49 protein-coding genes, 1 tRNA gene and 1 other RNA gene (2 of these 51 running past the window's edge) are annotated in these 56,637 nt (G+C 67.5%); 23 read left to right on the forward strand and 28 right to left on the reverse strand.

The window, feature by feature from the left end:
• Nucleotides 1-498, reverse strand: partial view of a DNA polymerase III subunit gamma and tau gene (locus AC1DDH_RS16985; RefSeq protein WP_476955900.1) — the beginning only. The gene continues 2,535 nt to the left of window position 1, outside the view; 498 of the gene's 3,033 nt are visible here — the first part of the coding sequence; its start codon is at nt 496-498; the stop codon falls past the left edge of the window.
• Nucleotides 499-525: 27 nt separating this feature from the next.
• Nucleotides 526-622: signal recognition particle sRNA small type (gene ffs, locus AC1DDH_RS16990), an RNA gene on the reverse strand.
• 453 nt (nt 623-1,075) lie between these two features.
• On the opposite strand from ffs, the gene AC1DDH_RS16995 reads away from it, so the two are divergent.
• Nucleotides 1,076-1,160: transfer RNA gene (locus AC1DDH_RS16995), tRNA-Ser, on the forward strand.
• Between the two features lie 295 nt (nt 1,161-1,455).
• Here the strand turns inward: AC1DDH_RS16995 and AC1DDH_RS17000 are convergent.
• Nucleotides 1,456-2,367 carry an oxygenase MpaB family protein gene (locus AC1DDH_RS17000; RefSeq protein ID WP_476850517.1) on the reverse strand — a complete coding sequence of 304 codons (912 nt, stop codon included), beginning with the start codon at nt 2,365-2,367 and terminating at the stop codon, nt 1,456-1,458.
• Between the two features lie 285 nt (nt 2,368-2,652).
• On the opposite strand from AC1DDH_RS17000, the gene AC1DDH_RS17005 reads away from it, so the two are divergent.
• From AC1DDH_RS17005 to AC1DDH_RS17020, 4 genes are all read left to right on the forward strand, one after another.
• On the forward strand, nt 2,653-4,110 hold the full coding sequence (locus tag AC1DDH_RS17005) for a M23 family metallopeptidase (RefSeq protein WP_476955901.1): 1,458 nt from the start codon (nt 2,653-2,655) through the stop codon (nt 4,108-4,110).
• Between the two features lie 138 nt (nt 4,111-4,248).
• A complete protein-coding gene (locus tag AC1DDH_RS17010; protein WP_476931420.1) occupies nt 4,249-4,734 on the forward strand; it encodes a glutathione peroxidase in 486 nt (161 codons plus the stop codon).
• 220 nt (nt 4,735-4,954) lie between these two features.
• Entirely contained in the window at nt 4,955-6,166 is a 1,212-nt protein-coding gene (gene fdhA / locus AC1DDH_RS17015) for a formaldehyde dehydrogenase, glutathione-independent (RefSeq protein WP_028278013.1), read from the forward strand.
• Nucleotides 6,167-6,411: 245 nt separating this feature from the next.
• Complete coding sequence (locus tag AC1DDH_RS17020) at nt 6,412-7,353, forward strand: phosphodiesterase (protein ID WP_230007874.1); 942 nt, start codon at nt 6,412-6,414, stop codon at nt 7,351-7,353.
• A 43-nt stretch (nt 7,354-7,396) separates the two neighbouring features.
• On the opposite strand, the gene AC1DDH_RS17025 is transcribed toward AC1DDH_RS17020, so the two are convergent.
• Nucleotides 7,397-8,935: a stealth family protein gene (locus tag AC1DDH_RS17025; RefSeq protein WP_230007875.1), complete on the reverse strand. Its 1,539-nt coding sequence runs from the start codon at nt 8,933-8,935 to the stop codon at nt 7,397-7,399.
• 202 nt (nt 8,936-9,137) lie between these two features.
• On the reverse strand, nt 9,138-10,052 hold the full coding sequence (locus AC1DDH_RS17030; protein WP_476850520.1) for a Cof-type HAD-IIB family hydrolase: 915 nt from the start codon (nt 10,050-10,052) through the stop codon (nt 9,138-9,140).
• A gap of 195 nt (nt 10,053-10,247) precedes the next feature.
• Here AC1DDH_RS17030 and AC1DDH_RS17035 point away from each other — a divergent pair, with 195 nt between their 5' ends.
• Nucleotides 10,248-10,547, forward strand: a complete 300-nt coding sequence (locus AC1DDH_RS17035) for a type II toxin-antitoxin system VapB family antitoxin (protein ID WP_026266597.1) — start codon at nt 10,248-10,250, stop codon at nt 10,545-10,547.
• Nucleotides 10,540-11,217: a LytR C-terminal domain-containing protein gene (locus tag AC1DDH_RS17040; protein ID WP_476955902.1), complete on the forward strand. Its 678-nt coding sequence runs from the start codon at nt 10,540-10,542 to the stop codon at nt 11,215-11,217. The genes AC1DDH_RS17035 and AC1DDH_RS17040 overlap by 8 nt, the downstream gene beginning before the upstream one ends.
• Nucleotides 11,218-11,258: 41 nt before the next feature.
• Here the strand turns inward: AC1DDH_RS17040 and AC1DDH_RS17045 are convergent, their stop codons facing one another.
• Complete coding sequence (locus AC1DDH_RS17045; RefSeq protein WP_476860048.1) at nt 11,259-11,897, reverse strand: TetR/AcrR family transcriptional regulator; 639 nt, start codon at nt 11,895-11,897, stop codon at nt 11,259-11,261.
• Nucleotides 11,898-12,067: 170 nt separating this feature from the next.
• On the opposite strand from AC1DDH_RS17045, the gene AC1DDH_RS17050 reads away from it, so the two are divergent.
• From AC1DDH_RS17050 to AC1DDH_RS17060, 3 genes are all read left to right on the forward strand, one after another.
• The gene (locus tag AC1DDH_RS17050; protein ID WP_476857672.1) at nt 12,068-13,036 is read left to right on the forward strand and encodes a helix-turn-helix transcriptional regulator; all 969 of its coding nucleotides are present in this window, start codon (nt 12,068-12,070) and stop codon (nt 13,034-13,036) included.
• A complete protein-coding gene (locus AC1DDH_RS17055; protein ID WP_476871031.1) occupies nt 13,029-13,892 on the forward strand; it encodes an SDR family oxidoreductase in 864 nt (287 codons plus the stop codon). The genes AC1DDH_RS17050 and AC1DDH_RS17055 overlap by 8 nt, the downstream gene beginning before the upstream one ends.
• 188 nt (nt 13,893-14,080) lie before the next feature.
• Entirely contained in the window at nt 14,081-15,061 is a 981-nt protein-coding gene (locus tag AC1DDH_RS17060; RefSeq protein ID WP_476955903.1) for an aldo/keto reductase, read from the forward strand.
• Nucleotides 15,062-15,119: 58 nt separating this feature from the next.
• Here the strand turns inward: AC1DDH_RS17060 and AC1DDH_RS17065 are convergent, their stop codons facing one another.
• Nucleotides 15,120-16,370, reverse strand: a complete 1,251-nt coding sequence (locus AC1DDH_RS17065; RefSeq protein WP_476931416.1) for an MFS transporter — start codon at nt 16,368-16,370, stop codon at nt 15,120-15,122.
• A 74-nt stretch (nt 16,371-16,444) separates the two neighbouring features.
• Here AC1DDH_RS17065 and AC1DDH_RS17070 point away from each other — a divergent pair, with 74 nt between their 5' ends.
• On the forward strand, nt 16,445-16,987 hold the full coding sequence (locus tag AC1DDH_RS17070; RefSeq protein ID WP_476860052.1) for an ArsR/SmtB family transcription factor: 543 nt from the start codon (nt 16,445-16,447) through the stop codon (nt 16,985-16,987).
• A 51-nt stretch (nt 16,988-17,038) separates the two neighbouring features.
• Here the strand turns inward: AC1DDH_RS17070 and AC1DDH_RS17075 are convergent, their stop codons facing one another.
• The 8 genes from AC1DDH_RS17075 to AC1DDH_RS17110 all read right to left on the reverse strand — a co-directional run bounded on the left by AC1DDH_RS17075 (nt 17,039) and on the right by AC1DDH_RS17110 (nt 25,438).
• Nucleotides 17,039-18,361 (reverse strand): nicotinate phosphoribosyltransferase, encoded by a 1,323-nt coding sequence (locus AC1DDH_RS17075; RefSeq protein WP_476955904.1) that lies wholly within the window; start codon nt 18,359-18,361, stop codon nt 17,039-17,041.
• A gap of 130 nt (nt 18,362-18,491) precedes the next feature.
• On the reverse strand, nt 18,492-19,226 hold the full coding sequence (locus AC1DDH_RS17080; protein ID WP_476850528.1) for a DsbA family oxidoreductase: 735 nt from the start codon (nt 19,224-19,226) through the stop codon (nt 18,492-18,494).
• Nucleotides 19,227-19,337: 111 nt separating this feature from the next.
• Complete coding sequence (locus tag AC1DDH_RS17085) at nt 19,338-19,874, reverse strand: N-acetyltransferase family protein (protein ID WP_476850529.1); 537 nt, start codon at nt 19,872-19,874, stop codon at nt 19,338-19,340.
• A gap of 66 nt (nt 19,875-19,940) precedes the next feature.
• The gene (locus tag AC1DDH_RS17090) at nt 19,941-21,044 is read right to left on the reverse strand and encodes a baeRF11 domain-containing protein (RefSeq protein ID WP_230007784.1); all 1,104 of its coding nucleotides are present in this window, start codon (nt 21,042-21,044) and stop codon (nt 19,941-19,943) included.
• 470 nt (nt 21,045-21,514) lie between these two features.
• Nucleotides 21,515-22,510: a sugar phosphate isomerase/epimerase family protein gene (locus AC1DDH_RS17095; protein WP_476955905.1), complete on the reverse strand. Its 996-nt coding sequence runs from the start codon at nt 22,508-22,510 to the stop codon at nt 21,515-21,517.
• Nucleotide 22,511: 1 nt separating this feature from the next.
• Nucleotides 22,512-23,534 (reverse strand): Gfo/Idh/MocA family protein, encoded by a 1,023-nt coding sequence (locus AC1DDH_RS17100; protein ID WP_476955906.1) that lies wholly within the window; start codon nt 23,532-23,534, stop codon nt 22,512-22,514.
• Between the two features lie 9 nt (nt 23,535-23,543).
• Entirely contained in the window at nt 23,544-24,686 is a 1,143-nt protein-coding gene (locus AC1DDH_RS17105; RefSeq protein WP_476955907.1) for a Gfo/Idh/MocA family protein, read from the reverse strand.
• Entirely contained in the window at nt 24,683-25,438 is a 756-nt protein-coding gene (locus AC1DDH_RS17110; protein WP_476955908.1) for a sugar phosphate isomerase/epimerase family protein, read from the reverse strand. The genes AC1DDH_RS17105 and AC1DDH_RS17110 overlap by 4 nt, the downstream gene beginning before the upstream one ends.
• Nucleotides 25,439-25,693: 255 nt before the next feature.
• Between AC1DDH_RS17110 and AC1DDH_RS17115 the strand changes: the two genes are divergently transcribed.
• Complete coding sequence (locus AC1DDH_RS17115) at nt 25,694-26,905, forward strand: ROK family transcriptional regulator (protein WP_476955909.1); 1,212 nt, start codon at nt 25,694-25,696, stop codon at nt 26,903-26,905.
• A 137-nt stretch (nt 26,906-27,042) separates the two neighbouring features.
• Nucleotides 27,043-28,227, forward strand: coding sequence for an MFS transporter (locus tag AC1DDH_RS17120; RefSeq protein WP_476857830.1), 1,185 nt, complete (start codon nt 27,043-27,045; stop codon nt 28,225-28,227).
• 219 nt (nt 28,228-28,446) lie between these two features.
• Here the strand turns inward: AC1DDH_RS17120 and aceB are convergent, their stop codons facing one another.
• Both aceB and aceA read right to left on the reverse strand, forming a co-directional pair.
• Nucleotides 28,447-30,111, reverse strand: coding sequence for a malate synthase A (aceB, locus tag AC1DDH_RS17125; RefSeq protein WP_476860060.1), 1,665 nt, complete (start codon nt 30,109-30,111; stop codon nt 28,447-28,449).
• A gap of 200 nt (nt 30,112-30,311) precedes the next feature.
• A complete protein-coding gene (gene aceA / locus AC1DDH_RS17130) occupies nt 30,312-31,643 on the reverse strand; it encodes an isocitrate lyase (protein ID WP_476955910.1) in 1,332 nt (443 codons plus the stop codon).
• A gap of 141 nt (nt 31,644-31,784) precedes the next feature.
• On the opposite strand from aceA, the gene AC1DDH_RS17135 reads away from it, so the two are divergent.
• The 3 genes from AC1DDH_RS17135 (at nt 31,785) to AC1DDH_RS17145 (ending at nt 36,661) form a co-directional block, all read left to right on the forward strand.
• Nucleotides 31,785-33,296, forward strand: coding sequence for a helix-turn-helix transcriptional regulator (locus tag AC1DDH_RS17135; RefSeq protein ID WP_028278044.1), 1,512 nt, complete (start codon nt 31,785-31,787; stop codon nt 33,294-33,296).
• Nucleotides 33,297-33,533: 237 nt separating this feature from the next.
• Nucleotides 33,534-35,282 carry a pyruvate dehydrogenase gene (locus tag AC1DDH_RS17140; protein ID WP_223914492.1) on the forward strand — a complete coding sequence of 583 codons (1,749 nt, stop codon included), beginning with the start codon at nt 33,534-33,536 and terminating at the stop codon, nt 35,280-35,282.
• Nucleotides 35,283-35,389: 107 nt separating this feature from the next.
• Nucleotides 35,390-36,661: a serpin family protein gene (locus AC1DDH_RS17145; RefSeq protein ID WP_476955911.1), complete on the forward strand. Its 1,272-nt coding sequence runs from the start codon at nt 35,390-35,392 to the stop codon at nt 36,659-36,661.
• 91 nt (nt 36,662-36,752) lie between these two features.
• On the opposite strand, the gene AC1DDH_RS17150 is transcribed toward AC1DDH_RS17145, so the two are convergent.
• Both AC1DDH_RS17150 and AC1DDH_RS17155 read right to left on the reverse strand, forming a co-directional pair.
• Complete coding sequence (locus AC1DDH_RS17150) at nt 36,753-37,115, reverse strand: iron chaperone (protein WP_476955912.1); 363 nt, start codon at nt 37,113-37,115, stop codon at nt 36,753-36,755.
• Between the two features lie 31 nt (nt 37,116-37,146).
• Nucleotides 37,147-38,043, reverse strand: a complete 897-nt coding sequence (locus AC1DDH_RS17155; protein ID WP_476857835.1) for a hydroxymethylpyrimidine/phosphomethylpyrimidine kinase — start codon at nt 38,041-38,043, stop codon at nt 37,147-37,149.
• A gap of 157 nt (nt 38,044-38,200) precedes the next feature.
• Between AC1DDH_RS17155 and AC1DDH_RS17160 the strand changes: the two genes are divergently transcribed.
• Entirely contained in the window at nt 38,201-39,667 is a 1,467-nt protein-coding gene (locus AC1DDH_RS17160) for an MFS transporter (RefSeq protein ID WP_476955913.1), read from the forward strand.
• 138 nt (nt 39,668-39,805) lie between these two features.
• Here the strand turns inward: AC1DDH_RS17160 and AC1DDH_RS17165 are convergent, their stop codons facing one another.
• Both AC1DDH_RS17165 and AC1DDH_RS17170 read right to left on the reverse strand, forming a co-directional pair.
• Nucleotides 39,806-40,588 (reverse strand): ABC transporter permease, encoded by a 783-nt coding sequence (locus AC1DDH_RS17165; RefSeq protein ID WP_476955922.1) that lies wholly within the window; start codon nt 40,586-40,588, stop codon nt 39,806-39,808.
• On the reverse strand, nt 40,588-41,412 hold the full coding sequence (locus AC1DDH_RS17170; RefSeq protein ID WP_476955914.1) for an ABC transporter ATP-binding protein: 825 nt from the start codon (nt 41,410-41,412) through the stop codon (nt 40,588-40,590). Before AC1DDH_RS17170 ends, AC1DDH_RS17165 begins: the two co-directional genes overlap by 1 nt.
• 215 nt (nt 41,413-41,627) lie before the next feature.
• Here AC1DDH_RS17170 and AC1DDH_RS17175 point away from each other — a divergent pair, with 215 nt between their 5' ends.
• Nucleotides 41,628-42,323 (forward strand): queuosine precursor transporter, encoded by a 696-nt coding sequence (locus AC1DDH_RS17175; protein WP_476860065.1) that lies wholly within the window; start codon nt 41,628-41,630, stop codon nt 42,321-42,323.
• Between the two features lie 171 nt (nt 42,324-42,494).
• Here AC1DDH_RS17175 and AC1DDH_RS17180 read toward each other — a convergent pair whose 3' ends face one another.
• Together AC1DDH_RS17180 and AC1DDH_RS17185 are read right to left on the reverse strand one after the other, a co-directional pair.
• Nucleotides 42,495-43,436, reverse strand: coding sequence for a type IV toxin-antitoxin system AbiEi family antitoxin domain-containing protein (locus AC1DDH_RS17180; RefSeq protein ID WP_476955915.1), 942 nt, complete (start codon nt 43,434-43,436; stop codon nt 42,495-42,497).
• 189 nt (nt 43,437-43,625) lie between these two features.
• Nucleotides 43,626-44,639 (reverse strand): LacI family DNA-binding transcriptional regulator, encoded by a 1,014-nt coding sequence (locus AC1DDH_RS17185; RefSeq protein ID WP_476887686.1) that lies wholly within the window; start codon nt 44,637-44,639, stop codon nt 43,626-43,628.
• A gap of 153 nt (nt 44,640-44,792) precedes the next feature.
• On the opposite strand from AC1DDH_RS17185, the gene AC1DDH_RS17190 reads away from it, so the two are divergent.
• A complete protein-coding gene (locus AC1DDH_RS17190) occupies nt 44,793-45,971 on the forward strand; it encodes a Gfo/Idh/MocA family protein (RefSeq protein WP_476955916.1) in 1,179 nt (392 codons plus the stop codon).
• Nucleotides 45,968-46,987, forward strand: a complete 1,020-nt coding sequence (locus AC1DDH_RS17195; protein WP_476955917.1) for a sugar phosphate isomerase/epimerase family protein — start codon at nt 45,968-45,970, stop codon at nt 46,985-46,987. The genes AC1DDH_RS17190 and AC1DDH_RS17195 overlap by 4 nt, the downstream gene beginning before the upstream one ends.
• Nucleotides 46,988-47,151: 164 nt before the next feature.
• Here the strand turns inward: AC1DDH_RS17195 and tgt are convergent, their stop codons facing one another.
• The 5 genes from tgt to AC1DDH_RS17220 all read right to left on the reverse strand — a co-directional run bounded on the left by tgt (nt 47,152) and on the right by AC1DDH_RS17220 (nt 52,247).
• The gene (tgt, locus tag AC1DDH_RS17200) at nt 47,152-48,450 is read right to left on the reverse strand and encodes a tRNA guanosine(34) transglycosylase Tgt (RefSeq protein ID WP_476871017.1); all 1,299 of its coding nucleotides are present in this window, start codon (nt 48,448-48,450) and stop codon (nt 47,152-47,154) included.
• A 33-nt stretch (nt 48,451-48,483) separates the two neighbouring features.
• Nucleotides 48,484-49,209 (reverse strand): SRPBCC family protein, encoded by a 726-nt coding sequence (locus AC1DDH_RS17205; protein ID WP_476857844.1) that lies wholly within the window; start codon nt 49,207-49,209, stop codon nt 48,484-48,486.
• 52 nt (nt 49,210-49,261) lie between these two features.
• On the reverse strand, nt 49,262-50,359 hold the full coding sequence (locus AC1DDH_RS17210) for a DUF6707 family protein (protein ID WP_476955918.1): 1,098 nt from the start codon (nt 50,357-50,359) through the stop codon (nt 49,262-49,264).
• Nucleotides 50,360-50,478: 119 nt separating this feature from the next.
• The gene (locus AC1DDH_RS17215; protein ID WP_079551800.1) at nt 50,479-51,018 is read right to left on the reverse strand and encodes an NUDIX hydrolase family protein; all 540 of its coding nucleotides are present in this window, start codon (nt 51,016-51,018) and stop codon (nt 50,479-50,481) included.
• 35 nt (nt 51,019-51,053) lie between these two features.
• Nucleotides 51,054-52,247 (reverse strand): PucR family transcriptional regulator, encoded by a 1,194-nt coding sequence (locus AC1DDH_RS17220; protein ID WP_476955919.1) that lies wholly within the window; start codon nt 52,245-52,247, stop codon nt 51,054-51,056.
• A 153-nt stretch (nt 52,248-52,400) separates the two neighbouring features.
• Between AC1DDH_RS17220 and AC1DDH_RS17225 the strand changes: the two genes are divergently transcribed.
• The 3 genes in view from AC1DDH_RS17225 to AC1DDH_RS17235 are tightly spaced (at most 12 nt apart) and all read left to right on the forward strand, a layout consistent with a single transcriptional unit that may run on beyond the window.
• On the forward strand, nt 52,401-53,738 hold the full coding sequence (locus AC1DDH_RS17225; RefSeq protein WP_476857846.1) for an MFS transporter: 1,338 nt from the start codon (nt 52,401-52,403) through the stop codon (nt 53,736-53,738).
• On the forward strand, nt 53,735-55,390 hold the full coding sequence (locus tag AC1DDH_RS17230; protein WP_476955920.1) for a thiamine pyrophosphate-dependent enzyme: 1,656 nt from the start codon (nt 53,735-53,737) through the stop codon (nt 55,388-55,390). Before AC1DDH_RS17225 ends, AC1DDH_RS17230 begins: the two co-directional genes overlap by 4 nt.
• Before the next feature lie 12 nt (nt 55,391-55,402).
• Nucleotides 55,403-56,637, forward strand: the 5' portion of a protein-coding gene (locus AC1DDH_RS17235; protein ID WP_230008821.1) for a gamma-aminobutyraldehyde dehydrogenase. The gene runs 193 nt beyond the window's last position; the window shows 1,235 of its 1,428 coding nt (coding positions 1-1,235); the start codon lies at nt 55,403-55,405; its stop codon lies beyond the right edge, outside the window.

A 56,637-nucleotide genomic window follows, 5' to 3' on the forward strand; every position in this document is an offset into this window, starting at 1 on the left:
GATGACCTTGTCCGGCTCCGTGGTGGCGAAGATGAACTTGATGTGTTCCGGCGGTTCTTCGACGATCTTGAGCAGGGCGTTGAACCCGGCCGACGTGACCATGTGGGCTTCGTCGATGATGAAGATCTTGTAGCGGTCCCGGACGGGGGCGTAGGTGGCCCGTTCCCGGAGGTCGCGGGCGTCGTCCACACCGCCGTGGCTGGCGGCGTCGATCTCGATGACGTCCAGGGAGCCGGAGCCGCCGCGGGCGAGTTCCACGCAGCTGGGGCACTTGCCGCAGGGAGTGTCCGTGGGGCCCTCGGCGCAGTTCAGGCAGCGGGCCAGGATGCGGGCGGAGGTGGTTTTGCCACAGCCGCGGGGGCCCGAAAAGAGATAGGCGTGGTTGACGCGGTTCTTGCGCAGGGCCGTCATGAGAGGCTCGGTGACGTGCTCCTGCCCGATAACGTCCGCGAACGAATCGGGGCGGTATCGACGGTAGAGGGCGGTAGTAACAGTCACAGATAAACCCTACCAATCGGCACAGACATAAAAGACCCCTCATGCACCCGCCAGAGCCCGTTTACCCTTGCTACCTTCCGGTCCTGGGGGAGTTCAACAGGATGACGCCACATGAGGGGCCGTCAGCAAGTTTACCTGACGATTGGGTGTGCCCCGAATTGGCCCGGTTTGGCCCTTGATCCTCGATGGGGCATGCCCATTTTTCGCGGCAGGGGCGGGCTGCAGGAGCGGGGGCGGTGGGACTGTGTCCAGCGGTCGGGCGGGCGCAGTGGGCATGTCCAAGTGGCGGGAGTGGGCAGCGTGGGGCATGCCCATTCTTGGCGGGAAGGAGGGGGCTATTTGGGGCTATGTCCAGCCCTCGGGCGGGCTGTGGGGCATGTCCAGTCGCGGGAGTGGGCAGTGTGGGGCATGCCCATTCTTGGCGGGAAGGAGTGGGCTATTTGGGGCTATGTCCAGCCCTCGGGCGGGCCTTGGGGCATGTCCCGCGGAGGAGCCGCAGGCCGGGGCGGGGAGGCTCAATTGGGCGAAGCCGGAAAGTTCAGGTATTCTAGTATCTGCTTTTGATTCAGAAGCAACTGGAGAATTCGCCTAGCGGCCTATGGCGCACGCCTGGAACGCGTGTTGGGTTAACGCCCTCGGGGGTTCAAATCCCCCATTCTCCGCGGTTGGCCCCGGTCCTCGGACCGGGGCCTTTTTGCGTCTACGGGCCTTTCGCGTCTCGGGCATTTCTATCCTCGTGAGCTTCTCGTGAGCTTCTCGTGAGGTTCTGGCCAAGGCTGCGTCCTCCGGCAGTACCGCCACCGATTCATCCGCCAAGTCGGCTCGGAGGCCCAGCCGCCCCGTGCCCAGCCCCCTGTGCCCCAGCCCCCCGTGCCCCAGCCGCCCGTGCCCCAGCCGCACTGCGCCCCCGGCCCGCCCCGAACCAGCAAGCCGCCGGCGCCGCCCGCCGGCCCAGACTCAGGCCCGGTATCCCAGCCGGCGCAGCCGGGCCCGGGCAGCTTGCTCGCTCGGGCCCATCCGGCCGAGAGCCACATGCACCACGCCGAGCGTGACCCGGGTGGCCAGGGTTACCGGCAGCGGTATCGGGCCCAGCCGCGCGGTCCGCAGGCCCAGGAGCTCGCGGTACTTAGGTTCAAGACTGACGACTGCGGCCGCGAACAGCACCCGGTAGCCAGGCCTGAGCGCGGGGTGCAGGGGCGGGTCGCGAATGAACGCCACCGTTTCGGTGACCCGTTCGTCACAGCGGAGCTCGCCGGCGTCGTACCAGCGGTCCAGCTGCTGCCGCATTTCCGCTTCGCTCAGCGGCGGTGCCTCGACGCCCATCAGCCGGCCGGCCTGGGCCCACTCACGGACGTAGGCATCAGGTCCGCCAGGAATTGGCCGCCCCCACAGCTTGTGGGCAGAGAGGAAAGCGTCTGTAAAGGCAATGTGAACCCACCGGAGCAGCTCGGGATCGTTGGCCGCGTAACTGCGCCTGATGCCGTGGCCATCCACAAATTCTCCCCGCACCGTCCGGTGCAGCCGAAGAACCCAGTCCGACGCCGCCTTCGCCGTATCCGTGGAGCCATACGTCACGGTGAAGATCCAGCGGATCGTGCCAGCCAGCCGGCCCAGCGGGTCTTCGCGGAAACGGGAGTGATCGTGGACTCCGGCCAACGCGCCGGGATGGAGCGCCTGCATCAGCAGTGCCCGGATGCCCGCCACGATGGTTGGCATGTCCCCGTGCACGGCCCAGACGGCCGAGCCGGGCAAGTGGTAACCGGCGTCGTCCCCCTCGGCCAGGCCCGGCACCCACTCGGGCACCGAATCGCGCGTCCCCGTGAACGTCTGTTTGAGTTCCGCCTGCCATTCCCTGAGGACATTTCGCATCCTTCATTCTTACCCGTCCCGGCGGCGTGCGGCACCTGCAATTGTGCGGAGAACTACTGGGGCGCCGCTGGCAAGCTACTGGGGACATCCGCGGATCTCCGATTGGTCCCGCAAAAGGAACACGCTGACGGTTCACAGACCCGGCCGTCTGTGGTCACATAGGGAGGTAAGTCCGTGAAGATTGGGGTCTGGCGGACATATTGCGGGAGTCATTTCGTGGGAAAACACTGGGGAAACTCATCGAGTGAGCAGTCAGCGAGGGCACGGACCATTGCCGTGCGCTGCGTGTCCGGAGGCCTGTGCCTGTCCCTGGCCGTGCTGGCATTCGGCGGCTTTCAGGGACTGAGCGCCTTTGCGACCTACGGCGCGCCCACCGCCGTCCCGACGGCGGCCATGCCTGCCTCCGGCGACGTGGGACCGGAGGCCCTGGACCCGCTGGCCCACTCCGCCGCGACCGCGCCAGCAGGGACTCCCGGCGCCGGCGCTGTCACCGCCGATGCCCAGGCGCTCGTGGCCTTTAGCCGGAGCACGGTGGACACGGCCACCCGGGCAGGGGTGCGGGGCGAGCTCAATGTGGCCTCGGCGTCGCTGCACCGGCCCGCGGTGGGTTTCCTCATGGCCCCCCTTGAATCACTGGTGCCTTCGTCCCCGTTCGGGCTGCGCACCAGCCCCCTGACGGGATTCGCGGGCGAATTCCACTGGGGCCAGGACTTCGCGGCCCCCTGCGGCACCCGGGTCTACTCCGCCGACGCCGGTGTGGTGCGGGCCGTCGGGTGGCACCCGTGGGGCGGCGGAAACCGGGTGGAAATCGACCACGGCAACGGTCTCATCACCACGTACAACCATCTGGAGGCGATCGCGGTCAAGAAGGGCGACTCCGTGCGGGTGGGGGAAATTATTGCCCGGGTAGGTACCACCGGATCCTCTACCGGCTGCCATCTTCACTTCGAAACCATCCTCAATGGCTCCCACACTGATCCGCGCGATTGGACATTTCTCCCCATCAAGCAGGTGGATCAACTCGGCCCGATCGACATGACCAGTTACGCACCCGACGCCGGTAAGGCAACCAACGCGGGGATTGGCTGGGCGATTCCTGTCCGGGAGGACCTGACCCATGTGGTGGGCGACGGCGTTCAGGAGCAGCCTGCCGCGGTGGCCGCCAAGCCGTCGGGGAGTGCCTCGCCTGCGGCTACTGAAGCCGCCGCCGACAAACCGTCCCCAACGCCTTCTGCCACCTCTAAGCCGACACCCACGGGCACTGCTTCCGCGACCCCGACGCCCACCGGCACTGCCACCCCTAAGCCGACACCCACCGGCACCGCTTCCGCGACCCCGACGCCGACCGGCACTGCCACGACGACCGCGCCTGCCGCGCCCACCCCAACCCCGTCGGCAACTGCGACCCCGACGCCGTCGGCGACCGCCACCCCGACGCCGTCGGCGACCGCCACCCCGACGCCGGCGCCAACCCAGACGGGAACAGCCTCAGCCAAGCCATCAGCACCGTTATCGGTCCCGCCGCCGGTGGCACCGCCGTCCTCCGCGCCCGCGTCAGTCTCCGCAACGGCGACGGAGGCTGCCGCCAAGACGGCCACCCCGGTGCCGGCCCCGCTCACTGTGGAGCCGGACCCGGTCACCGCGCCGGCCGATACGCCGAAGCCACGGGCGGTCACGCAGTCGGCCACCACGGCAGTGAGAACAGAACCCTCCGCGACGCCCTCAGCGACGCCCAGCGGCTAGCCCCCGCCGCGCCGCGGGGCATTGTTACGGCGTCATGTCCGGGAGGCACACCCATACCCGCAGGCCCCGGTGCCGAATAATGGAGTGACCAGTTCAGATTCCCTGCTCCGGACCATCGACATCGCAAGGACGCGCCCCATGACAGCTCTGCACTCCATTCCCCTGACCCTCATCGACGGGACCGAGACCGATTTTGGCCGATTCAAGGGCGAGGTGGTTCTGGTGGTCAACGTGGCGTCCCAGTGCGGTTTCACGCCCCAGTACGCTGGACTCGAGGCGCTGCACAACAAGTTCCGAGGCCAGGGCTTCCAGATCCTCGGCGTCCCCTGCAACCAGTTCGCCGGGCAGGAGCCCGGCGGCGAGGCCGAGATCGCCGAGTTCTGCGAGCGCAATTTCGGGGTGACCTTCCCGCTGACGGTCAAGGCCAACGTCCGGGGAAAGAACCAGCACCCGCTCTACGCCGAGCTCACCAAATTCAAGACGGGAATCCTGCCCGGCCTGGTGAAGTGGAACTTCGAGAAGTTCCTCGTGAACCGCGACGGCGAGGTCATCGCCCGCTTTGCGCCCACCGTTGAGCCTGACGCGCCGGAGATCATCGAGGCTGTTCAGTCCGCCCTCGACTGACCCGACCGGCCCGGGGTCCAGAGGAACTCAGCCCTATCCCTAAGCATGCTTAGCGCCTAGACTGGCCGGACCCTCCAACATTCCGGGCTTCCCCGCGGCGCAAGCAACTCTGGCAGCCGTCGGCAGTATGGCCGGGTGTTCCTGTGGAGGGCGCATCAAAGAACTTCGTGAATCACACCAGGGCGCCCACCACGGGGCCCGTGAAAGCAGGAGGAAATAGATGACAGGGAACAAAGCCGTTGCCTACAAGGGGCCTGGCAAGGTCGAACTGATCGACATTGACTACCCCACCTTCGAACTCAAGGACGGCCCGGGGGTCAACCCCGCCAACGTGGGCCGGCAGGTGCGCCACGGCGTAATCCTCAAAACCGTGGCCACGAATATTTGCGGTTCGGACCAGCACATGGTCCGGGGGCGCACCACGGCTCCCGCCGACCTGGTGCTCGGGCACGAGATCACCGGAGAAGTGGTGGAAGTGGGTCCGGATGTTGAATTCATCAAAGTGGGGGACATCTGTTCCGTCCCGTTCAATATCGCCTGCGGGCGCTGCCGGAACTGCAAGGAACGCAAGACGGGCATCTGCCTGAACGTCAACCCCGACCGCCCGGGCAGCGCCTATGGCTATGTGGACATGGGCGGCTGGGTAGGCGGCCAGGCCAACTACGTCCTGGTGCCGTATGCCGATTGGAACCTGTTGAAGTTCCCGGACAAAGACCAGGCCCTCGAAAAGATGATGGACCTGACGATGCTCTCGGACATCTTCCCGACCGGATTCCATGGTGCGGTCACCGCAGGCGTCGGCGTGGGGTCCACCGTCTACGTGGCAGGCGCAGGGCCCGTGGGCCTGGCCGCGGCGACCAGTGCCCAGCTCCTGGGTGCCGCCGTCGTGATTGTGGGTGACATGAACGCGGACCGCCTGGCACAGGCGCGCAGCTTCGGCTGCGAGACCATCGACCTGAGTAAGGGCGGCCCGGCCGAGCAGATCGAGCAACTCCTGGGCGTCCCGGAAGTCGATTGCGGCGTGGATGCCGTGGGATTTGAGGCCAAGGGGCACGGGGCCGGAGCCCACGAGGCCCCCGCCACCGTCCTGAACTCGCTGATGGAGGTAACGGCCGCCGGCGGTGCCCTGGGCATCCCCGGGCTCTACGTCACCGGGGACCCGGGCGGCGTGGACGAGGCCGCGAAGAAGGGTTCGCTCTCGCTCAGCCTCGGAACGGGCTGGGCAAAGTCACTCAGCTTCACCACGGGACAGTGTCCGGTCATGAAGTACAACCGGCAGCTGATGATGGCCATCCTGCATGACAGGGTGCATATCGCCAAGAACGTCAACGCGAAGGCGATTACCCTGGAGGACGCGCCGAAGGGCTACGCGGAATTCGACGCCGGCGCGGCGACGAAGTTCGTGCTCAACCCGAACGGCTACCTGAGCTAGCGGAAACCGTGAACCCGGCGGCACTGTCCGTCCCGCCCCGAAGCCCCGGGGTTTCGGGAGTGCCGCCGGGCGTCCCCGCCCCCCGTATATGCCGGAAAGGGCATGTGAGGGCACGCCACCTGTTAACGCTTATTTTTCCAATATGCCTGTCCCAGTTTTTACATTGTTTGCCCAATGTCTGGTTGGATAGTTCTTACTGAGAGGGACCCTGGAGGCACCGCTTCCACCCAACCAAGAAGGCAGCAATGGAGCGCATCGAGGCCGAACACCCCCGGCCACGTCATTTCCTACTTCACCTGAGCGACCCCCACCTGCTGGGGGGTCCGCAACCCTTGCACGGCGTCGTGGACAGCGAAGCCCTGCTCAGGCAACTCTTCGAGGAGGTCCACGCCTCCGGGGCCCGCCCCGAAGCCGTAATCTTCACGGGCGACCTGGCTGACCTGGGCGAACCCGAGGCGTATGCCAAGCTCCGCGCAATCGTGGATCCGGCGTGCGAGGCCCTGGGGGCCAAGGTCATCTGGGCGATGGGCAACCACGACGACCGGGCGAATTTCCGGGCCGGGCTCCTGGACCAGGCCGACAATGACGCGCCCGTGGACCACAGCTACTTCGTCAACGGGCTGCGCATCATCACCCTCGACACCTCCGTGCCCGGCTTCCACCATGGTGAATTGAGCCACGACCAGCTGGACTGGCTCGCTGCTGAACTGGCCACCCCGGCCCCGGACGGGACCATCCTTGCCCTGCACCACCCGCCGGTACCGTCCGTGCTGGACCTTGCCGTGCTCGTGGAGCTCCGGGGCCAGCCGGCGCTCGCCGGCGTCCTGCGCAACTCCGATGTCCGCGCCATCCTGGGCGGCCACCTGCACTACTCGACCACCGCAACGTTCGCGGGCATCCCTGTGTCCGTGGCTTCAGCCACCTGCTACACGCAGGATCTGAACGTCCCGGTCGGCGGCACCCGAGGCCGCGACGGCGGGCAGGCGTTCAACCTGGTCCACGTCTACGAACACACGATCGTGCACTCCGTGGTGCTGCTCGGCGACACCCCGGCGGTGGGGGAGCTGGTCTCGCCGGAGGAAGTCCAGCGCCGGCTCGCGGCCGCAGGGATCCATATCCCTGGGAAGGCCAAGCTCGAGGCCCCGTCCCGGACGTCGGCGCACCGCAGGTACACCACCCTGAACTGATTCACTCCCCGGCCGACGCGGCGCCCGTTTTGGTCACGGTCCGTTACTTCTCCCAGGGCGCCTTGATGGGGTAGTACTTCTCCAGGAAGTCCGTGACCAGTTCGGCCCGCTCTTCCGCCGGGACCTCGGGGAAGCTGCCGTCGTTGAGGCAGAAGAAGTCCATGTTCCGCTTGGCCAGGAGCTTGGGCAGGTAGTTCAGGCCGGCCCGCGCCGTGGTGTCCACATACCTCACCTTGGCAGCTGTCTGGGTCACGGCCCGGCCCGTGAGCAGCGCGTAGTAGTGGTAGAACGAGTTGGTCACGGAGATGTTGTCCGCTGCCCGGAAGGTACTCGCGGCGGTCTTGGCAAACTCGGCCGGGAACTCCTGCTCCATCTGCTCGACCACGCTGCGCCGCAACGGGGCCGCCGTGTGCTCCAGGTGCCGGGTGGTGATGCGGCCGAAGCGGTTCCAGAGCAGCTTGCGGTTCACGCGGGCGGCGTTCTCAAAGCCGCTGCGTTCGGCGTCGTTGTCGCCCAGGCCGATCCGGGTCTCGGCCTCGATGAACTTCGTGATGCCGCCCGGGGTGAAGAACATGTCCGGGCCCACGGCGCGGCCGAAGAACATGTCGTCGTTCGAATACAGGAAGTGCTCGGAGAGCCCCTCGATGTGGTGCAGCTGACACTCCACGGCCTGCGAATTGTGCGTGGGCAGAACCGACGTGTCGGCGAAAAACTCTTCGCTCCGGACGATCGTCACACTCGGGTGGTCGGCCAGCCATGACGGCGCGGGGGAGTCCGTGGCGATGAAGATCCGGCGGATCCACGGCGCAAACATGTACACCGAGCGCAGGGCGTACTTGAGCTCATCGATCTGGCGGAAGCGGGCCTCGTGGTCATCGCCCTCGCCCACCACCACGCCGGCCATGCGGGCGCGGCGGGCCGCGATGTACTCGGGGGAGCTGCCGTCAACCCATGAGAAGACCAGGTCGACGTCGAAGCTGATGTCGCTGGCGTGGTCCGCGAACATGTTCTCGATGGTGGGCCACGTGTGGCCGTAGCGTTCCACCGTGCCGCGCACTGCATCCTGGGCCAGCATGGTGCGGCGCGTCAGGGAGTTCTCGATCGGCAGGATCAGCTGATCGCCTTCGAAGCTCCACAGCTCCAGCTGGACGCCGGCGGAAGCCCCGAATTCAAAACCGCCTTCGGGTTCGACCCTGGGCCGGTAAAGCCGGAAGATCCGGGCCTGGCGGTTCGGCGACAGCTCGCCGTCGGCCACCAGCACGGACGACTTCTTCTTTGCATCCACGCTCATGGAATACATCGGCTCGTCGCGGCACGCCTCCACGAGGGCGTCGCGAAGTTCCTTGCGGTCTTTCCAGTCGACGGCGACCACAGGGCGGTGGTTGTTGCCGCGGACCAGCAGGTAGCCGATACCGGCGCCGGCCAGGACGGAACGCAGGAACATCAGGTCCTCGACCATGGCCTGGTACGGCGTGCGGTTTTCGTTGATCAGCGCATAGCGGCCGCGGTGGCGGACAACATCGGAGCGGGTCCGGAATCTGGCGACTGCGGCCGCCGACGTGACCTCGGCGTGGGCGTCCACAGATGCCTGGCTGCCATAGTAAATCTCGTCTTGGATCGCTGCTTCGGTAATGTCTGAGCTCCCGCTTCTTTGAGTGCGTTGGTGTCTACTTGCATGATAACGCGGGCCTCAAAATTGCCGCGGAAAACCGGCCGCCGCGCGGCGTGCGTGACGACGAAATGTGACGGACCGTAACGGTGAAGCGTAACGGCGGAGCAGGGCCTCAGCCGGTGACGACGGCCAGCCAGTGGTGCAGGAAGGCGGCACCGGCGTCGTCGTGGATCACGTCTTCGCCGAGCCCCAGATCGGCGGCGGTGAGGACATCGTAGGGTTTGACCGGGATGCCGTCCGCGGGCCGGACGTCGACGTGCTTCACGGCGTGGTCGTTGTGGTGCAGCCAGTCGGCCATGGCGTAGTCCGTGCGGGAATCGCCCACCGTGCGCCAGGCCTGCGGCGTGATCCCCTGCGCGGCCAGGAACTCCACGGCCCGGCTCGCGCCCAGGTCCTTGCCCAGCCGGACCGATTCGATATCGGTGGAGATGATGGTCGGATCGACGCGGAAGTCGACCTGGTCATCCGAATCGGGGACGTGGTGGTCCAGCCGCACCACGCCGAGCCCGTGCCGGGCCATGAGGCCCATGGCGTCGGCGTCGAAGAGTTCCTGCTCGGCCCGGTAGTCGGGGTTGGGGACGGCAATGTGCTGCTCCACGGAGACCATGGCCCGCTTGGTTTCGTCGTAGAACATGTGGGCGGAGTAGTCCTCGGCCACCAGACGGCGGACGTCATCGCCGAAGGCCTGCGGAATGGCGAGCTCGTGGTCCACGTGGACCGGGCCGGGGCCTTCCGCGGTGTAGCTGAACCAGACGGCGCCCTTCTCGCAAATGGCGTGGATGAGGGTGCCTGCGGGCATCCCGGCGGCGATCATCGGTTCCATGACCTGCTCGCGGATGAACGCGTCCGACCGGCCGGTGTTGAAGATGACCGGCACGCCGGCGGCGGCCAGGGCCACCAGATCGGCGATGATGCCGGGCTGCACCTCGCGGGTGACCGGGCTCGCGACCGGACCGTCGACGTCGAGCAGCAGCGCCAGCACGGGAGCCGACGGCGACGGAACAGGGACAGTCTCGGGTGAAGTCATACGGCCATTCTGTCAGCCGCACGGGACGTTTGGGTGAACCGCGCAGCAGATCGACGGCCCGGCGCTGGATGTGACATGCGGCAGGCGCTGGTCGTGTCAATGCGTCGTGTGACAAATGGTTACCGTTTGGCCACAACCTCACGCCGCCGGGGGACATTCGTTCCTTCGGGCGTCCAAGTTCCCTAGGCTGGCATGGTGATATTCAAAGCTGTGGGCGAGGGACGCCCGTACCCCGACCATGGTTACACCACGCCCAAGGACTGGGCGGCCCTGCCCCCGCGTCCTGTCCGGCTTGATGAGCTGGTGACCACGAAGCGCACACTGGACCTTGAAGCCCTGCTGGCCGAGGACTCCACGTTTTTCGGCGACCTCTTTCCGCACGTCGTGGAATACCGCGGCGTCCTCTACCTTGAAGACGGCCTGCACCGGGCAGTCCGCACCGCGCTGCACCAGCGCACCGCAATCCACGCGCGGGTCCTCGTGATAAATGGCTAGGAAGCCGCCAGACGTCAGAGTCCTGCACGGGCACCGCGTCATCAGTGGCTCCGAGCTGCGGGCCACGTTCGTGGAGCAGGACGATACGGCACAGAACCCCCACCGCCTGCGGCGCAGGATCCTGCACGGCGTTGTCCTCGTGATGCTTGTCGGTCTCATCGTGGCCGCGATCGTGGTGGCCCTCGCCATCATGAACGGCCAGATCAAGATCCCCGGGGCGGAGCGGAGCAAGGCGGCAGTGTCGGTGTGCCCGGCGGCCACCTACGACTACGCGCCGCCGGAGAAGGTCCACGTCAATATCTACAACTCCACGAGCCGGCCGGGCCTGGCCCGGAGCGTGGCCGACCAGCTTGCCGCCCGGAAGTTCCTGGTGGGTGCCGTCGGGAACACGACGTCGAGCTACCGCGGCGTGGCGCTGGTGGTCTCCGGTGCCGCCGGCCAGTCGGCCGCCTTCAGCGTCCAGCGCCACGTGCCCGGCTCGGACTATGTCCAGGACGGCCGCGCTGACCCGAGCGTGGACGTGATCATTACCGGCGACTTCAAGGAACTGGCCAAGCCGGAACTCGTGGACCAGACGCCGGGCCAGCTCAGCTGCCCCCGCGAGAACCGGCGCATCGTGGATGAGGCCACGCTGCCCGCCGTACCCACGGCGACGCCCGGCACGGGCTAAGGCACGGCCTGCCAGCCTTCCAGCCTTCCCGGCGCCGCGGCCTAGCGGATGGTGCGGACCGGCCGGCCGGCGTCGTCAAACCTCGCCCCGGCCCCCAGCTGGACAAACCGCACCGTCCGGGCGAGCCGTGCCTCGGCCCCGGCGTCCTGGCCCGCCCCGTCGCCCCGCGCAGCGCTTGAGGAGAGCGTGCCGTGGATGAGCTGGGCCAGCTGGGCAATGTCCGACTCGGGCAGGTACCCCTGGGCCATGCCGTCGCGCAGGATGCCCCGCAGGAGCACGCTGAGCTCACCCACGTGGTCGGCAAGTTTGGCAAACGACGACGGCGAGAGCACCGCCGCCATGGCCGGGCCCGGCGGCAGGTGGCGCCGGCTCAGGTCCTCCACCTGGGCGCGGACGTAGACGGCCAGGCGCTCCACCGGGTTCTCCAGCGCATCGAGGGATTCGCGCAGATCGAGCAGGAACCGCTCGGTTTCATCCAGAGCGTAGGCGATGAGGAGCTCTTCGATATCCGCGTAGTAGTTGTAGACGGCGGTCCGGCCGATCTGGGCATGGCGCGCGACGTCCGTCATGGTCAGGCCGGGGAGCCCGTGGGTGAAGAGGAGTTCCCCGAATGCGGTCAGGATGCGACGCTGGGTCTCGGCACGTTGGGCGGCGTTGCTCGCGGCCGAAATCCTAGGCATACGCACACTTTAGCGCGATCTGTCACCAAAGCAGCCGGGCGGCGGACTGTGACACGGCCGGGCTACGAACATCGACCGGTTCTGAGGGGCCACACCTGTATCCACCGCCTCAACTGGGGGTGTCTGATAGACACTGCCACCGCCCGTCCGGGCTGCGTAGCGTGGTGGATGTGGACAGAAAAGACGAAATCCGAGACTTCCTGATCTCGCGCCGGGCGAAGATCACCCCGGATCAGGCCGGGCTCCCCAACTATGGCGAACTGCGCCGCGTTCCGGGGCTGCGTCGGGAGGAAGTGGCACAGCTGGCCGGGGTAAGCACGGACTATTACACGCGGCTGGAACGCGGCAGCATCCGCGGCGTCTCGGACTCGGTCCTCGACGCTGTGGCCTCCGCCCTTCAGCTGGATGAGGCAGAGCGGACACATCTGATGGACTTGGCCAGGACGGCCAACACGCCGTCCTCCCGGAGGCCGGCGCGCCGGCCACCGCAGCAGAGGGTCCGTCCCGGAGTATTGCGTTTGCTGGACGGGATGACCGGAGCGGTCGCCCTGGTGCAGAACGGACGCTCGGACGTGCTGGCCGCCAACTCCTTGGGGCGCGCGCTGTACGGGCCGGTGTTCGAGTCCACAGCAGCCGCTGGTCCGGAGGCTCCGGGCCAGCTGCCGAACCAGGCCCGGTACCTCTTCCTCGATCCGGGGGCAGGGGACTTCTACCCCGATTGGTCCGCAATCGCTGCCACCACGGTGGCGATGCTCCGATCGGAAGCGGGACGGAATCCCCATGACCGCGCATTGAACGAACTGGTCGGCGAGCTGACCACACGCAGCGGGCACTTCGCCGCCTTGTGGGCCGGCCATGACGTAAGGATCCACACCACGGGAACCAAGCGCTTCCACCATCCGGTCGCCGGCGACGTGTCGCTGCAGTTCGAGACGCTCGACCTTCCCGGCGATGAGGGACAAACCCTGTACACCTTCACTGCAGAGCCGGGGTCCGCATCCGAAAACGCGCTGGCGTTCCTTGCCAGCTGGGCGGCATCGCCCCCGGCGAAAACCGCAACCAGCGACCCTTCCATCCCGGATCTGCGCTCCCACGCGCGGCCCGGAACACCCAACCCAGGAAAGACAGAACATGACTGAGCACAACGACGCCAAGACCGGACAGAAAGTCTGGTTCATCACCGGGGCAGGCCGCGGTATGGGCATTGACATCGCCAAGGCCGCCCTGGCCGCCGGCCACGCAGTCGTCGCCACCGGCCGAAACCCCGACAAGGTCGCCCAGGCCGTCGGCGAGAACGAGAACCTGCTGGCCGTAAAACTCGACGTCACCAACCCCGCCGACGCCACCGCCGCCATCGCCGCCGCCGTGGACCGGTTCGGCCGGATCGACGTGCTCGTAAACAATGCCGGCAACTTCTACGCCGGGTTCTTCGAGGAAATCACCCCGGAGGACTTCCGGGCCCAAATCGAAACCACCATGTTCGGACCCATAAACGTCACCCGCGCGGCCCTGCCCGTCCTGCGGGCCCAGCGCTCGGGCCTGCTGGTCACGATCTCCTCCACCGCCGGCATCGCCGGCGGGGAGTTCCTTTCTGCTTACGCCGCCTCGAAGTTCGGTGTGGAGGGCTGGGCCGAATCCCTGGCCCCCGAAGTCGCGCCGTTCGGAATCCGCACCATGATCGTTGAGCCGGGATTCTTCCGCACCGAGCTCCTCACCCCGGAATCCACCAGCTACGCGGCATCCACTATCGGGGACTATTCCGAGCGGGCCGAGCAGACAGTCACCGCGTGGAAAGGCATGAACGGCCTTCAGGGCGGGGACCCGGCCAAGCTCGCCGTCGCCCTCATTCAACTGGCGGAGCTGGATGAACCGCCGCTGCGCTTCGCCGCGGGAGCGGACGCTGTTGGAGTCTTTGAGGCCCGGGCCAAGGAACTCCAGGTCCAGGCCGACGCCCACCGCGAGCTCTCCAGCAACCTGGCCCACGACGACGCCTGACACCGACGCCTGACACCGACGCCTGACACCGAGGCAAGCGGATGACGTCGGGAGCCTCCCGCCGTCGTCCACCCAGTCTCGACATACCCGCCGGACGCCAATGGCTACCGGCCGCCCAAAAACCCTCGCCACGCTGTGGGCCATGCCCACATTCCAGGCCGGGGAACCACACCCAAAGGAAATACACCATGAAGAACGCACGCCTCGGAAGCCTGGAAGTCTCCCGCATCGGACTCGGCGCCATGACCATGGCCGGCACCTACACCAGCGAGGGCGCACTGGATAACGCGGAGTCGATCCGGACGATCCACCGTGCCCTTGACCTCGGGGTCACCCACATCGACACCGCGGAGATCTACGGGCCGTTCCTGAGCGAGAAGATCGTCGGCCAAGCCGTCAAGGGACGCCGCGATCAGGTCAGGATTGCAACGAAGTTCGGCCTGGTCTCCCATTCCGGCGGCGGCCCCGGCGTGGTCGACAGCAGCGCGTCGAACGTGAAGGCAGCCGTCGAGGGCTCCCTCAAGCGCCTCGGCACCGACCACATCGACCTGTACTACCAGCACCGGATCGACCGGAACACCCCGATCGAGGAGACGGCCGGCGCGGTTGCGGACCTGATCACCGAGGGCAAGGTGCTGCACTTCGGGCTGTCCGAGGCCTCCCCGGAGACCATCCGCCGGGCACACGCCGTGCAGCCGGTCTCGGCCCTGCAGACGGAGTACTCGCTGTGGACCCGGGACGTGGAGGCGGAGATCCTGCCGCTGCTGCGCGACCTCGAAATTGGGTTCGTTCCGTATTCGCCGCTCGGACACGGGCTGCTGACCGGCCAGATCCGCTCCGTCGAGGACTTCGCCGACGACGACTGGCGCAAGACCAACCCCCGGTTCACGGGTGAGAACTTCCGCCGCAACCTGGCGATCGTCGACGAGGTGAAGGCCATCGGCGCCGAGATCGGCGCGACCCCCGCGCAGACCGCCCTCGCGTGGCTGCTGACCCGCGGGATCGACATCGCCCCGATCCCCGGCACCCGCCGGGTCTCCAGGGTCGAGGAAAACACCGCGGCCGACGGCATCGAACTCACCCGTGACCAGCTGGAGCGGCTGAACTCGCTCCGGCCCGCCGCGGGGGAACGCCACGACGAGGCCAACATGGCCTCGATCGACAGCTGACAGGAACCCGGCACCAAACAAGGGGCGCGGATGCCCGATCCGCGCCCCTGGCAGCAACTTAGGATTCGACGTCGGCCGCGGCCATTGCCTTGTTCGTGAGGACGGGCATCATCCCCAGCAGCGCGAGCGTCAGCACTCCCATGATGCCGAACATGACCTGCAGGCCCAGCCATTGGGCCAGCAGACCGCCGGCTGCTGCACCAAGCGGCATGGTGCCCCACGCCAGCAGGCGGTAGGCGCTGTTGACTCTGCCCAGCAAGCGGTTGGGAGTAATGCGCTGGCGCAGGGATACGGTGATGACGTTCCAAAGCACGATCAGCATGCCGCCCACAAAGAAGATTGGGCCAAGAACATAGGGGTTGTCGGTCAGGGCGGGCGCACCTACGAACAGCGCGGCCCCGAAGATCGTCAGCATCAGGGACGTCGACCGGCCGAGCCTGGCCTCCACCCGCTCGGACATGAACGAGCCAACGAAGGCGCCGAGAGCGGAGGTGGTCAAGAGCAGGCCGAACCCCACTTCGGACAGCCCCATCTGTGAAGCCGGGCCCACGGCAAACAGCACGAAGACCGCGAAGGCCGCGCTGGATGCGAAGTTGAACACCCCGGTCATCACCGCGAGTGTGCGCAGGATCTTCTGGTTCCAGAGGAACCGCAGCCCCTCAGCAATGTCGAATCGCAGTGTCGTCTTCTGCTCACGTTCTGTGCGAAATGCCCCCGGGACCAGGAGCAGGCCGCCGACGGCCGCAAGCCACAGGGCCGCCGGCACGGCAACGCCCGCAACCAGGCCCATGGCCACCAGCAGCCCGCCCAGCGGGGGACCAATGAACTGGTTGGTGGTGAGCTCGACGGCGTAGAGCCGGCCGTTGGCGCGCGAGAGCTGATCCCTGTGCACCAGCTGGGGCATGATCGACTGCGCGGAGGTGTCGTAGAGCGTCTCAGCCACACCCACCATCAATGCGACAACGTACAGAGCCCAAACGGAGCCCACATCCAGCAACACGACGGCGGCCAGCAGGGCCGGCAGCACCGCCCGGCTGAGGTTGGCCCACAACATGAGCTTGCGCCGGTCCAGCCGGTCGGCCAGCGCGCCGGCAGTGAGGGCGAAGAGGAGCCAGGGAAGCGTCGCTGCGACGCTCAGTCCGGCAACCAGGGTGGGTGACTGGGTGAACTGAATGGCCAGCAGCGGCAGCGCGATCTTGAAGACGCCGTCCGCGAGGTTCGAGAGTCCGGACGAGGTCCACAGCTTCCAGTAGGACGCACCCAGCGGCGCACGATGCCGTTCCTTCACCTGCGCCGCGTGACTAGTCATAGGTGGACCATTCCACAGTGATTGAAAAAATTCAAGGCGATTGAATCCAGTACATCGGATTGTAGGATTGGGACATGACGGACGCAGAGCAGTCGAGCGCGGACCAAAAAAGACCAGTCGCGAGCGCCCGGGAAATTAAGGCGTTGGCCCATCCGCTGCGCCTGAGGATCCTGCGCCTGTGCGGGCTGCACGAACTGACCAACAAACAACTCGCCGACCGGCTGGGCCAGGACCCGGGAACGGTGCTTTATCACGTGCGGCAGTTGCTCTCAACGGGGTTCCTTGAACCCGCCGGGGTCCGCACGGGCGAGAGTGGCGCGCTGGAGAAGCCGTATCGTTCCACGGGGCGGTCCTGGAAGCTGGACACCGCACTGAGTGAAGCCGGTCCCGCCGGTCCGCTGGCCCCGCTCGAGGCGTTCCGGGAAGAGCTGACGGAAGCAGGACCGGACGCGCTCGCCAGCCTCTCACGCTTCGTTCTGCACCTCTCCGAGGAAGATGCTGAGGACCTCACCACGCGCATCCACGCTGTGCTGAGCGAATACACCGACAGTGACCGGCAGCGCTTGGACCAGCCCGCCTACGGCGGCATCTTTGTCCTGCACCGGACGTCAGACTAGGTCGCCGTCCTCCCGGAACGGGATTTGGGTCTTGCGCCGCCTTGGCGGGCTCTATTCGTAGATGGTGGGGATGGCCGGCTCGCCGGGCTGCAGCCTGTCCACCACCCGGGGCAGCTCCGCCATGGAGGCCGTGTGCCGGTCCCGCGCCCGCCCCACCCCGTCCGGGCCGGTCCAGCCGGGCAGGATTTCGCCGTCTTTCATGAACTGCTGCAGGAGGGGGCGTCCGTTTCTTCCGGCGGCCGGCGGGTGGTCCACGCCGAGGACCTCGTGGGTGGCGGTGCCGCGGTCGTCGAGGCGGCGCACGACGAACTTGCGCCCGCCCATGTTGATCTTGTCCTTCGAGGTCTTCGCCACGGCAGCCAGCTCACCGGAGTCACCGGCCCGGCTCACCAGCTTGTAGACCATCCCGGCCGTTGGCGCCCCGGATCCGGTCACCAGGGACGTGCCGATGCCATAGGAATCGGCCGGGGCGGAGCGGAGCGCGGCGACGGCGAATTCGTCCAGGTCCGAGGTCACCACGATCCTGGTGTGCACGTTGCCGAGGCTGTCCAGGAGTTCCCGGACCCACCGTGCCTGGGCCACGAGGTCTCCGGAGTCCAGCCGGATGGCCCCAAGTTTGTCTCCGGCGAGGTCGACGGCGGTACGGACCGCCAGTTCGACGTCGTACGTGTCCACGAGCAGCGTGGTGCCGGACCCGAGCGAGGCAAGCTGCGCCGCGAAAGCGTCGCGCTCGGAGTCGTGGAGCAGGGTGAAGGAGTGGGCCGCGGTGCCGATGGTCCGCAGGCCGTAACGCCGCCCGGCGGCCAGGTTGGAGGTGCCGGAAAAGCCCGCGATGACAGCCGCGCGGGCCGCCGCGGCGGCCGCTTCCTCGTGGGTGCGGCGGGAGCCCATCTCAATGCAGGGCCTGCCGCCGGCGGCGCTGGTCATCCGGGATGCGGCCGAGGCGATGGCGCTGTCATGGTTCAGCACCGACAGGACGTAGGTCTCCAGGACGCAGGCCTCGGCGAACGTCGATTCGACGATCAGGACGGGGGAGTGCGGGAAGTAGGCTTCACCTTCCGGATAGCCCCAGATGTCGCCGGAGAACCGGAAGGCGGCCAGATGCTCCAGGGTGTCCTCGTGGACCACGCCGGTGGCGGCCAGGAAATCGACGTCGTCCTCGTTGAAGCGGAAGTTCGCGATGCCTTCGAGGAGCCGGCCGGTGCCGGCCACGACCCCGTACCGGCGCCCGGACGGCAGTCCCCGGGCGAAGGCCTGGAAGATGGACCGGCGGTGCGCGGCCCCGGAGTGGAGGGCCGCCTGGAACATGGTCAGCTCATAGTGGTCGGTAAACAGGGAGGTCCGGGGTCCGTCCGGTCCGGCCGAAGTGTCCATGATCCACTCTAGGCCGGGCCGCCCGCAGCCGCAGGATGCCGCCCGTGCCGGGAGTTCGCCGGAAACGCCCCGAGTCGCCGGAAACTTCCGGCGAATCCGGGAGTTTCCGGCGACTTCGACGATGCCGGGCTCAGACGGGGCAGCCGTCCGGGCCGCAGGCGCCGGATTCCGCGGGGGAATCGGTGGTGGCGTCCGCGGCCTCCGCGCCGGCGCCCACCATGACCAGCGGGTGGCTGTCCTGCCACGCCTGCTCGAGGGCGGCGGTGAAGGTTTCGGCGGGTTGGGCACCGGAGAGTCCGAACTTCCGGTCGATCACGAAGAACGGGACGCCGCTGATGCCCAGGGCGCGGGCCTCGGCGATGTCGTTGCGGACGGCGTCGGCGTAGGCCTCGGTGCTGAACAGTTCCGCCAGTTCGCCCGCGTCGAGTCCGAGGTCCAGGCCCAGGGCGGTCAGGTAGTCCTGGCTGCCGATGTCCTTGCCATGCTCGAAGTGGTCGCTGAGCAGGCGTTCCTTCGCGACGTCCTGCTGGCCGTGGGCGGCGGCGAGGTGGATCAGTCGGTGGGCCGTGAAGCTGTTGGCGACCACGACGGCGTCGAACCGGTAGTTCAGCCCCTCGCCCTTGGCCTGGGCCGCGACGTGCTCGAACATCTGCGATACCTGCGCCGGCGCCATGCCCTTGCGCGTGCTCAGGTAGTCCAGTTCGGTGCCGTCGTAGTGCTCCGGGAGCGTGGGGTCCAGCTGGTAGCTGCGCCACTGCACCTCCACGGAATCGCGGTGCGGGAAGGCCGCGAGGGCGGTTTCGAAACGGCGTTTGCCGATGTAGCACCAGGGGCAGGCGACGTCGGACCAGATCTCAATCTTCATGCCCGCAACAACCGCGCCGCCGCCGGGTCCATTCCCCGGCGGCCTGTCGGCTTCGTCACGGCCCCACGGCTAAGGGTCCTCCCGGCTGAGGGCCGGCCGGCGCCCGCGGCCTCACGGCGCGACTGGGCGCTCCATCACGAAGTCGTGCTCCACGGTGTTGCCGAGCTGGAAGGACTTGGTGCCGACCTTGCGGAAGCCGGACTTTTCGTAGAACCGGATGGCGCGGGCGTTTTGGCTGTTCACGCCGAGCCAGAGCCCGCGGGCGCCGGCTTCCGCAGCCGCGCCGATGCTGGCGTGCATCAGTTCGGCCGAGGCGCCGAGTCCGTGGTGCTCGGGATGGACGTAGCACTTGCTGAGCTCGGTGCACGGCAATTCGCTCAGGACCGCGGCTACGTCCGGATCCCGGGTAGGGCCGGCCACCAGCAGGCTGTAACCGCGGAGGTCACCGTCGGCGTCGATCACCAGCACCGTGACCTCCGGATCTGCCAGATAGGCCCGGAAATTGGCCTCGCTCAGGGTATTGGCGAGGTGGGCCGCGATGTCCTCCGGCCGGGACTCCGGCGGGCACGCGAGCGGGAAGGTGACGGCCGCGAGTGCGGCCAGCTTCCCGGCGTCGTCCGCGGTTGCTGTCCGGATCCGGTGCGTCATAGCTAAACCCTAGCCCGCGGCGGGGCCCGGGCATCAACAAGAACTGGCGTGGTTGGGGGCTACATATCAGATGGCGTAGCGGAGGATTCCGACGGCCTCCACATTTTCCGGCATGTCGGATCGGCGCACGGCGAAGACCCGGGCGCCCGAGCCGAGGGCCCGACGGGCGATTTCCTCGACCACGTCCTGTCCGGTGTCACCGTCAAGGGTGAGCGCGCCGTCGTCTCCGACAGCACCTTTGACACTGGCATCCATGTCCACGGCGAGCGTCGCAATGGCGCCGAAGGCGGCGGCCCGCGCCAAGTCGCTGAGGTCGGCGGTGCCGCGGCCGCTGGGGCGACGCTCTTCAAACGTCGTTTGCAGGGCAACAAGGTCGGCCGCATAGATCCGGTCAAGTACGCCACGCGCCGCTTCCGCCAATTGGGCCGGGGTCAGTTCATCGGGGTTCCCCTCGATGCCCTCGGACGCGAGGTGGGCGTATCCTGCGAGGTTGCGGTAGATGCTCGCGAGCGGCTCCGTCGCAGCGATCACCAGCGGCAGGGACTGCCCGTTCAACAATGGACGAAGCACGTGGTCGACGGAACGGGCGTACTGGGCTAGCCGTACCTTTCGTCCCTCGTCGCCATGCAGCCGCCCGAAGTGGGAGCGGCCGCCGATCGATTCGAGCCCGACGGCACTGGCTGCACCCTGTGGCATGCCCGGTACTGTGACCTCTTCGGCCGGTCGGTCCGCCGTGACCTCGATGAGCCGTGCCCCGTTCTGGGAGATGGCGAGCACGAGCGCCGCGTTGGGGAAGGTGAGGGCACGGAGGAGCGGTGTGATGGCGAAACGATCGGCCACGCTTACGTGGTCTTCGAGATCGTTGGGCAAACGGAACTCGAGAATCGAAGTCGGCGTCACGAAGATGGCCAGGCTCCGCCCCATCTCAAACCAGAATTCCGGGGATCCCAGCAGCTCGTCGAGAAACGTTTCTATCGCGACGACCGCGTCGTTGCTTCCCGCTTCGCGGCGCTGTGCGACGGCGGAACTGAACAAGGACCGGGCTCTGGACTGATTGTCCTCCGAATGGGCAGGGACGCTGCTCGTCGAAAGATACACGGTGACGCTGTGTGGATCGCGCGCTGCGGCCAGCCGTTCCACGTCGTCCCGGGTCGGCATGTCGATGTGCATGGGGGTGCTCCTTTTTGCTATCTCTCGGCTGGGTCGCACGAGGAGGGGGAATGTTCCTGCACCTGCTCGATGCGCAAAGCCGCACCGAGGGGGAAGCAATACCGGATCAGCTCAGCATCGGACCGCTCGGAGTCCCATGTCAACAGTCGGCGGAACTTGCACTCGGGAGGTGTTCGGCGCCTCAAGGAGCACGTCCACGTTGGGGAACGCCAGCTCGCGCTCACCTGTGACGGGCGCGATCCAGACCTCGCAGCGCTGGCCGGGCTGAAGTTCCCGCGGTGCGATGGTGTTTTCCGGGATTTCCGGCACTCGAGGCTCCCGACGATGACAGCTGTGGACTGATAAGTTCCGCTACGGAATCGGACCAGGGCCACGGAATCGGTCCGGCGCAGCGCGGATCCGCGGTGCGCCGGACCGGTTTCGCCGCGTCTGTCCGGAAACGTAGCGGATCCGGACCCTGCGGCGCCCCGCTACTGCTTGAAGGCGGCGTCGAAGGAGGTGTTCGAGGCCGGGAAGTCGAACTTCTTCAGCGCGGCGAGGGCCTCCGGGGCGCCGTGGAGCCGGTCCATGCCCGCGTCTTCCCATTCGATCGAGATGGGGCCGTCGTAGCCGATCGCGGCCAGGGCGCGGAAGGACGATTCCCAGGGCACGTCGCCGCGGCCGGCGGAGACGAAGTCCCAGCCACGGCGCGGGTCGCCCCAGGGCAGGTGCGAGCCCAGCACGGTGTTGCGGCCGGTGGGGCGCAGCTTCGTGTCCTTGCAGTCCACGTGGTAGATCCGGTCCTTGAAGTCCCAGATGAAGGAGACGGGGTCGATGCCCTGCCACATGAAGTGGGAGGGGTCCCAGTTCAGGCCGAAGGCCTCGCGGTGCCCGATCGCCTCGAGGGTCCGGACGGTGGTCCAGTAGTCGTAGGCGATCTCGGAGGGGTGGACCTCGTGCGCGAAGCGGACACCGTTTTCGTCGAAGACGTCCAGGATGGGGTTCCAGCGGTCGGCGAAGTCCTGGTAGCCGGCCTCGATGACCTTTTCCGGCACGGGCGGGAACATCGCGACGTACTGCCAGATGGAGGATCCGGTGAACCCGACCACGGTGTCGACGCCGAGGGCTTTGGCGAGCCGGGCGGTGTGTTTCATTTCCTCTGCGGCGCGTTGGCGGACGCCTTCGGGGTCGCCGTCGCCCCAGACCCTGGCCCCGACGATCGCCTCGTGCCGGAAGTCGATCGGGTCATCGCACACCGCCTGGCCCTTGAGGTGGTTGGAGATGGCCCAGACCTTGAGGTTGTACTTCTCCAGCACGGCCAGCTTGGATTCGACGTAGCCGGGTTCGTCCCAGCGCCAGGCGTCCAGGTGGTCGCCGGACACGGCGATTTCCAGGCCGTCGTAGCCCCAGCCGGAGGCCAGGCGGGCGACTTCCTCGAAGGGCAGGTCGGCCCACTGGCCGGTGAACAGGGTGTACGGGCGGGGCATGTCAGGTTCCTTCGGTAATCGTTTGGGTGGTCCGTGCGGACGGGGTGAGCTGGATGAGTGAACTTTTGGCCGCGGTGCTTTCCTCCACGGCGGCGAGGATCCGCTGGACGCTCAGGCCGTCCTCGAACGACGGCGACGGCTGGGTTCCGTTGCCCACCGCGGTGAGGAAGTCGCGGATCTCGTGCGTGAACGTGTGTTCCCAGCCGATCACGTGGCCCTGCGGCCACCATGCTTCAAGGTACGGGTGCTCGGGTTCGTTGACGAGGATCCGGCGGAAGCCCTGTTCGCGGACCGGCACTGTGGCGTCCAGGAAGCCGAGCTCGTTCAGGTCCTCCAGATCGAAGAGCAGGGCTCCCTTGTCGCCATAGATCTCCAGCGTGAGCGAGTTCTTCCGCCCGGCGGCCACCCGGGAGACCTCCACCGAGGCGATGGCCCCGGAGGCGAGGGTCAGCGTGGCCCAGGCGGCGTCGTCGACCGTCACCTCCTCCAGCCCGGCAGCGCCCGGGCGTCGCGGCGTGAAAGTGTGCAGCCGGCCGGAGACCTCGGTGACCGGCTCGCCCAGGAGGAACAGCACCTGGTCGATCGCGTGGCTGGCAATGTCGCCCAGCGCCCCGGACCCGGCTGTGTCCTTGTTCAGCCGCCACGTCATGGGCGCATCCGGGTCCACGAGCCAGTCCTGCAGGTAGGCGGCGCGGACATGCCGGACGGCGCCGAGCCGGCCCCCCGCGATCAGCTCCCGGGCCAGCGCCAGGGCCGGGACCCGGCGGTAGTTGAAGCCGATCATGGACTGCACGCCTTCCTCCCGCGCGGTCCGGGCCGCCTCCGCCATGGCCTCGGCCTCGGCGAGGGTGTTGGCCAGTGGCTTCTCGACCAGGACGCGCCGTTCGAACGCCGGGACGTCGAAGTAGCTGGCAACATTCCGCCAGGCGTTCGAGTGGGCCTTGCCCATGAACGCGTACCCGATCATGGCCACACCCAAACGTGAACCGGCGGCGGGGCCGGGGGTGGTTTCGTGGGAATTCATTGCTGGTCCCTAGAGTGTGGAAGCGGTGGGGTCCCAGTCCTCGGGGACGGCTGCGGAGGTGGGCGCGGAGCTTTCCACATCGATGAACGTGCCCGAATCGACCGACTCGGAGATCGAGACCATGGTGTCCAGGACGTGGTAGGCGAGGTTGCCGGTGGCGCGGTGCGGAACGCCGGCGCGGATGGAGCGTGCCATGTCCAGCACGCCCATGCCGCGGCCCTGGCTGGGGCCGGTGGCCGGAATAGCGGTCCATTCCTCGTCGCCGGCGCGCCAGAGCCTGATGTCGCCGTCGAAGTAGTTTGGATCGGGCAGCGAGATGGTGGCCTCGGTCCCGGTGATCTCCACGAAGCCCATCCGCAGCCGCGGGGACTCGAAGCTGAACACGCTGTGGGAGGACGCGCCGGACTCGAACTGGGCCATGGCGGAGACGTGGGTGGGGACCTCGACCGTGAATTCCTCGCCGGCCTTGGGCCCGGAACCGATGACCCGGACCTCCTTTGCCTTGGAACCGGTCGCGGCCACACGGCGCACGGAGCCGAACGTCTGCACCAGGGCCGTGAGGTAGTACGGGCCCATGTCGAACAGCGGCCCGGCGCCGTGCTGGAAGAGGAACGCGGGGTTGGGGTGCCACGATTCCGGCCCGGGCGTCTGGAACGTGGTCATGGCCGTCAGCGGGGTGCCGATGTCGCCACGTTCGATCAGCCGCCGGGCAGTCTGCAGCCCGGCGCCCAGGAACGTATCCGGGGCGCAGCCCAGCCGCAGCCCCGCGGCGTCGGCCGTTTTCAGCAGGCCCAGGCCGGAATCGCGGTCCAGCGAGAACGGCTTTTCCGTCCAGACGTGTTTGCCGGCATCGACGGCGGCCGTGGCCACTTCCACGTGCGCGGCCGGGATGGTCAGGTTGACGATGATTTCGACGTCGGGGTGGTTCAGGGCGGCGTCCACCCCGCCCCACTCCGGGATGCCGTATTCCTTGGCCCGCGCCCCGGCCGCCTCCTCGAAGAGGTCGGCGATCACGTGGACCTTAAGGTCGGGGAAGACGGTCAGGTTGTCCAGGTACTGCTTGCTGATGTTGCCGGCGCCGATGACGGCGACGCCCACGGGGCCGCGGCCGGCGGCACGGTTCGCTGCTACACGGTTCGGTGCGGCGCTCATGCGTTCACGCCCTGCGCGCCGGCGGAACCGCTTTGCAGGTAGCCCAGGCTCTGGGCGATGCCGTCGAAGATGTCGCCGGAGTAGTCGTCGAATTCCACGACGCCGACTTCGAGGGACTGCGCCGCGGCGATGACGTCCCGCACGGCGATCTTGCCCTGCCCGGCCGGCTGCTGCGCCTTGGTGTCCGTGGAGACGGGGCCGTCCTTGATGTGGATGAATCTGACCCTGTCGCCGAGACGCTGCAGCAGTTGCACCGGGTCCTGGCCGCCGACGGCGGCCCAGTAGGTGTCCACTTCCAGGACGAGTTCCGGGTCCAGGAGTCCCTCGAAGTACTCCAGGGCGGTCTGGCCCTCGATGCTGGACTCCAGCTCCCAGGCGTGGTTGTGGTAGCCGACGCGGATGCCGTACCCGGCGCCCTTCTTGGCGGCGGCGTTGAGCCTCGCTGCGGTGGCCTGGATGTCCTCGGCGGACTGCCAGTGCTCGGCCGGGAGGTAGGGGTCGATCACCGTGGTGATGCCCAACTCCTTGGCCGCGGCGAAGATTTCGTCCTGGTCCTGGCTCAGCAGCGGGGCGTGGCCGGACGGGGCGGTCAGGCCGTTCTCCTTCAGGGCAGCGCCGAGCTCGGCGGCCGTGGCGACGAAGTTGTAGGGCTCAACCTGGGTGAAACCGAGTTCGGCGACCTTTTTGATGGTGCCGGGCAAGTCTTCCTGGAGGGCGTTGCGGAGGGTGTACAGCTGGATTGAATAAGACACGGGATTCCTTTGCACGAGTTCGGCTTCGAAGGTGTGAGGGTCAGCCCTGACGGCGGGAAGGGGCGTCCATTCCGTTTGATTCTGCGCGAAGAAGGACTGCACGCCCACGGGCAGCGAGATGGTTTGTCTGGAGCGGAGGAACACGATGGCTCCAAACTAGGGAGACTTTTGCCGGGCGTCAAGCAAAAGTTGGAAACTACGTGTCAATCTTTGTGAAGCGTGACATGCAGAAGATCTTCGTGCTATCACTTACTCATGAGTACGCCCACCGGCACCGAGCCCGCAACCCCCGAGGCCGGGGGCAGCCTGTCCCGCGCCGGAGACCTCTTCCAGCTCCTGCGCGACGGCAGGGCCCGGACCCGCGCGGAACTGGCCCTGACCACCGGGCTCGCCCGGTCCACTGTCGCTTCCCGCATCGACGCGCTGATGGTCTCCGGGCTCGTCGGCCCCGCCGGGGAGGCGAGCTCCAGCGGCGGCCGCCCGCCGTCGCGCTTTGCCTTCAACCCGGCGGCCCGCGTCGTCCTGGCGGTGGATGTCGGGGCCACCCACGTGATCATCGCCGTCACGGACCTCGGCGGGACGGTGCTCGCGGAGCGCCGGCTGGCGCAGGATGTCGCCGACGGCCCGGTGGTTGTCCTGGACCGGGTGATCGAGGAAGGGCTGCAGCTGCTCGGCGGGGCCGGCCGGGGAATTGGGGACCTGGCCGGCGCCGGCATCGGGCTCCCGGGGCCCGTGGAACACGCCACCGGCATGCCGGTGAAGCCGCCAATCATGCCCGGCTGGGACGGGTTCGACGTCGTCCGCCACATCCAGCGGTCCCTTCCGGTGCCGGTCCTGGTGGACAACGACGTGAACATCATGGCGCTGGGGGAGCGCACGGCGCACTGGCCTGACGACGAAAACTTCCTGTTCATCAAGGTGGCCACCGGCGTCGGGGCGGGCATCATCAGCAGCGGCCAGCTCCAGCGCGGAGCCAACGGGACGGCCGGCGACCTCGGACACGTCCGGGTTCCGCGTGGCGATGACGTGCTGTGCCGGTGCGGGAACTACGGGTGCCTCGAAGCCCTGGCGTCCGGGCCCGCTGTCGCCAAGGCGCTGACGCGGCAGGGCCTGCCGGCGTACGACGGCGGCGATGTGTTGCGCCTGGTCGCCGAAGGGAACCTGCAGGCCATCCAGGCGCTGCGGCAGGCCGGCAGGGACCTCGGCGACGTCCTCTCCATGGTCGTGAACCTGCTGAACCCCTCGGTGATTGTGATCGGCGGAAGCCTCGGCCAGGCCGGGGAGCATCTGATGGCCGGCGTCCGCGAGGTGGTCTACCGGCGCTCGCTGCCGCTGGCCACGGCGCACCTGCGGATCGGCGTGTCCCGGGCCGGTGACCAGGCCGCGATCCTCGGCGCCAGCCAGATGGTCACGCAGCATGTGCTCTCACCCGCGGTCATTGAGGCGACCCTGCAGGCCACGGGCTAGGGGTGTCCCGGAAAGCGGCGCGCCCGGCAGGGGTGTCCCGGAAAGCGTCACATTCCGAAGGCGCGGCCGGGGCCCGTGATAGCAATGGGACTGATGAAATCATATTTCTGCCCGGCCGCCGGGCTACGGGCCGCCCCATGAGCAGCGTGGCCCGGGCGCCGCGCGGCTGGCTCCTCATGCTCGCGATCGGGCTGATCGCGCTGAACATGCGCGGCCCGTTGGTGGCGGTGGCGCCGGTGATCGCCCAACTGGAGGACGATCTCGGGTTCACCCCGGTGGAATTGGGATTCCTGACCGGCATCCCGGTCCTGTGCTTTGCCCTGGCCGCGCCCCTGGCCTCGCTGGCCGGGCGCAAGCTGGGGCCCGAATTCGCCATCACCCTGACCCTGCTCGGGGTGCTCTTCGGCGTCGTGGTCCGCTCGGCCGGCGGGGGTGCCCTGGTCATGCTGGGCACGGTGATCCTCGGCGTCGCCATTACGATCGGCAACATCGTGGTCCCGCTGATCATCCGCCGTGACTTCACCCCCGCCCGGCAAGGCGCGGCGATGGGCACCTACACCGCGGCACTGAACATCGGCTCGTTCCTGACCTCCATGGTGTCGGCGCCGCTGGCTGAACTCCTGGGCTGGCGGCCCGCGATTGCCGCCAGTGGCCTGTTCGCGGTGGCGGCCGCCGCCGTGTGGGTGATCGCGGTTGGCCGGCGGGCCTTCACTCCGGCCGCCGTCGCCGCGGCGGACCCGCGGCGGCCCGGCAAGCTCACCTCCCGGTGGACCACGGCAGCGCTGACCTTCGGGTTCGCCGGGCAGGCGTTCTCCTACTACGGAGTGACCGCCTGGCTGCCGAGCCTGCTCTCGGACGAACTCGGCATGGCGCCCGCAGCCGCCGGGGCAGGGTCCTCGCTCTTCCAGATCCTGGCCATCGTGGGCGGACTGGGCGTGCCGCTGGCGGCCCGGTTCGCCAGTACGACGGCGGTGGGCCTCGCCCTGGGGCTGCTGTGGCTCACCGTACCCGTGGGCCTGCTGCTCGCACCGGAGCTGTGGTGGCTGTGGTGTTCCTTCGGCGGTGTGGCCCAGGGCGGCGGCATCACGCTGATCTTCCTGGCCATTATCCGGCTGGCGCGGGACCAGACCTCGGCGGCCCGGATGTCCGCCGTCGTCCAGGGGACGGGATACTCCTTCGGGGCAGTGGCGCCGACCCTGCTGGGCTACGTCCACGGGACCACCGGCGCCTGGACCGGACCGCTGCTGATGATCCTGGGCTCGGTGGCCGCGTTCATCCTGGGCACCTCGCTGTCACTGCGGCGGGTGCCGAAGCCCCACTGATTCGCTGTCGCGCGCCGGGGTGATGTCAATCGAGACGACAGGTAAGGCCCATGTTCGCGGGGAACATGGGCCTTACCTGTCGTCTCGACGCCGTTGTCGAGCACGGGGGGATTTTCCGTTGCTGGACTGCCACCCGGATTTCGGGGTGCCTGTTGCGAAGGGCCTGGCAGCCCAGCCAACGGAAATCTGTGCGGACCCGGTTGCCCGGGACGCGGAGTCCTACGCCGGAACCAGTGCGGGGTCCCCGCTGGCGGCGTCGGCGCCGTCGCGCGCTTCATGCAGGAAGCGGTCGTAGGCCGGCAGCGTCAGGAAGGCCGGGAACTCGCTGCTGAGGGTGACTTCCTCGAAGATGTCCCGCGCGTCGGCGAAACGGTCTCCTTCGAAGCGCTCCAGTTTGGCGAATTCCTCGTCCAGCATGTCCTCCACCCACTCCCGGGTGATTACGTCGCCGTGGTCGGTGATGGCCCGGGCGAAGATCCACTGCCACAGCTGCGAGCGGGAGATTTCCGCGGTGGCGGCGTCCTCCATCAGGTTGTGGATGGCCACCGCGCCGTTGCCGCGCAGCCACGACTCGATGTAGCGGATCCCCACTTCGATGTTGTTCCGGATCCCCTGCTCAGTGATGGTTCCGGTGGTCGCGGAGATGTCCAGGAGCGCGCGGTCGTCCGCGGTGACGTCCTCGCGGAGGCGCTCGAGCTGGTTCGGACGCTCGCCGAGGACGGCGTCGAACACCTCGCGGCAGACCGGCACCAGGTCCGGGTGCGCCACCCAGGAACCGTCGAAGCCGTCGTTCGCCTCACGGGTCTTGTCCGCGCGGACCTTCTCGAAGGCGATCGCGTTGGCGTCCGCATCCTTGCGGTTGGGGACGGCGGCGGCCATGCCGCCGATCGCCATGGCGCCACGCTTGTGGCAGGCCCGGACCAGCTGCTCGGTGTAGGCGCGCATGAACGGCTGGGTCATAGTGACCTGGCCGCGGTCCGGGAGCACGAAGCGCGGTCCCCGGGTGCGGAAGTTCTTGATCAGGGAGAAGATGTAGTCCCAGCGGCCGGCGTTCAGGCCCGCGGCGTGGTCCCGGAGTTCGTAGAGGATCTCCTCCATTTCGAACGCCGCGGTGATGGTCTCGATCAGCACGGTCGCGCGGATGGTGCCCTGCGGGATACCCAGCAGGTCCTGCGCCATGATGAAGATGTCGTTCCACAGCCGGGCCTCGAGGTGGCTCTCGATCTTCGGCAGGTAGAAGTACGGACCTTTGCCCTGGGCGATCAGGCGGCGGGCGTTGTGGAAGAAGTACAGGCCAAAATCCACGATCCCGCCGGCAATAGGCGTGCCATCGATGAGCATGTGCTTTTCCGGCAGGTGCCAGCCGCGGGGGCGGACCACGACTGTGGGCAGTTCCCCGGCCGGGCGCAGCTTGTACTCCTTGCCCTCCGGGGAAGTGAAGTCGATCCGGCGCTCCAGCGCATCGGTGAGGTTCAGCTGGCCCTGGATCACGTTGCGCCAGGACGGCGTGGAGGAGTCCTCCATGTCCGCGAGCCACACCTTGGCGCCGGAGTTCAGCGCATTGATCGTCATCTTCTTGTCGACCGGCCCGGTGATTTCCACGCGGCGGTCCTCCAGGCCCGGGGCCGGGGGAGCGACGCGCCAGTTCGGGTCGTTGCGGACGGACTCGGTCTCGCGCAGGAACCGCGGGTCCTGGCCCTTGGAGATCTGCTGGCGGCGTTCCTGCCGTGCCTGCAGCAGCTCCCGACGGGGCCCTGCCGTGGCCTTGTGCAGCTTGGCAACAAACGCCAGCGCGTCCGGCGTGAGGACCTCGCTCTGCCGGCAAATCGGCTGCGCGGTCAACGTGATCCCGTTGATAGTGAAGTTGTCAGTGAAGCTGTTCATCTCAATCTCTCCTTGGAGAAGCAAAAGTTCGACGGCGGGTGGTGACGTGCGCTGAAGACGGCGGGCCGGATGCTCCGGAAGCGTGCGTAAAAGGGGTCCCATTGCCGCCCCGCCGAGGTGGGCAATGGCGAAGGCGGCAATGGGGAATAGCACGCGGAGGAGCGTTCGGTCCGCTGGCGGAACTGCCGCCGTCGTGAGTTCTAGTGGAACTGGCCTTCTTCGGTGGATCCCACCAGGGCCAGGGTGGATGCGTTCGGGTTGAGCGCGGTGGCGATGTCGTCGAAGTAGCCGGTGCCGACTTCGCGCTGGTGCTTGGTGGCGGTGTAGCCGCGGGACTCGGAGGCGAATTCCTTCTCCTGCAGCTCGACGTACGCGCTCATGCCTTCCCGGGCGTAGCCGTGGGCGAGGTCGAACATCGAGTAGTTCAGGGCGTGGAAGCCGGCCAGGGTGATGAACTGGAAGGTGAAGCCCATGGCGCCGAGTTCGCGCTGGAACTTCGCGATCGTGGCGTCATCGAGGTGCTTGCGCCAGTTGAACGACGGCGAGCAGTTGTAGGAGAGCATCTGGTCCGGGAACTCGGCCTTGACGGATTCCGCGAATTTGCGGGCCAGCTCCAGGTCCGGGGTGCCCGTCTCCATCCAGATGAGGTCGGAGTGCGGGGCGTAGGCCTTGGCGCGGGCGATGCAGGGTTCGATCCCGTTGCGGACCTTGTAGAAGCCCTCCGGGGTGCGGACCGGCTGGCCGCCTTCGCGGAGGATGAATTCCTGGTCACGCTCGTCGACGTCGGAGGTGATCAGGGTGGCCGCCTCGGCGTCGGTGCGGGCGATGATGACCGACGGGGTACCGGCGACGTCGGCGGCGAGCCGGGCCGCGTTCAGCGTCCGAACGTGCTGCTGGGTGGGGATCAGGACCTTGCCGCCGAGGTGGCCGCACTTTTTTTCCGAGGCGAGCTGGTCTTCCCAGTGCACGCCCGCGGCGCCGGCCTGGATCATGGACTTCATGAGCTCGTAGGCGTTCAGCGGGCCGCCGAAGCCTGCCTCGGCGTCGGCCACGATCGGGACCATCCAGTCCTCGACGGTCTGGATGCCTTCGGAGAACTCGATCTGGTCCGCGCGGAGCAGGGCGTTGTTGATGCGCCGGACCACCGTGGGAACGGAATTGGCGGGGTAGAGCGACTGGTCCGGGTAGGTGTGGCCGGAGTTGTTGGCGTCCGCGGCGACCTGCCAGCCGGAGAGGTAGATGGCGCGGAGGCCGGCCTTGACCTGCTGCACGGCCTGGTTGCCGGTCAGGGCGCCGAGGGCGTTGGTGTAGCCGCCGGTCTTGTGCTCTTCGGTGAGCTGCTTCCACAGCTTTTCGGAGCCGCGCCGGGCGAGGGTGTGTTCTTCGGAGACGCGGCCGCGGAGGCGGATGACGTCGGAGGCCTTGTAGTCCCGGGTCACACCTTCCCAGCGGGGGTTGGCGGCCCACTCGAGCTCCAGTGCGGCGGCCTGCTGCTCGGGCGTCTGCTGGGTGGGCTCAAATGCTGCAGTCATCTTTGTCTCCTTGGTGGGTCCGGGCCGGTCAGTCTGCGTCTCTGCAGAGCCTGGCTGGTTGTTCCCGGATAGTGAATCTTTCCGTGAGTTCTACTTTTCTGCACTTTCCAAGGGGTTTCTAGACCAAAGCTATGGAAAGAAATGCACTTCTTCGCGTATTCTCAAGAAATGCACTCAACCAGCTGGAACCGCCAAGCCCTTGCGTCGTCCGCGCCCGCAGCGCCGGAGGTGGATGTCATCAGCCTGGGCCGGCGCGTCCGGCATCTGCGCAAGGCGGCAGGGCTCACGCTCGACGACCTGAGTGCCGCCGTCGGGACGGCCCCCAGCCAGCTGAGCCTGATGGAAAACGGCAAACGCGAGCCCAAGCTTGGTCTGCTCCAGCAGCTTGCAGCGGCACTCGGGGTGAGCATCGACGAACTGCTCGGCGCGGAGCCGCCCAACCGGCGTGCGGCGCTGGAGATCGAGCTGGAACGGTACCAGCGCAGCCCCATCTATGAGTCCCTGAATCTGCCCAAGATCCGCATCAGTTCGCGGCTTCCGATGGATGTGCTGGAGTCCATGGTGGGCCTGCAGCATGAGCTTGAACGCCGGCTCAATGAGCAGGTCGCGACGCCGGAGGAGGCCCGCCGCGCGAACGGTGAACTGCGCGCGATGATGCGCGAGAGGAACAACTATTTCCCCGAGTATGAGGCCGAGGCGCAGAAGGTCCTGGCCTCGGTGGGCCACACCAGCGGTCCGCTGTCCCACCACGTCATTTCGGACATCGCCGGGCATCTCGGATTCAGCCTCCACCATGTGGGTGATCTCCCTCATTCCACGCGTTCGGTGACTGATCTTAAGAACCGCCGAATTTATCTCACGCAGAACGCCCGCAGCGATCACGACCCCCGTTCGGTGCTGCTGCAGGCGCTGGGCCATTACGTCCTGGGCCACCAGACGCCGAACAACTACGGCGATTTCCTGATGCAGCGCGTGGCCACGAACTACTTCGCCGCCGCGCTGCTGCTGCCCGAGCAGGCCACCGTGGCATTCCTGCAGGAGGCCAAGCAGGCCAAGGAAATCGCGGTCGAGGACATCCGGGATGCCTTCGCGGTGTCCTACGAGACCGCCGCGCACCGCTTCACCAACCTGGCCACCCAGCACCTGGGCATCCGCACGCACTTCCAGAAGACGCACAAGAGCGGCATCATCTACAAGGCCTACGAGAACGACGGCGTGACGTTCCCGCAGGACCACACCGGCGCCATCGAGGGCCAGTTCTCGTGCCGGAACTGGACGTCCCGGGTGGTGTTCGACGTCCCGGACAAGTTCAGCGCCTACAACCAGTACACCGACACCCCGGCCGGGACGTACTGGTGCACGGCCCGGACGGAACGCTCCGCGAACGGGGAGTTCTCGCTCTCCGTGGGTGTCCCGTATGCGCACGTGAAGTGGTTCCGCGGCCGCGACACCACCGAGCGGTCCAAGTCCACCTGCCCGGACGAAAGCTGCTGCCGCCGCCCGCCGGCATCGCTGACCGCCGAATGGGCCGGGAACGCCTGGCCCTCGGCCCGGGCCCACTCCCACCTGCTGGCGGCCATGCCGCCGGGCGCCTTCCCGGGCGTGGACGAGACCGAGGTCTACTCCTTCCTGCAGGCGCACTCGGGGAGCTGACCCTCCCGCAGCTTCTGCAGGATTTTCCCAGACGCTCCCCCAGGTCCTGCGGTTTTTGGCGGGACGCTCCCTCAGATCCGGCCCGAAGCTCCCCGGCGCTCCCTCAGATCAGGTGAGGGAGCGTTCGGCGATCGGTTGCCAAAGCTGAGGGAGCGTTCCGTGGGGGGCGGCTGGCAGGCGGGCGGACTATATTGGCCTGTGTCAGCTCATCGATCCATCTCGCGGGAGCGTGCGCCCATGGCCAAGGAACTTGCCACCCAGCTCATCGAACAACTCCAGGCTGCCGGTGTGCAGCGGATCTACGGGATTGTGGGGGACAGCCTCAACCCGATTGTCGACGCCGTCCGCAAGACCGGCGGCTCGCAACAGGGCGGTATCGACTGGATCCATGTCCGGCATGAGGAGGCGGCCGCCTTCGCCGCGGCGGCGGAAGCCCAGCTGACCGGCCGGCTCGCGGTGTGCGCCGGCTCCTGCGGGCCCGGCAACCTGCACCTGATCAACGGCCTGTACGACGCCAACCGTTCCGGGGCGCCGGTGCTGGCCATCGCCTCGCACATTCCCAGCAAGCAGATCGGCAGCAGTTTCTTCCAGGAAACCCACCCCGACCGGCTCTTCAATGAGTGCTCGGTCTACTCCGAGCTGATCAGCACCGCGGAGCAGGCGCCCCGCGTCATGCACAGCGCCATCCAGCACGCCGTCGGCCTCAGGGGCGTCGCCGTCGTGACCCTTCCCGGTGACATCGCCGGCCTGGAGGCGACGGCCGAAACGCCGGCCCCGGCGACCTTCCGGCCGGCGACGCTGATGCCGGATCCCGCGAGTGTGCAGGAACTGGCCGACGCCATCAACGCCGCCGGCAAGGTGGCCATCTTTGCCGGTGCCGGCGTCGAGGGCGCGCACGACGAGGTGATTGCGCTCGCCGGGCTGATCGCGGCGCCGATCGGCCACAGCCTCCGCGGCAAAGACTTCATGCAGTACGACAACGCCTATGACATCGGCATGACCGGGCTGCTGGGTTACGGCGCCGCGGCCGAGGGCATCGAGGACGCGGACCTGCTGATCCTGCTGGGCACGGACTTCCCGTACGACCAGTTCCTTCCCGGAACCCGGACGGCGCAGGTGGACCGGGCCGCGCACAAACTGGGGCGGCGGACCGACGTCGACGTCGCAGTGCACGGCGACGTCCTCCCCACCCTTGCCGCCCTCATGCCGTTGGTCACGGCCAAGAAGAGCCGCCGTTTCCTGGATGCGATGCTGAAGAAGCACGACCGGCTCATGAACAAGGCCGTGGGGGCGTATACCCGCAACGTCGGGACGAAACAGCCGATCCACCCGGAATATGCTGCCTCGCTGCTGGACCAGGTGGCGGCGAGGGACGCGATTTTCACGGCGGACACCGGCATGTGCAATGTCTGGACCGCCCGGTACATCAACCCGCTGGGCACCCGCCGGCTGATCGGCTCGTACCTGCACGGGTCCATGGCCAACGCGCTGCCGCACGCGATCGGCGCCCAGCTGGCCTACCCCGGCCGGCAGGTGGTTTCGGTCTCCGGCGACGGCGGCCTGTCGATGCTGCTGGGCGAGCTCATTACGGTCGCCGCGCACCGGCTGCCCGTGAACGTGGTGGTCTTCAACAACTCCACCCTGGGCATGGTGAAACTTGAAATGCTGGTGGACGGGCTCCCGGACTTCGGCGTCGACGTCCCGGACGCCAACTACGCGGACGTTGCGCGGGCCCTGGGCTTCCACGCCGAGCGCGTCACGGATCCGTCCCGCATCGAGGCCGCTTACCGGGAAGCCTTCGCCCACCCCGGCCCGTCGCTGGTGGAGCTCATCACGGACCCCAAGGCGCTGTCCCTCCCGCCGAAGATCAAGGGCGCGCAGGTCCTGGGCTTCGCCACGGCGATGTCCAAAGTGGTCCTGAACCGGGGCGCCGGCGAGGCCGTCAGCATGGCACGGAGCAACCTGCGGAACGTCCCGCGGCGCTAGGGGCGGGCCCGGCGAGTTCGCCGGAAGCTGCCCGGCTCGCCGGACATTTCCGGCGAACTGGAGACATTCCGGCGAACTGCGCACCCATCGAGGCGAAGGGGGTGGCCATGAAAGATCACCGCGTGGCGAAAATTGTGGCGGCGGGAACCCTCGCGGTGCTCACGGCTTGTGCGCCCCCGGTACCAGGGCTTGTGAAGGCCGACGGCGTCGAACGGGTGCCGGTGGACCGCGCCGCGTACGCTGCCGAATTTCAGGCATTCCGGGCCTCCGCCCTGACGTTGGGAGCCGCGCTGCTGGCCGACGGCGGTGAAGGGGCCGAAGGGAACGTGGTGTCGTCCCCCGGCAGCCTGCTGATCGCGCTCGCCATGCTGCGGGCAGGGGCGTCCGGGGAGACCGCCGTCGAAATGGACCAGGTGCTGGGGCTCCCGGACGGCAACCGGGATGAGGCCATGAACGCCCTGCTCGATTCGCTGGCTGCGTACGACGGTGATCCCGGCTCGGTCGACGAAAAGGATCCGCCCCGGAAGCCGGTCATGCATGCGGCCAACGGTCTGTTTGTGGACAAGGACGTACCAACCGGAAGGAACTACCTGGAAACCCTTGCCCGGCACTACGGCACCGGGGTGTACCCCGTGGACTTCCGGGATGAGGCCGCCACGGGGCCGGCCCTGGATGCCTGGGTGGACAAGAACACGGGCGGCCGGATCAAGAACGCACCCGCGGAGTACGATCGCGACAACACGTTCAGCCTCCTCAATGCCCTGTACTTCGCCGCGGCATGGCAGTCGCCTTTCGACCCGAACGACACCTCGGACAGCCCCTTCACCAAGTCCGGTGGCGAGGAAATCAGCGTGCCGACCATGTACAACTCGCTGCAGCTGGCCTATGCGGAGGGCCCTGGCTGGCGGGCGGTCGAGCTGCCGTACGCAGAAGGTTTTGCCATGCGGCTGGTGCTGCCCGGTCCTGGCGTTGGGCCGGAGAGCCTCACAGCGGCCAAGCTGACGGCAATTGCGGCGGCCCTGGACACGGCCCCGGAGGTCTCCGCACTGATCTCCCTGCCCAAGTGGGACCACAAGAGCACCTTCGACCTGCGGAAGGTATTTGAAGCGCTGGGGCTGGCCAGGACCCTGGTCACCACCGAAGACTTCGACGCCAGCCAGCCGAAGCTGACGCTCACGCAGGCCGCCCAGGCCGCCAACATCACCGTTGCCGAGAAGGGAACGGTGGCCGCCGCCGTGACGCAGATCAACGGCGCCGTGACCGGTGTGCCGCCCCTCCCGGACCAAACCATCGACTTCGACCGGCCGTTCCTCTACCAGGTCGTGCACACCGAAACCGGGCTCCCGATCTTCATGGGGAAGGTCGCGGACCCGCGCTGAGGGGCGGCCTACCGGGACCCACATCGCCGGAAGCCCTCCAGTTCGCCGCAAACTTCCGGCGAACTGGAGGGACTCCGGCGAACTCGGCGGCTTAGGGCGTCCCGCTCCGGCGCTCTTGTGCCAGGGCCGCCGCCACTTTTCCAATCAGCTCGTACGGGACAGGCTTCCGCAACGGGAACTTCAGGGTGCCCTTCGCTGCGCGGTAGGGGGCGAGTTCCGTGCTCAGCGATTCGTTGCCGTCGGGCACGGGGTAGACGGAGATGTGGTGCGCCCAGCCCGCGAAATATACGACGTATCTGCCCCCGAGCGTGATCGTCGGGATGCCGTAACTGATCATCTCCCCTGATCCGGGTACCGCCGCATGGCAGCATCGCCGGATCTCCTGCAGCGCCTCCTGCACGTCAGCAGGAAACGAGGCGATGTATTCCTCCACGGACTCAAAGTGCTGTGCCATTGCCGTTCCCTCCAACGATCCCAGCAACGAGTTAGCGCGGGCCGCCCTGCCACAAGGCATCGAACGGCGCGCCCGAGGCCACACGGTTCCGGATGCCGGCGGTCACAAACGCCTTCGCCGTCCGGGCGGCGGCCAGCGGCGTCGCACCCTTGGCGAGCTCGGCCGTCACCGCCGCGGCCAAAGAGCACCCGGCGCCGGAGACTGCCACCTCGCCCACCTTCGGGGCGGACAGGACTTCCAGGGTTTCGCCGTCGTAGTAGACGTCGACGGCGTCGGGGCCTTCGAGCCGCACGCCGCCCTTGGCGAGCACCGCGGCGCCGCTGAGCTCATGGATGCGGACCGCGGCGGCCTTGAGGGACTCGACGTCGGTAATCTCCAGCCCGGAGAGCGACTCGGCCTCGAAATGGTTGGGCGTGACGAAGGTGGCCAGCGGCAGGATGTGGGACTTGAGCGCCTGGTCGGTGTCCAGGGCGTGGCCCGGCTCCTGGCCCTTGCAGATCAGCACCGGATCCAGCACCACGTTGGCGAACTGCCCGGCCGCCAGCGCCGCGGCCACGGTCGAAATCGTCGCCGGGCTGCCCAGCATGCCGATCTTGACGGTGTCCAGCACGGCCGGTGCGCCGGACGCGGCACCGTAGGCCGCCGTCGTGGCTTCCAGCTGGTCCGCGATGACCTGCTGGTCCACCGGGACAAAGCGGTGGTTCCAGTTGTCCTTGGGGTCGAAGGACACGATGCAGGTCAGGTTCGCGATCCCGAAGACGCCGAGTTCCTGGAACGTCTTCAGGTCAGCCTGCGCGCCGGCGCCGCCGGTCGCTTCGGAGCCTGCGATGGTCAGCGCGACGGCGGGGGAGGAGGCGGGCTCGGTAGCTGTATCGGAAGCAGCAGCGCCATCCGCCAGGGCGGTGGAATCGAATGCGGTAGAAGTCATGGTCCCATCCTGCCATCCCGCCAAAACCGCGCGCATTGTGCTCATGAACAAGCGTTCCATGAACAGTATGAACAAAACCTGAGTGTTCCGGATCACGCGGACTAGGGTGGCGGACGGTGTTGCTTACAGGCGGCGCCGGATCCAGGAAGGTTCATTGATGAGCACCCAACTGACCGAAGCGGCCCAGACCCGGAAAGCCGTCGGCAACATCCTCAAAGGCTCGGCCGGCAACCTTGTTGAGTGGTACGACCTCTACGTCTACACCGTGTTCGCGGCCTACTTCCAGGCGCACTTCTTCAACTCCAAGGACGAGCTCCAGGCCGGTCTCGAGGCGATGGCCGTCTTCTCGACGTCGTTCCTGATGCGCCCGATCGGTGCCTGGTTCTTTGGCCGGTACGCCGACCGCAAGGGCCGCAAAGCCGCGTTGACACTGAGCGTGACCATGATGTCCGCGGGCTCTTTCGCGATTGCGGTGCTGCCCACCCAGGACGTGATCGGCCTGTGGGCCCTGATCCTGCTGGTCCTCATCCGCGTGATCCAGGGCTTCTCCGTGGGCGGTGAGTACGGCACCAGCGCCACGTACATGTCCGAGGCTGCCACGTCCAAGCGCCGCGGCTTCTTCTCCAGCTTCCAGTACGTCACGCTGATCGGCGGACAGATGCTGGCACTGCTGGTCCTTGTGGTCTTGCAGAACGCCATGCCCAAGGCTGAGCTGACCGAGTGGGGCTGGCGCATCCCGTTCGCGGTGGGCGGCGTGGCCGCGCTGGTGGTCCTCTGGCTGCGGCGCTCCATGGAGGAAACCGTCTCGGCCGAACAGCTCGAGGCCGCAAAGGCCCCTGCCGGGGGAGGCCAGGCGCAGCCCGGGACCATGAAGCTGCTGTTCACCAGCTACTGGAAACCGCTCATGATCTGCATCGGAATCACCCTTGGCGGCACGGTGGCGTTCTACACGTACACCAACTTCATCCTGAAGTTCATGAACGATACCTCCGGCATCGCCAAGACGGACACGTCGGTCATCAACTTCTGGGCACTGTTCATCTTCATGCTGCTCCAGCCGGTCTACGGCATCATCTCGGACAAGGTCGGCCGCAAACCGCTGCTGCTGTGGTTCGGCATCACCGGCGTCCTGTTCACCTGGCCGCTCCTGTCCGCGCTCGCCGGGACCAAGGATCCGATCACCGCGTTCCTGCTGATGATGGGCGGTCTGCTGATCGTGGGCGGCTACACCTCCATCAACGCCCTGGTGAAGGCCGAGCTCTTCCCCGCGTCCATCCGCGCCCTCGGGGTGGGCCTGGGCTACGCGATCGCCAACTCTCTCTTCGGCGGCACCGTCCCGCTCATCGGCGCTGCTCTGCAGAAGACCGGGCAGGAAGAGCTGTTCTTCACCTACGTCACCGTGGCCATCGGCATCTCCCTGCTGGTGTACATCTTCGCCTTGAAGAACAAGAAGTCCACGCACCTGGACCACGAACAGGGCCACGCCTGGGCGGCCGCTGGTCCGGACGCGGCTGCGGGGACGGCTGCTGGTGGTCCGGGCGCGGCTGCGGGGGCGGCTGCTGGTGGTCCGGGCGACGGCGGCAGGGACGAGGACAAGGACCTCATCGACGCCTCGCGCCGCTAGGGCAGGCCGCAAGCCGTCCTCGAATTCGCCGGAAGCGCACCGGGTCGCCGTATGTTTACGGCGACTTGGCGCGTTTCCGGCGAACTCGCGGCCTAAGGAGCGAATGGACGGCGACAACGACGGCGGCCCGGTCCCACGCTATTGGGCGTTGTCTGCGAACCGCAGCTGCAGGATCGTTGCGGCGGTGCCCGCCACGAACGTTCCCGCGAGCACAACATAGCTGCCTGGCTGGAGCGAGCCGACAGGATCGGCCACCATGCCGATCAGCAGCGGGACGATCGAATAAGGGAACCACTCCGCCCAGCCGGTCTTGCCGAACAGATTGCCCAGGGCCAGCATAACGAGCGAGAAAGCGATGGGGGCCACTTCGCCTCGGCTCCACACTGCGATCCAGGCGACCACAGGCGCGAGCAGGAACGAGATCGTCGCAGCGAGGAGCACGTGTGCGATTCCCGTCGCGGCCAACTCTGCCGAGAACTCCGGCAGCCCCAACACCAGTCCGATCGCCATGGCCTCGACGAGGACTATGACGATGAGCGCCATCCACCACACGGCCGCGACCGCCAGCTTGGCGGCGGCGAACCAATGACGGGCCACAGGCAGTGCGAGCATGTTCTTGGCAGTGGCATCACCGTACTCCCGACCAAACAGGTAGGCGACGATGAACGTCAGCAGCAGCATCCCGCCGACACCGAAGACCAGCGTGAGCATGTAGAAGTATTGGAGCCACGTCGCCTCAAGCCCGGCAAGGCTCGCTTTGGTACCCAGAAGCCCCAGCTGGGCCGCCCGCCCCGGTTCGCGCACGATCCACATGAAAAGCGCAATACCGAGCGGCATGATCGCGAGCACCGCCAGCGTGGCCCACGTCGCCTTGGCACGGTGGAGCTTCATGAACTCGGTGCCCAGAACCTGACCGAACATCAAACCGCGCCGCCCTCGGACGAAGCGCCGCTCCTCCGGCCATCGGCACCGCGCGCATCGCCCGTCCGCGCCAGGAAGTAGCGCTCCAGATCCAGTGTGAGCAGCGCCTGCTCGCGCTCTTCCGGGGTGTAGGCGTCGGTCGCGAACGCGCGCGCCTTCGCGGCGAGTTCGTCGCGCGACGACTCCTCGATGAGACGGCCGTCGTGGACGATACCGATGCGGTCGGCCAGGTGAGCGACCTCGGCGAGGATGTGGCTCGACATGAAGACGGTGGCGCCGCGCCCGTCGGCGAGCGAACGGAGCAGCTCGCGGATCTCGACAATGCCAGCCGGATCAAGGCCGTTGGCGGGCTCGTCGAGCACGAGCAGTTCGGGGGAGTGCAGCAGCGCGCGGGCGAGAGCGAGACGCTGTTTGTTGCCGAGCGAGAGCTGCCCGGCACGCCGATCGGCATAAGGATCCAAGCGCAGCAGCGTGATCGAGTCGGCGACCGACCGCGGCGGCGAACCGGTGAGCCGGCGCTGGATGTCCAGATTCTCGCGCACGGTGAGGTTGGGGTAGGCGGTCGCGGTCTCGACGAGGAAGCCAACGCGGGCGAACACAGCGGTCTCGCCAGGGATGATGCGCTGGCCCAGGACGGTCACCTCCCCGCTGCTCGGCCGGATCAGGCCGAGCATCATGCGGATGGTGGTCGTTTTGCCCGCCCCGTTCCTGCCGAGGAACCCGTAGATCTCGCCCCGGCGGACGTCAAGGTTGAGCGAGTCGACGGCGGTGACGTCGCGGTACCGCTTGACGAGGGCGCGCGTGGAAACCGCGGAGTCAGGCATGGGGCTCCTCCATGGCCCCATCCTGCCACCATGCCCGGAGCGTTCACAGGGTGAAGCTGCGGCTGCATCAGGCTCCCGCACCTTCGGGTGCGAGAATGGAGGCGGTTCCGGCTGCTTGTGTTACCGGGGCCGTCCAGTGCTAATACAGCCGGCCGCCCAGCGTGTTCCCCTTGCGGGTGCGGGCCGCCGAGCGAACCACTACGAATGGAATACCCATGACTTCCGCCAAGACCTTCCCGGCGTCAGCCGCACCAAGGTTCGCCTCGATCGGCTCCCCACATTTCGGCATCATGCTCGCTGTCATGGCCGTGGTGCTGATCCTGTCCAACATCGGGGCGTCTAAGGGCGTGGCGATCGGCCCCGTGATCACCGACGGCGGCTTCTTCCTCTTCCCGCTGGCGTACATCCTGGGCGATGTCATCAGCGAGGTCTATGGCTTCAAAGTGGCGCGCAAGGCCATCATCACCAGCTTTGCGCTGTCCGTCTTCGCGTCGGTCTGCTACTGGGTCATCATCGCCCTTCCGGGGTTCGACGACGAATACGGTTCCTCCAAGCAGGCAGCCTTGGAAGGCGCACTGGGACCGGTCCCGCAGATTGTGCTGGCATCGCTGCTGGCCTTCCTCGCCGGCCAGACCATCAACTCCTGGATCCTGGTGAAGATGAAGGCGCGGACCGGGGAAAGGTCCCTGTGGGCGCGCATCATGGGCTCCTCCGTGGCGGGTGAGTTCGTGGACACCCTGATTTTCTGCAGCATCGCCGCATCCGTGATCGGAATTACCGACGCCGCGATGTTCATGAACTACGTCCTAGTGGGCTTCCTCTACAAGACCCTCGTGGAGTTCGCCTTCGTCCCGCTGACCTCGCTCGCCATCGGCTGGGTCAAGAAGCGCGAACCGAGCTACGGCGCCTAGGACTCCGCCGCCGGCCGCCGGTCAGTTGGGAGCCAGCCGGTTCGGAGCCAGCAGCCGCCCAATTCGCCGAAAACCCGCGGTGTCGCCGTAAGTTTCCGACGACGTGGCGGGCTACCGGCGAATTCGAGTCGTTGGGGTGCGGGGTGCGGGGTGCCGCAACGCATTCGACGCTCAGGGGTGCCGGCGGCCGGCCAGCGCACGAAGCAGACGGTGTTTGAATTCCTGCTCGCGAAAGACGTCCTTCCACTCCACACGGACGAACCGCCAGCCATCTTCAACCAAGGCCTTCTCCCGGCGCCGTTCCTCGAAGAGCACCTCGGCCGTGGGACTGTAGTCGAAGTACTTGATTTTGCCGTCGAACTCGAGGGCGACCTTTTCCTCCTTCCATGCAAAGTCCAGGCGATGGCGCCCGGCGCGGCTCGACACTTCCAGCTGCGGCTCAGGTGGCCGGATCCGCAGCCGCAGGATCAGGTCGCGGGTCAGGGTCTCGCCGGGAGATTCGGAGCGCGGATCGGCCGCGGCCAGGACACGGCGGAAAGTCCGAATGCCCCGGCGGCCGTCCAGGTCATCTGCCATGGCCTGCAGGGCGCCCGGGTCCGCGCCGAGTCGAAACGCGTGGTCGGTGAGGATCAACGCCTGCCTGTAGGGCAGCAGCATGGCGCAGTCGGCCGTCGTGCGCTCCAGGGACGTGGTCCGGAGGCCGTTCACCACGGCGACGTCGTGGTCGGCGAAGGGGCGCGTGTGGCAGCGGACGTCCCTGCCGTGACGCTCGTTCGAGGGCCGTACCTTCTGGAGGACATGGATCACGTCATCCACTTCCCACAGGTGGAGGAGGCGGAGGCGTGCTGCGGAAGTGTGGCTGTAGTGGAAGGCTCCTGTCGACGTCGTACGCGTTCCGTGGGCGTGCGCGTAGATGAGCTGCCGGCTCCGGACAGTAGGCGACTGGGCGTTCCAGAGGCTGGCGCGGATGTAGCAGCCGTGCCGGAGCCGGACGAGAGTGCCTGAATCGAGGAGCGAGCGGATGGCGCGCGAGCTGAAGCCGAGATCCAGGAGCTGTTCGGTGCGCCAGAGGTTACCTGTCGGCGGCAGCCCCAGCGCGGGGCTATGCGTCATGCCACCAGCTTCGGCCGATATAGGAGCGGGCAGGAGGCCCCGTCGTCGCTATGTGGAAAACACGAGGCGGCCGCACCTTGGCTACTTTGGGAGACGGCGGCCTTGGACGCCGCTCACTTCGCCGGAACGCGGCGGAGGCGCCGTCAATTTACGGCGAAGTCGGTGGTTTCCCGCGAATTCGGCGGGGCGTCAGCCGGGAACGCGGGCGGTGGTTCCGCGGACGATGAGGTCCGGCTCGATCAGCTGGCGCTCAGGCTCGAGGGCCGGGTCCTGGATCCGTGCCAGCAGGGCGCTTGCGACGCCGGACCCGACAATGTCGCTCCGGTTGTCCACCGAGGTCATGTCCAGATACCGCGACTTGGCCAGCGGGGAGTTGTCGTAGCCGATCACGGAGAGCTCTTCCGGGATGGACAAGCCCCGGGCCTTGGCTGCGGCGAAGGCGCCCAGGGCCATGGTGTCATTGGCGGCGAACAGGGCGGTCGTGTCGGGGTGGTGGTCAAGGACCCAGCAGGCGGCCGCATAGCCGTCCTCCTCAGAGGTGCCGCGGGATTCGCCGGCGATCCGGGCCTCGACGCCGGCCTCCAGGATGCGGCGGCGGAAGCCCTCCCGCCGGTGGGCCGCGGCGCCGCCGGAGCCCGAGAGGTGTCCGATGCGTGTGTGGCCGAGCCCGATCAGGTGCTCCGCCGCCATGCGGCCGCCGTCGTCGTCGTCGTTGGTGATGAGCCCGGCGCCGGCGGGAACGCCGTTCCGCCAGCCGGCGACGACGGCGGGAACCCAAGTGCCGGCCATCATGGACTCGCTCGGCTCGGCGGCGATGACGAGGCCCTCCACATGCATGGACAGCAGGCCGTCCACGGCCTCCGTGATGCGGTTCTCGCCGGGGCGGGAATCGGCGAGGGTGACCTGGTAGCCGTGGGGGGAGAACACGGATTCCATGCCGCGCAGGAGGTCCACGAACCAGGGGTTCCGGAAGTCGTCAATGACCAGCCCGATGCTTTTCGTCTGGCTGCTGGCGAGCGTGGTCGCCGCCCGGCTGGGGCGGTAACCGAGCTCCGACATGGCCGCCCGGACGGCCTCCCGACGCTTCTCGCTGACCTTTGACGGGTTTTGAAGCACGAGCGAGACCAGTGACGGGGAGACGCCGGCGCTCTTGGCGACGTCGTAGATCGTCGGGCGGCGGGTTCTGGGGGTATTCAACGACATCTGCAGGGCCTTTCACGTCTCATCCGAGGATAACCGGTCAACCATTGACAGGACATATGGACATAGCTACGCTTTTGTTCAGCGCCAGATTTTGTAGCGCTCCAATTTCTACCGTCGGGCCGTCGGCCTGACCGAATTTCAAAGGAGAAATCGATGGCTGACAGTTTGGGAGTTGCCGTAATCGGCGCCGGCATGGCAGGAAAAGCGCATGCGGCCGCGTACCGCACGGCGTCGGCGCTCTACAGCCCGGTTCTTCCTCCTATCGGGCTGGTCTCCATCGGCGACGTCAACGCCGAGTTCGGTTCCCTGGCCGCGAAGCGTTTCGGCTACGAACGCCACGACACCTCGTGGCAGGCGATCGCCGAGGCCGATGACATCGACGTCGTGAGCGTCGTGATCGCGAACTCCCTCCACCGCGAAGTCGTGGAGGGCCTGCTGGCCGCCGGCAAGCATGTGCTGTGCGAGAAGCCGCTGAGCGACTCAATCGAGGACGCCCGCGCCATGGCCGAGGCGGCCCGCAGTGCCAGTTCGATTGCCCGCATCGGGTTCACCTTCCGCCGCACGCCGGGCATCGCCTACATCCGGAACCTCATCCGCACCGGCGTGCTGGGAAACGTCCTGCACTTCAGCGGCCGCTACTGGACCGACTACGGGTTCAGCCCGTCGGCGCCCATGAGCTGGCGCTACAAGGGCGGCCCGGGCTCCGGGGCCCTGGCCGACGTCGGCAGCCACCTGACGTACGTCGCTGAGTTCCTCTGCGGCGACATCAAGTCCATCAGCGGCGGACGCCTCAGCACCGTGATCGACAAGCGCCCGCTGCCGCTGGGCGCCGTCATGGGCCACGACCACGCCGCGGTCAGCGACACGTTCGAGCCGGTCGAGAACGACGACTACGCGGTGTTTTCCGCCGAATTCGAGAACGGTGCAGGCGGCTTCGAGGTCTCCCGGGTCGCCGCAGGGCACGCGAACAGCCTCATCTTCGAGGTCTTCTGCGAGAACGGCGCCGCCCGGTTCGACCAGCGCCGCCCCGCGGAGATCGAGCTGTTCCTCAACGACGGCCCGGCCAACGAAAACGGCTACCGTCAGGTGATCCTCGGCCCCGGACACCCCTACATCGCCGGCGGGCTGGCCATGGACGCGCCCAGCGTCGGCTTCGGCCAGAACGACGCCTTCGGCTACCAGGCCCGGGCCTTCCTCGAGGAGGTCGCCGGCCTCAGCGGGGCGGACTCCCTGCCCCGCTGCGCCACGTTCGACGAGGGCGTGCGCAACATGGAGCTGCTCGGCGCAGTCACCGAATCCGCCCTCAACAACGGAAAGAAAATCACGCTATGAAACTCGGCGTCTACAACGCAATCCTGCACGACCGGCCCCTTCCCGAGGCCCTCAAGGTCATCGCCAACCTCGGACTGACCGGCATCGAAATCAACACGGGCGGGTTCCTGCCGGCCGTCCACGTCCCCATCATGGACCAGATCCTGGAAAGCGATGCGGCCCGCGATGACTACCTCGCGATTTTCGAGGGCACCGGCGTCTCGATTGCCGGCCTGAACTGCAATGGCAACCCGCTGCACCCCAAACGTGAGATCGGCGGGAAGCATGCCGAGGACATCCGCCGCTCCATCCGGCTGGCGCAGCGGCTGGGACAGGACCGTGTGGTGACCATGTCCGGCCTGCCCGGCGGCGAACCCGGGGCCACCACGGTCAACTGGGTGGTCAACGCCTGGAACTCGGCGGCCCTGGACGTGCTCGACTACCAATGGGGCATCGCGGCCGACTTCTGGAAGGAAACTGACCGCCTGGCCGCCGACCATGGCGTGAAGGTGGCCCTCGAGCTGCACCCGCAGAACATCGTGTTCAACACCGCCGATGTCCACAAGCTCATTGAGCTTACAGGCGCGACCCATGTCGGCGTCGAGCTGGACGCCTCGCACCTGTTCTGGCAGCAGATGGATCCGGTCGCGGTGGTCCGCGAACTCGGCCCGCTGGTCTTCCAGGCCGCGGCGAAGGACGTCCGCATCAATACCGCCAACGCAGCGCTCTACGGTGTCCTCGACAACAGCTTCCGGCGACTCTCCCCGGACGAAAACCGCACCAACCTCGGCGGCGACGAGTGGGCCAACGAATGGCCCAAGGACTCCGCCTGGGACTTCGTTGCCCTGGGCCGCGGGCACGACACGGCCTACTGGGCCGAGTTCCTGCGCGCGCTCTACGAGGTGGACCCGGAGATGCTGGTCAACATCGAGCACGAGGACGTCTCCCTGGGCCGGATCGAGGGCCTCCAGGTGGCGGCCAAGGTCCTGCGGGACGCCGACTCGGCACTCGCGGCGTCGCTGCACCTCACCAACTGATGACCTGACGGCCCGGCACCCGAGTTCTGCCGCCGAGTCGCCGGAACACTGCGGGGTCGCCGGAAACTTCCGGCGATCTCGCACGGTTCCGGCGACCTCGACGCCGGGGCGACCTCGACGCCGGGGCCGCACCGACGCCGGGGCCGCACCGACGCCGGGGCGACCTAGGAGTAGTAGTTCGCCAGGGTCTCGGCCTTGAACTCGAAGAAGTTGCCGGCCTCGATGGCGAGCCGGGCGTCGTCGACCATCTTCACCACGAAGCGCTCGTTGTGGATCGAGATCAGGGTGGCCGAGACCATCTCCTTGGCCTTGAACAGATGATGGATGTAGGCCCGCGAATAGTTCAGGCAGGCGTAGCAGTCGCAGCCCTCCTGCAGCGGGCCGAAGTCGCGTTTGTACTTCGCGCCGGAGAGGTTGTACCGGCCGGTGGGGTGGTAGAACGCCGAGTTGCGGGCCACCCGGGTGGGGGAGACGCAGTCGAAAGTGTCCGCGCCGTTTTCAATGGCCGTGAAGATGTCGTCCGGTTCGGAGATGCCCAGCAGGTGCCGCGGCTTGTTCTCCGGCAGCTCCTCGTTGCACCAGCGCACGATCGTGCCGAGGTTCTCTTTCTCCAGCGCCCCGCCGATCCCGAAGCCGTCGAAGTTCATGCCGCCGAGGTCGCGGCAGGCCTTGCGGCGCAGGTCCTCGTACTGGGCGCCCTGGATCACCCCGAACAGGGCCTGGTAGGGCTTGCCGGCGCGCTCGTCCGTGAGCCGGAAGTGCTCGGTGATGCACCGCTCGGCCCAGCGCCGGGTCCGCTCCAGGGACTCCTCCTGGTAGCCGCGGGAGTTCTGCAGCGTGGTGAGCTCGTCGAACGCGAACATGATGTCCGCGCCGATCTGGTGCTGGACGTTCATGGAGATCTCGGGGCTGAAGCGGTGCCGGTCGCCGTTGAGGTGGCTCTTGAACCACACGCCTTCCTCGTCCACGTGGGCCAGGCGTTCTTTGCCGGGTGCGACTGCGTCGTCCGGCCCCGAATGGTCCACCGATTTCATGTCGATGACCTTCTTGAACCCGGAGCCCAGGCTCATCACCTGGAACCCGCCGGAATCGGTGAACGTCGGACCGCGCCAGTTCATGAACGCCCCCAGGCCGCCGGCCTCGTCCAGGATGTCCGCGCCCGGCTGCAGGTACAGGTGGTAGGCGTTGGCCAGCACCGCCTGCGCGCCGAGTTCGGCAATGGATTCCGGCAGCACGGACTTGACCGTGGCCTTGGTGCCGACTGCGATGAACGCCGGGGTTTGGATCTCCCCGTGCGGGGTGGCTATGGTGCCGGTCCGGCCCAGGAACTCACCGCCGTTGGCGGCAACCTGCCCGGCCGACGGCGGGCACGTCTCGCTCAGGCGTTTGCCCACGCGGAAGGAGAACTCGGACTGCCGGGCAGGCGCGGGGGACGAAGACTCGAAGTCAGGATTGGCTGGCACGGTTCAAGTGTGCCAGCTAACGCAGCTCTGGACTCAGTGGACGGGATCCGATGTGGGGTAGTTCTCAGCCCGCCACTTGTCCCAGTAGTCGCGGACCGCCTCCAGCTGGTGGGCCCCGAGGTCGTACGTGGAGACGATTGCGAGGGATCCGCCGTCGGGCCGGACGTCGGCGATGGCGGGCTGGTCCGCCACGATCAGCAGGCCGTCCCCGTGCTCGGCATAGTTGTGGACGGTCAGACCCACCTGGTGGTTGCTGCGGAACCACACTTTGCCGGAGATTTCCTCGCCCGTGGGCAGGGTGAGCGAATACGGGTCCCCCGGCGCCGGGACATCGCTCAGCCCCAGCCTTTCGATCGCGGACCCGCCTGAGCCGGGAACGGAGAAGAAGAAGGTCCGGCGCTTGCCGTGCGGGTGCCGTTCGAGGGCGAAGCGCAACTGGTGGAGGAATGTCAGCCAGCCTTGGGTGATGTCCTCGTCCCAGGCCGCCCACTCGGAATTGTGGTCGATTGCCGCCCGGGTGACGCTGACCTCCGTGCCCGTGGGGACAGGTTTCAAGGTGAAAACGTCGCCGCCGTCGACCACCAGGGAGGTGTGGTCGGCGCCTTCGACCACATTGGGGCCGAAGTAGATTTCGTTGATTTCGGCCTCTTGGTCATCGGCCACCCAGCCGTGCCATTGGGCGATCTTGGCGGGTTCGCGCAGCATGGTCCAAACTTGCTGCGCGTCGGAATTGATCACAACGCTCAGATTGTTCGTCATGGGGTGAATCTACAACTCCGGGCCCGCCACGGGTAGGGCCCAACGCTAGACCTCAGGCGCGGACCGATTCGAGCTCGTTGGCGATCCGGCGTTCCAGCTCAACGGTGCCAATTGTTTCGGAGCCGCCGTGCGCGCGCAGGAACAGGAGCGCCTCGAGCCGCAGCAGGCGCCAGTCGCGTTCCGCATCCTGGTTCGCGTTGTCGATCGAGCGGAAGATTTCCTTGTCGTACAGGTTGGGCTCGTTGAGCGAGCGCTGGCGCACCTTGGCGTTGATCCTGGCCTTGAACGGGTCCGTTTCCATGGCCTCCGGCGCGCGGAGCAGTTTCTCGTAGATCCCGGCGCGCTGGTCCTGACCCAGCTGGCGGCAGATGTAGCTGGAGAGCGCCAGCGATGACTCCACGGAGGCCCAGCGGTCGGGGTTGCCGTCGAACGGCAGGACGTTGAGCAGGTCCGCGACCGCCAGGGCGTTGTCGGGGTCCTTGAGGGTGACGAAGAGCTCGTGCGCGAGGTCGCTGAGATCCTTCAGGCAGCTCCCGGACTTGGTGTTGATGCCCTTGGCGAGCCGTTCACTGAGCAGGAGGACACCGACGGCGCCCGGATGGTCCTCGGCCGCGGCCTCCACGACAGACTCCGGCGTGCCGTCGGGGGCCGGGATGAGTGCCAGGTCCGCTTCGCTGGGTCCGCTCACCGCGGGCGGCGCAACAGGCTGGGGAGGAACGACGACGGCGGCTGCCGCCGTATTGTCGGGCCCGGCAGCGTCGGATTCAGCTGCGTCGGGCCCAGGTGTGTCGGGCCCCTGTGTGTCGGACCCGGCAGCGTCGGGCCCGGGTGCGACCGGCTCAGCCTCTTCCGGCGCAGGGGCGCCGCCATCGGAAGGAGTTGGCGTGCCGGGCGCGCCGCCGTCGGACACGGGGGTGCCGGCCCCGGAGTCGTCCGTGACGCGGACCAGTGATCCCGCCGCGATCCGCAGCACACCGCCGCCGCTGAGGGTCGTCAACACCATGGCGGGAGTCCCAAAATCGTCGGTTTCGACATCCACGCGATGGATCTCGGCGGAGCGGTTTCCGTCGGGCAGAATCAGGTGGTCACCGGCCCGCAGAGATCCAGCCTGCTGTTCACTGTAGTTCCGGGAGGCTGGGGGGTGGGTCATCGGGAGTCCTTAAAGTTCTCTTGCGGTCCGCCCAACAGTCTACAAAATCGGCCGCACGAAGTCGGGGACGCAGGGTAGCCCCCGAGAGTCCCGGCCGGCGCCGGGCCCCAGCGAAGCGGCTAGTTGCCGACTCCCGCGAACGCCAGTGCCTGCCGGATCAGGGCCCCCCGGCCGCCGCTGAATTCGAGCTGCACGTCCGTGCCCATGACCTCCTGCGGGGTCATCCAGGTCAGCTCAAGGGCGTCCTGCCGCGGGGAGCATTCGCCGGTCACAGGAATGATGTACGCGAGGGCAACGGCGTGCTGGCGGTCGTCCGTGAAGCCGGTATGGGACGGGGACGGGAAGTACTCGGCCACGGTGAACGGCACCGGGCTGACCGGAAGCTGCGGGAAGGCGAGGGGGCCCAGGTCCTTCTCCATGTGGCGGAGCAGGGCGGCGCGGATGGTCTCGCGGTAGAGAACGCGGCCGGACACCAGGGACCGGACCATGGTGCCGTCCTCGTCGGCCTGCAGGAGGGTGCCGACCTCGTTCACGAACCCGAGGGGGTCCAGCCGGACCGGAACGGCCTCGACGTAGACCATCGGCAGCCTGCCCCGCGCTTCGAACAGGTCGTCGTCGGAGAGCCAGCCGGGATTCGGGTCAGGGGTGCGCACATTCATGGTTAAGTTCTACCCCATCCCTGACCCGCCGGGCGTCACGCCCAAGCGACGACGAGCCGGGCCGTCTGCGCCGGGACCGCCAGGTCCACGCCTGTCAGATCCTGAAAGCGGCTGATCCGGTTGAGGATGGTGTTGCGGTGGCAGAAGAGCTGCTGCGCTGTCGCCGTAATGCTCCCTGTTTCCAAGTAATGCTGGACGGTTTCTTTCAGCCGCTCCCGTTCGCCGCCGCGGCACCCGGACAGGCCGGTCTCAAGGTCAGCCAGGAGGTCCAGGCCGACGTCGAGCATTTGCTGCTTGGCCAGCCGGGCCCAGGCGGCCTCCGCCGACAGGGGCCCGGAATCGGAAGGCCGCAGCAGGGAGGCGAGGCTTCCGGCCGTGCGGGCGGCCGCGGGCAGCGCCCGCAGCCCGGCGACGCCCGGAACATAACCGCATGGGATGTCGGTCAACGCGGCGGGGACAGAGTGCCGGGCGCCGTCCCGGTATGGCGGGAGCGGCCAGAACGCGTAGGTGTTCCCGCCGAATTCGTGGACGAAGAGCCGGCTGCGTGTCTGTTGCCCGGAGCCCAGGCTGGTCGCGGCCGTTCGGAGACTCACTGCGGCGTCGCCACTGGCCGCCACGAGTCCGAAGCGGGCGGTCGAGTCCACGCCGAGGGCGGCAGCGACCTGGCTGACGGTCTCCGCGGTGGGGCTAGCCTGGTTGAACAGCCGGGCAATGAATTCGCGGCGGATGCTGGACTCCTCCTGGGCCATCCGCACGCGTTCGGTCAGATAGCTCGTGTGGGTCCGCGTGGCGAATTGGTCCACGACGCGCCAGACCCTGTCCACACTGGATGCCAGCAGCGCGGCGTCCTCGGCATCGGCGATCTGCAGCAGGCCTTCCCAGATGATGCTGAAGTCCAGCCGGACGGCCGAGATGAGCGCCTCCGGCGGGATGCCGGCCCGGGCGCGTTTGGCGCCCAGATCGGCAGCAAATTCGAGGAGCGACTCCATGGCCGGACCAAGGGGGGACTGCTGCCGGAGTTCCTGTCCGCGCAGCCCGTCCACCAAACGCCTGAATGTTTCGCGCGCAGTCACTTCGAGATCCCCGGAGCCCACCTGTTTTTCGGCATACTCGGGGATGTCACGGACCCTCGCCGTAAATGTTTCGGCCAGCGTGTCCAGCCGCCCGTGGAGCAGCTCCACCAGTTCGGCCCAGCGCAGGGAATCGCCCGGCGAATGAAAATTGTGCATTCACACATTTTAGGCATGGAAATGCGTGATGCACTGCTAGTTTTTTGGACGAAATGTACTGGCAGAATGGGACAAGAGAAATCGGGTGAGCGCAGTCACACCCCGTCGGCCTTATCGGCCGGTTCCATCCCTTCCGCATTATTTGGAGTAATCATGGCAAGCAGCGCAAGCAACGCCACTACCACCGCCGGCCCGCAGTTGCCCGGGGTTGTCGATGAGAGCGTGGCCAAGAAAGTCGCCCTCGCGGCCCTCGTCGGCACAGCGCTGGAGTGGTACGACTTCTTCCTGTTCACCACCGCCGCGGCGCTCGTGTTCAACGCCCAGTACTTCGTGTCCCAGGACCCCTTCGTCTCGGCCATGAGCTCCTTCGCCACCCTGGCCGTGGGCTTCGTGGCCCGCCCGATCGGCGGCTTCATCTTCGGGGCCCTGGGGGACAAGGTGGGGCGCAAGAAGATCCTGATGGTCACCATCGTGGGCATCGGCCTCGTGACCGGGCTCATCGGCCTGCTCCCGAACTACATGACGATCGGCGTCGCGGCCCCCATCCTGCTGGTTGCCCTGCGCATCCTGCAGGGCCTCGCCGTCGGCGGCGAGTGGAGCGGCGCGGTGATCATCGCAGTCGAAAACGCCCCGGTTGCCAAGCGCGCCCGCTACGCTGCCCTCCCGCAGCTCGGCTCGCCTATCGGCACCATCCTGTCCTCCGGCGGCTTCTTCGGAATGCTCTACCTGGTGGGCCAAGCCAACTTCGATGCCTGGGGCTGGCGCATCCCGTTCATCGCGGCGATCCCGCTGCTGGCCATCTCGATGTGGATCCGCAGCAAACTCAGCGAGTCCCCGGAATTCGAAGCCCTCATGGAGTCCGGCGAGACCGAGCACGCCCCCATCCGCGGCGTCCTGACGAAGAGCTGGCGCCAGATCCTGGTGGGCATGTGCTCGGCGCTGCTGGGCATCGGCGGCTTCTACCTCATCACCAGCTTCGTAGTCTTCTACGGCACCAAGGTGCTCAAGATGCCCTACGAAACCTTGCTTCTCGGCTCGCTCCTCGCGGCCGTCTTCGAAATCTTCGCCCTGATCTGGGCCGGCCGCATGGGCGAGAAATACGGCGCCAGCAAGGTCATCCTCTGGGGCGGCATCGCCTCCGCCGTCATCGCCGTGCCGGTCTTCCTGGCCATCGACACCGCCAACCCCGCCCTGGTCATCATCGCCATGATCATCGGCGTGTGTACCCTGTCCATCCCTTACGCGGTGTCCGGAACGGCCCTGACCGCACTCTTCGCCACAAAGGTCCGGTACACCGGCGTCGCCATCACCTCCAACAGCGCCGGCGTCATCTCCGGCTTCGTGCCGCTGATCGCCACCGCCCTCGTGGCCGCCAATGGCAACTCGTTCTGGCCCGGCGCCATCATCTTGCTGGTGGTGTCCGTATTGACCGCGCTGTCCGGCATTTTCCTCCCCGCACTGAGTATCGAAGAAAAGGGAATGAAGCATTGAGTACAACAACCACCGCCGGGCACCTGATTGTTGCCCAGCTGGAACGAGCCGGTATCCAGCGCGTCTACGGTGTTCCCGGGGAGAGTTTCCTGGATGTGCTGGACGGCCTGCACGGATCCTCCATTGAAACCGTGGTGACCCGCCACGAAGGCGGCGCCGGGTTCATGGCCCTCGCCGAAGGCCGGCTCACGGAGCTTCCGGGCGTGGCCATGGTGACCCGTGGCCCCGGTGCAGCCAACGCCTTCATCGCCATCCACACCGCGCACCAGGACGCCACACCGATGATCCTGTTCGTGGGCCTCATCCCGGTCGCGGACCGCGGCCGGGAGTCGTTCCAGGAATTCGACATCAACGCCTGGTTCGGCAGCACCGCCAAGAAGGTCGTGACGCTCGACGACGCCGCCTCCGCCGCCCGCGTTGTGGACGACGCCATCTTCACGGCCCTCAGCGGCCGGCCGGGTCCCGTGGTGATCGGCCTCCCCGAAGACGTGCTGGTCCACGCCATTGAATCGGGCCCAGCGAAATCGTGCACAGTGGAACCCCGCACTGTCGCCCGGTCCGAACCTTCAGCGGCAGACCTCGCCGGCCTGGAGGCAAAGCTGGCCGCGGCCAAGAAGCCCCTGATCGTGGTGGGCGGCGAAGGCTGGAACCAGGAATCCTCCGACGCGCTGGCCGGCTGGGCCGCACGCCACGGCGTCCCGGTGCTCGCAGACTTCCGCGCCTACGACGCCGTCCCGCACAACAGCGACGCCTACGCCGGCTACCTCGGCTACGCCCGCAGCGACGCCAACGCCCGCCGCCTCGACGAGGCCGACCTGCTGGTCTTCGTCGGCTGCGTCCGCGCCGACGTGCTCTCCGACGGCTACAAGCGCGGACTGGATGCCGTCACCGTCGTCGTCCACCCCGGCGCCGATCTGCTGGGTCACTTCGGCCGGCTGGACCAGCACATTCCGGCCCACGTCTCGTCCTTCGCCACCGCACTCGCCGCCACGGATTCCGCGGCGGATCCCGAGGCCGGCTGGCTGGCCGGGGCCCGCGCCGACTACGAGAAGTTCTCCACCGCGCAGCCGGACAGCGGGAACGGAGTGGACTCGGAATATGTGGACCTCGACGTCGTCATGGAAATCCTCAAGCAGGAAATGGACGACGACGCCGTCATCACGTACGGGGCCGGGAACCACTCGCTGTGGCCGGCCCGCTACCTGAAGCACAACACCGCGAACTCCCTCGCCGCACCCCGCAACGGGGCCATGGGCATGGGGATCCCGGCGGCGGTGGCTGCCTCCCTGGCCTACCCCGGCCGCCAGGTGATTTCCGTGGCCGGTGACGGCTGCTTCATGATGAACGGCCAGGAAATGGCCACGGCCATGGGCCACGGCGGGAAGTTCATCGCCCTCGTGGTGGACAACGGCATCTTCGCCACGATCCGTGAGCACCAGGAAGGCCACTACCCGGGCCGGCCCTCGGGCACGCACATGACCAACCCGGACTTCGCCGCACTGGCCCGGTCCTACGGCGGCTACGGCGAACGGGTCGAGAAGGCAGAGGACTTCGGCGCCGCTTTCCGCCGTGCCGTCGAATCCGGGCTGCCGGCAGTCCTGCACCTCCCGCAGGACCCCACCACCCGCTCACCCAAGACCGCCAGCAACTGACCGGAGCCCGTCATGATCACCCTGCACAACATCATCAATGGTGAGACCGTCCCCGGCAGCGCCGCCGACGGTTCGGACGCGGCCACCCTGCCGTTCTTCGACCCCGCCACCGGAGTCCAGCTCGGCACCGCCCCGGACAGCGACGCCGCCACCGTGGACCGCGCCTTCCAGGCCGCCCACACCGCCTTCCAGAGCTACAAGCGGACCACCCCGGCCGAACGCCAGGCCATGATGCTCAAACTCGCCGACCTCATCGAGGCCAACGTCGACAGGCTCCTGGACGCCGAGGTAGCCTGCACCGGCAAGCCGCGCCAGATCACCCGCGAGATCGAGATCCTCCGCGGCGCCGACCAGCTGCGCTTCTTCGCCGGCGCCTGCCGCGTGGTGTCCGGGACGGCCCAGACCGAATACGTCCGCGGCTTTTCCTCCACCGTCCGGCGTGAACCCCTCGGCGTGGTCGCCCAGATCACCCCATGGAACTACCCGTTCATGATGGCCATCTGGAAGATCGGACCGGCGCTCGCCGCCGGCAACACGCTGGTCCTGAAACCGGCCGACACCACGCCCTGGTCCACCCTGGTGCTGGGCGAACTGGCGCAGGAGGCCTACCCCGCCGGCGTCGTCAACGTCATCTGCGGCGGCCGGGGGACCGGTGCCGCCATGGTGGATCACGAGATCCCGGAAATGGTATCCATCACCGGCTCCACCCGGGCCGGGGCTCAGGTGATGTCCGCGGCGTCGAAGACCCTCAAGGACGTCCACCTGGAACTCGGCGGCAAGGCACCGGCGATCGTTTTCGCCGACACCGACATTGACGTGGCGGCCAGGGAGATCGCGCTCGGTGCGTTCTTCAACGCCGGGCAGGACTGCACCGCCGTGACCCGTGTGCTCGTCGAGGACTCCATCCACCAGGAGTTCGGTGCCGCGCTCGCCGCGGCAGCCGCAGCGCTGCAGGTGGGCGGCGACGCCGCGGACCTGGGCCCGCTGAACAGCGCCGCCCAGCTGGACCAGGTGGAAGGCTTCATGTCCCGGCTGCCCGCGAACGCCAGGGTCCTGGCCGGCGGCAAGCGGACGGGCGCCGGCTTCCACTTCGAACCCACCGTGATCGACGGGGTGTTCCAGGCCGACGAGGTGGTCTGCGAGGAAATCTTTGGACCCGTCGTCACCATCCAGCCCTTCCGGGACGAGGCCGAAGCCTTGGAGCTGGCCAACGGGACCAAGTACGCGCTGGCCTCCAGCGTCTGGTC

This window comes from Arthrobacter sp. 10T425 (assembly GCF_056393985.1).

Coding starts and splice junctions, on each gene's coding strand:
- AC1DDH_RS17030 (WP_476850520.1), bottom strand. CDS start 10,052: ATGACTTCACCCGAGACTGTCCCTGTTCCGTCGCCGTCGGCTCCCGTG.
- AC1DDH_RS17080 (WP_476850528.1), bottom strand. CDS start 19,226: ATGAAGATTGAGATCTGGTCCGACGTCGCCTGCCCCTGGTGCTACATC.
- AC1DDH_RS17085 (WP_476850529.1), bottom strand. CDS start 19,874: ATGACGCACCGGATCCGGACAGCAACCGCGGACGACGCCGGGAAGCTG.
- AC1DDH_RS17225 (WP_476857846.1), top strand. CDS start 52,401: ATGGCAAGCAGCGCAAGCAACGCCACTACCACCGCCGGCCCGCAGTTG.
- AC1DDH_RS17090 (WP_230007784.1), bottom strand. CDS start 21,044: ATGCACATCGACATGCCGACCCGGGACGACGTGGAACGGCTGGCCGCA.
- AC1DDH_RS17180 (WP_476955915.1), bottom strand. CDS start 43,436: ATGACGCATAGCCCCGCGCTGGGGCTGCCGCCGACAGGTAACCTCTGG.
- AC1DDH_RS17115 (WP_476955909.1), top strand. CDS start 25,694: ATGAGTACGCCCACCGGCACCGAGCCCGCAACCCCCGAGGCCGGGGGC.
- AC1DDH_RS17220 (WP_476955919.1), bottom strand. CDS start 52,247: ATGCACAATTTTCATTCGCCGGGCGATTCCCTGCGCTGGGCCGAACTG.
- AC1DDH_RS17000 (WP_476850517.1), bottom strand. CDS start 2,367: ATGCGAAATGTCCTCAGGGAATGGCAGGCGGAACTCAAACAGACGTTC.
- AC1DDH_RS17095 (WP_476955905.1), bottom strand. CDS start 22,510: ATGCCCCGCCCGTACACCCTGTTCACCGGCCAGTGGGCCGACCTGCCC.
- AC1DDH_RS17120 (WP_476857830.1), top strand. CDS start 27,043: ATGAGCAGCGTGGCCCGGGCGCCGCGCGGCTGGCTCCTCATGCTCGCG.
- AC1DDH_RS17170 (WP_476955914.1), bottom strand. CDS start 41,412: ATGCCTGACTCCGCGGTTTCCACGCGCGCCCTCGTCAAGCGGTACCGC.
- AC1DDH_RS17010 (WP_476931420.1), top strand. CDS start 4,249: ATGACAGCTCTGCACTCCATTCCCCTGACCCTCATCGACGGGACCGAG.
- AC1DDH_RS17045 (WP_476860048.1), bottom strand. CDS start 11,897: ATGCCTAGGATTTCGGCCGCGAGCAACGCCGCCCAACGTGCCGAGACC.
- AC1DDH_RS17055 (WP_476871031.1), top strand. CDS start 13,029: ATGACTGAGCACAACGACGCCAAGACCGGACAGAAAGTCTGGTTCATC.
- AC1DDH_RS17020 (WP_230007874.1), top strand. CDS start 6,412: ATGGAGCGCATCGAGGCCGAACACCCCCGGCCACGTCATTTCCTACTT.
- AC1DDH_RS17140 (WP_223914492.1), top strand. CDS start 33,534: ATGGCCAAGGAACTTGCCACCCAGCTCATCGAACAACTCCAGGCTGCC.
- AC1DDH_RS17165 (WP_476955922.1), bottom strand. CDS start 40,588: ATGTTCGGTCAGGTTCTGGGCACCGAGTTCATGAAGCTCCACCGTGCC.
- fdhA (WP_028278013.1), top strand. CDS start 4,955: ATGACAGGGAACAAAGCCGTTGCCTACAAGGGGCCTGGCAAGGTCGAA.
- AC1DDH_RS17150 (WP_476955912.1), bottom strand. CDS start 37,115: ATGGCACAGCACTTTGAGTCCGTGGAGGAATACATCGCCTCGTTTCCT.
- AC1DDH_RS17040 (WP_476955902.1), top strand. CDS start 10,540: ATGGCTAGGAAGCCGCCAGACGTCAGAGTCCTGCACGGGCACCGCGTC.
- AC1DDH_RS17060 (WP_476955903.1), top strand. CDS start 14,081: ATGAAGAACGCACGCCTCGGAAGCCTGGAAGTCTCCCGCATCGGACTC.
- AC1DDH_RS17210 (WP_476955918.1), bottom strand. CDS start 50,359: ATGACCCACCCCCCAGCCTCCCGGAACTACAGTGAACAGCAGGCTGGA.
- AC1DDH_RS17215 (WP_079551800.1), bottom strand. CDS start 51,018: ATGAATGTGCGCACCCCTGACCCGAATCCCGGCTGGCTCTCCGACGAC.
- aceB (WP_476860060.1), bottom strand. CDS start 30,111: ATGAACAGCTTCACTGACAACTTCACTATCAACGGGATCACGTTGACC.
- AC1DDH_RS17195 (WP_476955917.1), top strand. CDS start 45,968: ATGAAACTCGGCGTCTACAACGCAATCCTGCACGACCGGCCCCTTCCC.
- AC1DDH_RS17100 (WP_476955906.1), bottom strand. CDS start 23,534: ATGAATTCCCACGAAACCACCCCCGGCCCCGCCGCCGGTTCACGTTTG.
- AC1DDH_RS17175 (WP_476860065.1), top strand. CDS start 41,628: ATGACTTCCGCCAAGACCTTCCCGGCGTCAGCCGCACCAAGGTTCGCC.
- AC1DDH_RS17190 (WP_476955916.1), top strand. CDS start 44,793: ATGGCTGACAGTTTGGGAGTTGCCGTAATCGGCGCCGGCATGGCAGGA.
- AC1DDH_RS17155 (WP_476857835.1), bottom strand. CDS start 38,043: ATGACTTCTACCGCATTCGATTCCACCGCCCTGGCGGATGGCGCTGCT.
- AC1DDH_RS17105 (WP_476955907.1), bottom strand. CDS start 24,686: ATGAGCGCCGCACCGAACCGTGTAGCAGCGAACCGTGCCGCCGGCCGC.
- AC1DDH_RS17205 (WP_476857844.1), bottom strand. CDS start 49,209: ATGACGAACAATCTGAGCGTTGTGATCAATTCCGACGCGCAGCAAGTT.
- AC1DDH_RS17145 (WP_476955911.1), top strand. CDS start 35,390: ATGAAAGATCACCGCGTGGCGAAAATTGTGGCGGCGGGAACCCTCGCG.
- AC1DDH_RS17070 (WP_476860052.1), top strand. CDS start 16,445: ATGACGGACGCAGAGCAGTCGAGCGCGGACCAAAAAAGACCAGTCGCG.
- AC1DDH_RS17160 (WP_476955913.1), top strand. CDS start 38,201: ATGAGCACCCAACTGACCGAAGCGGCCCAGACCCGGAAAGCCGTCGGC.
- AC1DDH_RS17185 (WP_476887686.1), bottom strand. CDS start 44,639: ATGTCGTTGAATACCCCCAGAACCCGCCGCCCGACGATCTACGACGTC.
- AC1DDH_RS17065 (WP_476931416.1), bottom strand. CDS start 16,370: ATGACTAGTCACGCGGCGCAGGTGAAGGAACGGCATCGTGCGCCGCTG.
- AC1DDH_RS17075 (WP_476955904.1), bottom strand. CDS start 18,361: ATGGACACTTCGGCCGGACCGGACGGACCCCGGACCTCCCTGTTTACC.
- AC1DDH_RS17135 (WP_028278044.1), top strand. CDS start 31,785: ATGCACTTCTTCGCGTATTCTCAAGAAATGCACTCAACCAGCTGGAAC.
- aceA (WP_476955910.1), bottom strand. CDS start 31,643: ATGACTGCAGCATTTGAGCCCACCCAGCAGACGCCCGAGCAGCAGGCC.